Below are 56,248 nucleotides of genomic sequence, written 5' to 3'. Positions count from 1 at the left end.
AAGCGGAAGTCACGGTCCCTGATCTCGCGCCCCGCCTTGACCTTCGGCGCGGCGATCTTCCGCCCGTTCTTCTCCGAGCCGTTCACGCGGATGATCACGTCCAGCGCGGCAGGCTGTGCCGACGCACCACGGCCCCGATCCTCGTTCGCGTGACCCGTGTGGTGCACGAGGAGCACGAAGCACCCGAGCGCTTTGGACAGCCGCTTGAGCTTCTGCATGACCTCGTTCATCCCCGTGTTGTCGTTCTCCTCGACCCCGGAGATAGCGAGGCTCTGCGTGTCGATGACCAGCAGGCGGGGTGTGGAAGAGATGGCGGTGATGTCCTCGGCCAACTGATCCAGGCTCTCGGTGTCGGCGAGGTTCAGTTCCTCCTCCACCATCACGTACAGCTCATCCGACGTGCGCCCGTACTTGAGTTCCCAGGCGTCCAGCCGCTTGCCGAAGTCGAACCCGCCCTCCATGAGGACGTAGAACACCGGCCCCTGCATGGTGATCGTGTGGCCGATCCAGTGCGTCATGCCCGTGGTGATCCGCATGACCAGGTCGATAGCCGCGTACGTCTTGCCGCCGTACGTGGGGCCAAAGAGCTGACCGATCCCGTATTCAGGCATGAGCCGTTCCACGAGCCATTTCGGCTCGGGCCGCTCTCGGAGCTCCTGGCGCGTGAGGAACCGGCTCTTGCGGTGTTGCGGAGCCTTCGCCTTCTTCCGCGTCCGCACTGCCGCGCCGACGTCATCCGCGCTGGTCACGGCCAGTTCGTCACTCACGCCGGCGCGCTCTTGCTGACCCTCGCTCTCGACCTCTGGCGCGGGTTGTCCGCTGCCCGCCTTCTTGAGGATCAGACCCACGTGAAGAGAGACGGACTTGCCCTCGTCCGAAGCCTTGGACACGGCGGCTTCGCACTGCTCCAGGACCCACAGAAGCTCTCCCGGATCTTCCACACCCGCCTCGATGCACGAGAGGCCGAGCCAGTACATGAGGCTGTGCCGGTCGCGGTAAGTGCCCTCCGTGAAGCGCTGGTTGGCTGTGCGGACGAGATGGCGAACGCGCCCGTGCCGCGCATCGCTCCTACGGATCGCCGTAGGCGTCTCTGCGACGGTGACAGAGCGCGTGTGCGTGTCTGTGTCGGGCAGCGCCGTACCGAGCGCTGAGGCAAGCTCAGGAGCGCTCCAGACACGATCGCTGCGCAACTGGAAGCGAGCGGGACGACGCTTGCCGCCCTTGGTGTTGACCGACCCCGGCACGCGCATGATGGACGAGCGGACGACCTTGGAGCGGTCGCCGTCCAGCTTCTCGCACAGGGCGCGGTTCAACGCCTCGACGTGATGGGCGGGTGTGGCACGGTCCAGCTTGATCCACACCTGGTGATGACCCGGCGTGCCCGAGGAGACCAGCGACGCGCCCAGGTCGGTGGCCACGTCGAACTGGTCGCCTATGAACGGGTGGTCTACGTCGCACCAGACGAGGTAACCCCCGTCGCCAGCACGGGCAATGGACGGCATGGCGTGGCCGTCCGTCATCGGGAACGGGGCGAACAGAAGCTCCGGCCGCTCCGAGTCTGGCTTCAACTCTGCGAGAGCGGATATCCCCCTGGGCTGGAATCGGAGCTTGTCCTGAGAATTGCGCTTCCCGTCAATAGCCAGGAATTGCAATCCCGCAAACGGGTCTGTACGCTTCATTTCGTCGCCTTTCCTGGCAGTTCAAATTCCCGAGAAAGCCCCTGTCGCCATACGGGGGCTTTTCTCATGGCTGCATCTCCAGCCGAATGACTTCGTGAGCGCCGTAGCAGCCGCCCCCGCAATGCGCGGTCGCCTGTAGCTCTGCCGCTTCCTGCGTCGCCCACAGCCGGATACGTGGCGGAGCCCAGCTCTCGTGCCGCTTCACGCAGCGGATCACCAGCGCGTACGGAGTGTTCGTGCCTTCCTCGCGCCGACACCAGACGTAGAGAGCGCTCGGCCAAGCGCACTTGGCGAAAGCCATGTACGACCGGTGCTGAGCGCCGCAGTGATGGCGGCGGTATACCTTGAGCCGCGTAAGCGTCGTCATGGCTCATCGTTCCTTTTCTTCCCTCGGTTCCTGATGGGCGATCACTTGGCCTCAGCGGCCGTGTTCTTCCGGCGCGTGCACCAAGCGCGCTCTTGGCCGGTGTCGCCGTGGTCGCAGTTGGCGTGACGGGCGGCAACGCGGCATTCCCGCCGAGCGGCCTTACTGCCGCCGTGCTTGCAGTCGGCATGACTGATCAAGCGACGGACTTTCTTCTCCTCGGACATTCACTTCCCCTTCTCTTTGTACGGTGTTCCGGTAGATCAATAGTCTCGTGCGGAAATCCGCGCACCAAAATGGGACGTGGAGACATGGATAAGAGCTGTCGGCAATTCGTTACAATCCGATCCCGCGCATAGAGAAACCCCGCACCGAAGTTCAGTGCGGGGCTTTTCGTGATGAATGCGCGACGTGCGAGCAGCGAGAGAGCGCGTGTATGCGTTAGGCGCTCAGAATCGACGCTCTAGGCGCCTCACAGGCAGAGTGTGACGAACTCGATTGATGACGACAGAGAGGCGTCCTATCGCGCGCTCAGCGCTTCTGCGCTCTCGCCAGTCCATGAGGTCGAGAAACGGGTTATCGGACCTGTCGGCAATGCGCGGGCTCATGGCTGCTCCTCCACTCGGTGGGTGTGGAACAGACCGTGGCCCATCCGGTTGGCCCAGGTCAACGAGTGCCGGTGAACAGTCCTCGAACGACGTAACCAAACCTGCACAGAGGAGCGATGAGCCCACCAGAAAGCCCCGAGAGGCTAGCCCAGCCCTCGGGGCTCAATGGTTGTGGCGTGCGGCCAACATCGAGAGCGCATCAGCGGCTAAACCACGCCCCAAAGGAACTCACTTCGGGAGAGCGCTGATCCTGCCCTTATCCACGAGGTGTTGGAGAGCGTCACGGACAAGGTCCGGCTGAGTGTCAACAAGGCGAGGGTAATAGGACCGTACCCACTCCATGTCGAACACGTACCGCTTATCGCGGTCGTCCCTCATCCGCCTATAGATCACCCTGGACAGATTGGAGACGGTGAGACTTCTGCCTTTCCAAGGGTGGTCAGGCTTGTTCTTTCCCCTTAGAGGGATGGGCTCAGGTCGAGCCTTCGCCTTGGCCTCCCGAGCGGCCTGCCGCTCCTCTTCCCGCTGAACCTGACTTGGGCTCAAGAGCCCGCGATCCCTACGGCACTTCTCCCTCGCCGCTCGGGTCTTGGGATGGCCGCATTCCTTGTGGGCACTCATCACTTACCATGTCCCGGGATGGGATTGCGGTCACTCACTGGAAACCAGAAGTAGCCCTTTCCCAGCCGATGTGAGCGGTAGACGGTCCGCCCGTTCTTCAGGAAGTCGAGATATGCGCTGGCTGTATCCGGGTCGTCAGGGAAGAACTCCCGAACCAAATCCGATTCGAGAGCGCTGCCATTCGCGCGGAGATAGTCAAGGATCCACCGCGCTATCTCCAGGTCAATGTCAACGGCGCCCATCGCCCTACCACCGCTTTCATCAGGGAATGCCAAAGAGAAAACCCCCGGCGGTTTCCTCACTACCGGGGGTTTCTCTGGCTCCGGGACATCACCCCCGGAGCACAACCATCCACTGGCTGCCGAGGCAACCGGCACTCATCTAACCGAGCCTTTGCCTTTCTGGCTAGGGCTTGATTGATTGCCACTCAAAGCTACATTACGGAAAAGCCACGCTCCAAAATTAGATTAGAGCGGGTTGCCAGGACAACCAGTGGACGGTGGTGTCCACATCGCTTGTCCGGTAGATGTAGGCGGTGAATCCGGTGTTGGTGGAGAACCGGAAACCGACCTCTCGTGTCCTCGTCCAGGGGTAGGCCGAGTGGGCAGTCATGAGGACGACGGGTTCGTTGGTGTCCGGCTGGTTGAGCTTGACCTCTGACGCGGTCGGGGCGTTCACGTTCGGGTTGATCACGACCGCGCCAAAGATGATGTTGGCCGCACTGAGTGCGCCCGCGACCACAAGATCATCATTGATGGTGGTAACCATGTCTCGCTCTCGATTCCAGTGCGTCTAGGAGAGCCTCAGCCAGCGGATACAGCTTCCGTAGCGCGGCATCCTCAGTCGGCTTCCGCTGGGCAGTGAGGCGCTTGTGGGCCTTGTTCTTTTTCCTGGGCACGGCTCACCTCCCGCGGATTCGGACATGCGAAGAGGCTGGGCGCGGCAGCATCGAGGAGAAGTGCCACACCCAGCCTCATGACTCGGACACCACTTCCGAGCCGTCCCGGCTGGCTGACACGGCACCGGGAGTTGAGAGGCTGGTGTGGGAGGAGTGGATACACCACGCGAGCGAAGGAGGGCCCTAAAACCAACTCCGTGGACCGCTCCCACACCAGCCGTTCTGTGTTGCCGTCAGGCGTTCAGGTCGGCCTGGATACCCGCGAGGGCGGGGCCGGTGACGGCGGGCTGGTGGGTGGTGCAGTTCGAGCGGTCGGCGTACGCGGCCTTGCCGTTCTCGACCCGGAGCATGTTGAGGAGCTGGAACGCGACGCGGCGGTCACGGATACCCGCCTCGATGACGGTCTCCAGCTCGGTGGTCTCAAGTGCGATGGCAGCCATTAGCTTTGCCTCCTCAGGCGTTGGTTTGCTGGCTGGTAGATGTGTGGTGCAAACGGCCGGCGCGGCTACGCGCCTGCCTGCTCCTGCTGGTACAGGTCCCAGACCGTCCCGTTGGCCTGGGCCATGAGACGTTCCGAGACGCGGTCACGCCGCCCGATCTGACCGTTCGGCGAGACGTACGGCGTTCCCGGCTCGGGCATCCCGCCGGGGCGCACCGGCCGGTTGGCCTGCGCCTCCCACTTCGCCCGCTCGCGGTCGCGCTCCGACGACTGGCTCATGGCCTCGTAGGTCTGGCGCTGTCGCTCACGCTCGGCGGTCTGGCGCGCTTCCTCCCGGAGCTGTCGCCGGGCCGTCGCCTCCGGGTGCGGCACGCGCTGATTGGCGAGAGCCCGAGCCCGCTGGCGGACGGCCTGCTCGTGCTGCTGGCGTCCCTCGGCGTTCGACTCGTGGATGGCGCTGTAGTCCGTCGCCCCCCGCATGGCGCGCAGGATCTCCGCCGAGCGACCCTCGGGCGCCGGAGCGGGAGCGGCGCTGTCGGCACCGTACGTACGGCGCATCTTGGCCATGAGCTGTTCGGCTGTCGGCATGGCTATTCCTCCTCGAATTCCGGGACGGCTTCGCCGTAGCCCTCGCGTATGTCTTGGGTGTGGTTCTCCCGTGCCTTTCGTGCCCGACCCTCGCGGATCATCCGATCCAACTCGGGTTCGAACTTCCCGACTTGCCCCCAGGCGGGCGGCAGTTGCTTACGTCGGTGGGCGTCTCGAACCGCGTCCGCGTGTTCGTGCCGCTTGCGGAACTCGTCGTCCGAGAGCTTCCGCGTCTTGCATGGGACGGGTTCGCGGGGCGGGTCTCCCCGCTTCTCGCGGCCCGCACGGATCATCTCCGCCAGTTCCATATCCAGCTTGGTTACCTCTCGGACCAGCGGATGATCCGGGTACTTCTTGCAGTTCGGCCCGTGGACAGTGCAGATCACCGCATCTGCCCGGCGCTTCCGTTCGATCGAGCCCAGAACCTTAAGGGGCATTGTCGCCCCATTCCTGTTCCATTGAATGGACCAGCTTGCTCGGTGCTTCCACACCTAGCAGGCGTGCTTTCTTCGCGGCCGTGTCGGTGATGACGCGGAGAAGCTGTGCCTTCTCGCTCACCGTCTCGGCCTCATCCAGGAGTTCGTATGTCCGCTTCATGACGTCGTCCATGCTGCGTTCGAGGTCCGTCCGGACATCGTTGCTCGTGGACTCTCCGAGGTTCCTACGAGCACGCTCTAGGCGACGGGCGAGGGCATCGCGGGTAATACCCAGATGCCGTCTGATCTCTGCATCCGTGTGGCCCTGGAACTTGAGCTGGAAGATCTCCTCTGCCTCTTGGTCGAGTCGGTTTTCCCGCTCTGCCCTGGTCTCCACTTTCTGCACTGCCTGAGTGGACACTTTCCCTCCCTCCTGAATTCCAAGTTCCATCCGAGTGCCGACCGAGTGATATACCTCGTATTGGCAATTCGATATTCGCACGCTCTTGACGAATTCGTCAAGGTGCTGTATATGGACTGCCTTTCGGCGGAATTCGAAATAGGCGCGCGGGTATTTGCCACACCCGCCAGCGCGTGAACGAGCCGAGGCCATCGCTTGATAACGACTCTCCACGGAGTCCAGCTGTAGCCCTTCGGATCGTCGTCTCGACCTTGGGAGTGTCTGCCGTGTCAGCAACGCAGCGCAGCACCGAAGGAGTTCGAGACCATGACCAAGACCCGCTTCTCTCACGCCGACTGCCAGCACCCGAGCACGAAGGCCGGACGCGCTGCCTGCCGCAAGGCTCTCCGCGCCGCTGCTGAGCCTGCCGTCGCCAGCACCCCCAAGCCCGTCGCCGTGACGCCGACGAACAAGAAGGACCCGCGCAAGGTCGCTGCCGCTGCGAAGCCCGCGCCTGTCGAGAGCGCGCCTGCTGACGAGACCCCCGCTCCCGAGAAGGCCGAGCCCGAGACGGCTCCCGCCGAGCCCTTCGAGATCACGTCCGACACATGGCGCGACCACAAGGGCAAGGCAGCCAGCGTCTACGTCAAGGGTGTGGAAGACCCCTTCGCCGCCCAGAGCGTCACCGGCTGGAGCATCAAGTTCCTCCAGTTCACCGACGCCGAGGGCAAGCGTCAGCAGATCCCCGCCAGCACGGTTGAGCGCGTCACCGTCTGACGTCGCACACCAGCCCCGAGCAGAGAAGCCCGGCACTCGTGATGAGTGACCGGGCTTCTCGGTGGCTGACCTGGCATGACGTGCTCGCCGGCATAGCCTCGAAGCGCTGAGCGCTCGTCAGGCGAGATCGGTTGCTGAGCGCGTCTCTCTCGTCGCGCTCGCTCTGTCGGGAGCCGAGAGACGCGCCTCAGCTCCGTTTGGAAGCAAGAGAGCGCGTGACGCTCGCTCGCAGACGCGAGATGAGACGTACAACTGTCCCGCCTGGCAGGTGGTCGCGCAGGCATAATCGCGCAGCATGGATCAAGGCGCAGCAGCCATTTGGGCAGCAGGCATCGGTGTCGGTGGTGTGGTGATCACCGCTGGAATGGGTTGGTACGCAGCACGCAAGGCGGCAGCCGCTCAGATGAAGGCAGCCCAGGAAACGGCAACTGCACAGGTCGAAGCGGCACTGGCAGGTGTGCGGGAACAAATCTCGGGGCAGCACCAGGCCGCTCTCTGGCAGGTGCGTCGGGAGGCCTACGCGACATACCTCGGCCAGATCCAGGCCGTGTACATGGGCATCTTGCATCTGACCTCGCTTTGCATGGTGGCCATTGATCATCTGGGAGGTGTTCCCGGGGAGCCTCCCAATCTGGCCGAGCCTCGACAGCAACTCCTGGATCGCTTCACGGACTTGTACTTCCGTGAGTCGGCTCTCCACCTGGCTGTTGATGAGGCCGAGGCCGAGCAGGCGGAAGCGCTGAGGAGGCTCGCGGGGCGAGCGGTAGAAGACGTTGGTGAACTGGTCGAGGCGATCTACACCCATCACAACGTCGGTCCCCCGCAGGATGCGTCGGAGATTTCGCGAGAAGAGTTGGCAAGGGGCATCAGGGAGTGGGCGGCCAACGCCCGCAGCAAGCTGCGGATGACGGACTAGCGATCGGGGCTCTGACGCGAACGGGCGTCCGTCGGGACGTTCCACACCAGCCCCCCGAGCTTCGCGGTCTTGACGCTCATCAGCCGTGCGGGCGACGCTCGTGCACACCTGTGCAACCGACTCGGTAGAGGAGCGCGCAATGGCCCTAAAGTTCCTGGGGATCTGGCCCAACACCCCGGATGACGGCTCGCCAACCATCTGGCTGGACGACACGACGGGGGACCTGATCATCCAGTCGTGGAAGGCAGACGCGGCAACGATCCAGCAGGCGCAGGAAGTCGGCTCGGTCCCTGGGCACTCGACCGACGTGCCCGACCACGAGACCGTGATCAGGCTTCCCGCCAACATGCTCCAGTTCATCCCGCGCCCGGACAGTGAGGTCAACGGTGGCAACAGCAGTACGTGAGGAGCTGGCGAAGGCGCAGCGCTCCGCGATGCACCTTGAGATGCGGGACGGCTACATGCTGGACGACCCGGAGTTCATCCGCTGGCAGGAGGGGCACCGGTACGACCCGAACGACCGCGAGTCGTGGTGGCGGTCATGGCTGGACGTCGTCGCCGAGACGACGGGGCGGGGTGTGGTCATGCGTCGGCTTCGCGTCGTCTCCGAGCCGCTGAGTGACTACGTCCGGTACGAGTACGACGGCACGTTCACCAATGTGGCAGCGGGTGAGGACGTGCGCTGGCTGCCTCGCTCACGCGCCCGTGACCTGTTGCTGCCCGCGCTGGACGGCTGGGTCATGGACGAACAGACCGTGATCCTCCACCACTTCAGCGGGGATGGTCAGTGGACTGATCCGCGCATGGAAGTCCTCACCGATCCCGCGTTGGCCAAGCAGTACGCGGCAGCGTACGAAGCGGCCTGGGAACGGGCCATCCCGCACGAGGAGTACAGGCCGGTCTGACCCACACCCATCATGGCGCTTTCCGCATCATCGAGTGTCCAGCAGGCCCGGCAGGTTCTCGCCGATCGTCTCGGCGAGATCCGCCGGGATGCTGGACTCACCGGGCGTGACCTCGCCGGTCTCTGTGGCTGGCACGCCTCCAAGTCGTCCCGCATCGAGAACGCCCGTACGCCTCCGTCCGCCGACGACATCCGCGCATGGTGCGCGGCGTGCGGCGCGGAGGACCAGACGGAAGACCTGATCGCTTCCCTCCGCGCGGTCGAGGGGACGTGGGTCGAGTGGCGGCGCATGGAGCGAGCCGGCCTCCGGCAGGCGCAGGAAGCCAGGCTGCCGCTGTACGAGCGCACCCACCGATTCCGCTCGTACTCGTCGTGGCTCGTGCCAGGCATGATCCAGACGCACGCGTACACCACGGCGGCACTGCGGGCGATCCAGCAGCGGCGCGGCCTCGTGGACGATGTGGCCGACGCGGTAGAGGCGCGCATGGAGCGTCAGCGCGTCCTCTATGAAGCGGGGCGGCAGTTCGCGTTCCTGGTGGAGGAGTCGGTCTTGCGGTCCGGCATCGGCGGGGCGGACGTCATGATCGGACAGCTTGCGCACCTGATCACCATCGGGTCGTTCCCCAACGTGAGCATGGGAGTTGTGCCCATGCGACCCGATCGCGCCCGCTGGCCCGTCGAAGGGTTCTGGCTGTACGACGCGGCACAGGTCAATGTCGAGTTGGTCTCTGGCTACCTCACGATCACGCAGCCGAGCGAGGTAACCATGTACGCCGAAACCTTCGCAGAGCTGGCCGACTTGGCGGTGTACGGAGCGGACGCCCGCGCCCTGATCACGGCGGCTATGGACGCCCTCGGGTGAACGCTCGTGCAATCTCGTAGAAGGTCCTTGGGGTTGATCATCCCCGGTTCCTAGCGTTGTCGTCACGCGGACGACGTGAAGGGGTCGGGCATGTGTGAGCCGAGGAGTTACCCGAGTGCACCGGTGGTGCTGCCGGATCGCACGGCCGAACTGGAGCCGACTCCCGTAGAAGGGTGTCCTGGCTGCGTGGAGCTGGCCAACGTGCGCGACCGCGCGCGAGGGGTCGGCGACTACACCACGGTGTCCGACTGCAACGTCTACCTCCGCCGACACCCGGAGGGGCACTGATGGCTGTCCGATCCGTCTTCCGCTTCGTAGATCACACGATTAACCACGCACCCGAAGGCGGGTACACGTTCGAGATCTTCTGTACCGCCCACGAGTGCGGCGAGGACAGCGGCCCGCAGGGTGAGCAGAACGACGCCCAAGACTGGGCGCTCCGGCACACGGGCCGGACGGGTCACGACCTGTTCCGCCGCGTCGTCACCGACCACGCCCGCGTGACGCGCGCCGACCAGCAGTGAGCGGCGGGATAGGCGAGGGCGGGTGTGGAAGACGTCCGTTCCACACCCGCCGACTCGTGCTGAGAGGGTGCCGTGCGTCAGTACCTGTCGCCCAGGTTGTGCACTGCGTCGACCGCGCGCTGTGAGGCCATGTCCGCGCCGTACCGCCTGAGCATCGCGGGAGACTTCCACCCGCGCACGGCCATGATGTGCTCGCCCGAGACTCCCGCCGCCTTGAGGTCGTCGGCCCAGGTGTGACAGAAGGAGTGCGGCGAGACCGACGCAGGGTCATAGCCCGCCGCCGTGGCGACCTTCTTGGTCATCCTGTGGAGACCCGCGTATAGGAGACGCGACCTGTTGCGCGTGCCGAGCCACAGCCACTCGTCATCGGCACGGCGGTGCAGTGCTCGCACGCGGAGATACCTGGTGAGTGCCTTGACCGTCTTGGGCTGGAGCGGGATGACGCGACCGTCCAGTGAGTTCCTGTCCATCTTGATCGGGACGACCACGAGAGTGCCGCCGGGTAGATCCAGGTCTTGGACGCGGAGGTTCAACAGCTCGTCCGACCTCAGACCCTCGGTCAGCACACGCAGGATCGCGTGGTTCCGTACCGTCTCGAAGTCTCGGACCTTGGGTGAACCGTTCCCAGTGCAGCGGAGGCAGTCGGTGATGAAGTCGGAGGACAAGGTCTTGGGCTTGCCCATCGGAGGAGTGGCGTAGCGCTGCAAGCGCGGATCGTCGTAGGGGTTCGGGTGGTCGTACTCCTCGGCCAGGTACGAGAACAGCGCGCGGAGGTTGCGTTGCGTGGTGTTTGTGCCTCCGGTGTATCCGCCTTTCCCGTCCTGGCTCTTGGGCACGTCGTGGGTCTGGTAGTACCAGCGGAAGTAGCGGTTCAGCGTGGCGGTGTCCACGTCGGTGAACGATGCGACTTCCACACCCCGCCCTGCTCCATGAGCGGGCGCCGCGTTGATCTGCGGAGATCGGGTCAGCCAGTGGTGGAGCTGGGTAGCCGCGTACTTGTACGCGTTGACCGTGCGCCGCTGGAACGGACGGCCGTGTTTGTTCGTCGTGGTCGAGAGGTGTAGCTCAAGCTCAGCGATCGTTGCGAGACGTACGTCCTCAGCGCTCCTGACGCTGCGCACAGGCGCCGGTGAGAGCGTGCGCGTGCTCTCGCTCGCTCGTGCTGTGTCGGCGCTCCTGACGCGCTGCTGTGCGCGCAGTGGGTTGCGTGCTGCCATCGGTTCGTGGCTCCTCGTGACAAGGAGCTAGACAAGTCCGAGTTACCGAAGCGTCTCGCCTAGCTCCGCCGGGATACGGAGCCGCAGTGCGAAGCAAAGAACCCCTGATCCGCGTTGTCGCAGATCAGGGGTCCGATGGCGGAGGATACGAGATTCGAACTCGTGAGGGGTTGCCCCCAACACGCTTTCCAAGCGTGCGCCCTAGGCCTCTAGGCGAATCCTCCGCCGGAAACATTACATGACGCCGAGGAGTGCTCGCGAACTCGTTTCCCACCGCCACCATCAGGTACTCTGTGCGGAGCCCCTCACGTGGCGCTATCTGACTGAACTCCCCCAGGGCCGGAAGGCAGCAAGGGTAGGTCGGCTCTGGCGGGTGCGTGAGGGGCGTTTTGCGTTCCGGGCCGCATGTCCGGGACCTCGGGCTCCGGGCGGGCCCCGTGATTGTCCGTGGGCCCCGATAACCTCGTATGCGTGTCGTCCCTTGCGCTGTACCGCCGCTACCGCCCCGAGTCCTTCGCCGAGGTCATCGGGCAGGAGCATGTCACCGACCCGCTGCAGCAGGCGCTGCGGAACAACCGGGTCAATCACGCATACCTGTTCAGCGGGCCCCGAGGCTGCGGCAAGACGACCAGTGCGCGCATTCTGGCGCGGTGTCTGAACTGCGCGCAGGGACCCACGCCGACGCCGTGCGGGGAGTGCCAGTCCTGCCAGGACCTCGCGCGCAACGGACCGGGGTCGATCGACGTCATCGAGATCGACGCCGCGTCGCACGGTGGTGTGGACGACGCCCGTGAGCTGCGGGAGAAGGCCTTCTTCGGCCCCGCGTCCAGCCGGTACAAGATCTACATCATCGACGAGGCCCACATGGTCACTTCGGCGGGCTTCAACGCCCTGCTGAAGGTGGTCGAGGAGCCTCCGGAGCACCTCAAGTTCATCTTCGCCACGACCGAGCCCGAGAAGGTCATCGGCACCATCCGGTCCAGGACGCATCACTATCCGTTCCGGCTCGTGCCGCCCGGCACGCTCCGGGAGTACCTGGCCGAGGTCTGCGGCCGGGAGGGCATCCCGGTCGAGGACGGGGTGCTGCCGCTGGTGGTCCGGGCCGGGGCCGGGTCGGTGCGTGACTCGATGTCCGTCATGGACCAGCTGCTCGCCGGCGCCGCGGACGACGGTGTGACCTATGCCATGGCGACGGCCCTGCTCGGCTACACCGACGGGTCGCTGCTGGACTCCGTGGTGGACGCGTTCGCCGCGGGCGACGGTGCCGCGGCGTTCGAGGTCGTGGACCGGGTGATCGAGGGCGGGAACGATCCGCGCCGATTCGTCGCCGATCTGCTCGAGCGGCTGCGGGACCTGGTGATCCTCGCGGCGGTGCCGGACGCGGCGGAGAAGGGGCTGGTCGATGCCCCGGTGGATGTCGTGGAGCGGATGCAGGCGCAGGCCCAGGTGTTGGGTGCCGCCGAGCTCAGCCGGGCGGCAGACCTGGTCAACACGGGGCTCACGGAGATGCGCGGCGCGACCTCGCCGCGGCTCCAGCTGGAGCTGATCTGCGCCCGGGTGCTGCTGCCCGCCGCATTCGACGACGAGCGTTCGCTGCAGGCACGGATCGACCGGCTGGAGCGGGGCGTCTCCTTCCCGGCCCCCGGTCAGGCGCCCGCCATGGGGTACGTGCCGGCCACGGACGCCCATATGCCGCCCGGGCCTGCCGAGGGACCCGCGGCCGCCCGTGCGGCGGTTCGGGGGCCGGCTCCCGAGACGCGTCAGCCGTCGCCGCAGCCGGTGGCCGCCCGGCCCGAGGCGGCGCCCGCCCCTGCCGTTCCCGACGACGCCCCCGCCCCTGCCGTGGCCGAGGCACCGACTGCGCCCGCCCGGGAACAGGAGCCCGCCGCGCCGCGCCCCGGCGCATGGCCCGGTGCTGCGAGCCCTGCCGCTCCCGCCGCCCCGGCCCAGCGCCCCGGCGCCTGGCCGTCCGCCGCCGCCCCCGGCCAGGGACGCCCGGCCGAGCCCCCGGCACCCACCACCCCAGCTCCCGCCCCGGCCGCCGTAGGCCCCCAGGCCGTCGCGCCGGGAGCCGCCCAAGGCGCCGCCCAGGTGCGGAACATGTGGCCCGGCATCCTGGAGGCCGTCAAGAACCGCCGTCGCTTCACCTGGATCCTGCTCAGCCAGAACGCCCAGGTCGCGGGTTTCGACGGCACCACCCTCCAGCTCGGCTTCATCAACGCGGGTGCCCGCGACAACTTCACGAGCAGCGGCAGCGAGGACGTGCTCAGGCAGGCGCTGGCCGAGCAGTTCAACGTCCAGTGGAAGATCGAGGCGATCATCGACCCGTCGGGCGGTGCGGGTCAGCCCGTGCCCGCCCCCGGTGGCGGTGGCGGGTACGGCGGACGGCCCGCACCGGGCCAGGGCCCCGCCCAGCCCTCCGCGTACGCTCCGCCGGCCGCCCCTTCGCGTGCGGCCCCGGCGGACCCGCCCCCGTCTGCCCCTCCCGGCCCCCAGCAGTCGGCACCCGAGCCCCACCGCGCCGCCCCGGCGCCGGGTGCCGCGCCGCACGCCCCGCGGCCCGTCGCGCCGGAGGACGACATCCCGGAAGAGGACGATCCGGATCTTGTGGACTCCGCGCTCTCCGGACACGACCTGATCGTGCGGGAGCTCGGCGCCACGGTCGTGGAGGAATACACAAACGAGTAGCGGTGCCCGCTTCGGCGGCCCGCACAAGGCCGGTCCCGCTCCGGGGGCTACCCTGGCTGCCGTGAAGGTCCTCGTCATCGGCGGCGGCGCCCGCGAACACGCCCTGTGCCGCTCTCTGTCCCTCGACCCCGACGTCACCGCTCTGCACTGCGCGCCCGGCAACGCCGGGATCGCCGGAGTGGCCGAGCTGCACCCGGTGGACGCCCTCGACGGCGCCGCCGTGGCCGCGCTCGCCACCGGGCTGGAGGCGGATCTGGTCGTCGTCGGCCCCGAGGCCCCGCTCGTCGCCGGTGTCGCCGATGCGGTACGCGCCGCAGGCATCCCCTGCTTCGGCCCGTCCCGTGAGGCCGCCCGGCTGGAGGGCTCCAAGGCCTTCGCCAAGGACGTGATGGCCGCGGCGAACGTGCCCACGGCCCGTTCGTACGTCTGCACGACGCCTGAGGAGATCGACGAGGCGCTGGACGCGTTCGGTGCTCCGTACGTCGTCAAGGACGACGGGCTCGCCGCCGGCAAGGGCGTCGTGGTCACCGAGGATCTCGCCGCGGCCCGCGAGCACGCCCTCGCGTGCGGTCGCGTCGTCATCGAGGAGTACCTGGACGGGCCCGAGGTCTCCCTCTTCGCCGTCACCGACGGCGAAACCGTGGTCCCGCTCCAGCCCGCACAGGACTTCAAGCGCGCGCTGGACGGCGACGAGGGCCCGAACACGGGCGGCATGGGTGCGTACTCCCCGCTTCCCTGGGCCGACCCCAAGCTGGTCGACGAGGTGCTGGAGACGGTGCTCCAGCCCACCGTGGACGAGCTCCGCCGCCGCGGGACCCCGTTCTCCGGGCTGCTCTACGCCGGTCTGGCGATCACGAGCCGCGGCGTCCGGGTGATCGAGTTCAACGCCCGCTTCGGCGACCCCGAGACCCAGGTGGTCCTGGCCCGGCTCAGGACCCCCCTCGCCGGCCTCCTGCTCCACGCGGCCCGCGGCACCCTCGCCGACGAGCCCCCGCTCAACTGGCGTGACGACGCCGCTGTCACCGTTGTCGTCGCCTCGCACAACTACCCGGGCACGCCGCGCACCGGTGACCCGATCGAGGGACTGGACGCCGTCGCGGAGCAGGATGCCCCGCACGCGTACGTCCTGCACGCGGGGACCAGGAAGGACGGCGACAGGATCGTGAGCGCCGGAGGCCGTGTGCTGTCGGTGACCGCGACCGGCAAGGACCTGGCGCAGGCCCGCGAGCGCGCCTACACGGCAGTCGGCCGTATTCGGCTCGACGGCTCGCAGCACCGTACGGACATCGCCCGGAAGGTCGCCGGGGACTGAGCGTCGTACCGCCCGGGGCCGGTCGAGCCGGATGTCCCGGGGACCGATTTGTCTGCCCTCGACCCGTCATCGCCTTTGCCCGGCGCCATTCCATCGAGTGATGGCTGACCCATCCGGATGACGGTCGGCGGAGCCCCAACTAGGGTGCGGCGCAAGCGTTCCGGCACTTGGCCCACCGGCATTGCGATGTCGGTGGCGGGTGCCACAGTGGGGGAGTGAGCTACACCGCCGCAGGGCAGAGGGGGTGAGTCCGGCCGTGTCCGGAACCGGTATCGGTGAGGAGGCGGGCGTGCATGCCGCACGCTCCCGGGCCCTCGCCGTGCTGCGCATCCGCAGCAGGGCGCTGGCCGTGGCGCTGCTGCCCGCGGCCGTCGCCGTCGTGCTGCTGGCCGGCGAGGTCACAGGACGTCTGGGCGGCGGAAGTTGGGACACCGCCCGCTGGGCGGTGACCTGTGCCGCGGTCGTCGTGCTGATCGCCGCGGCCGCCGTCGCCGCGGTGATAGTCCGGGCCACGCCTGCCGTCAGTCCGACGGTGGAACTGGCCGAGAAGTCGGCGCCGGATCTGTACCGGCTCGTGGAGGACCTGGCGGACCGGCTGGACGTCCCCGTGCCCTCGGCGATAGCCCTGACACCGGACTGCGACAGCTGGCTCGAGGACCGTACGCACCCGGCGACCCGCCCCAAGCGCCTCAAGCACGCCGAACGGACCACGCGCCCGGCCGATCCCCCGCAGGACGGCCACCGTGCGCCCACCGCCCCCGTGCTGGTCATCGGCTCGCCCTTCCTGTGGTGGATGCGGGTCGCCGAGCTGCGGGCCGTCCTCGCGCCGGTCGTCGCAGGTACGGGGCCGTCCGCCCAGCCGGACATAGCCGCGGCCCGGCGTTTTGTGCGAGGCCTCGACGCCGCCGTGGGAGCCGCCGCCCGACCCGGGCTCGGTCCGGTGCGCCGCCCGGCGCTCGGCCTGGCCGGCCGGGTGGCCAGAATCCTTCTGCGCAGCTGCCGGGACCATGCCGCCGAGATGGAGCGGGCCGTCGCGGCCGCGGCGTCCGAGCGCGCCCAGGCCGTGGACTACGGCCTGCGGATCGTCGCCCAGGAACAGGTCGGCCTGGCCTACGCCGGGTGGGACCGGCTGCTGACCCGGGTCGCCCTGCCCGCGTGGCGGATGGGTCGCTGGCCGTCCCGCCTCGACGCCGGGGTGGTCTCCGCGCTGACCGAGCTGTCCCGCCGCGACCGGCTGGCAGAGGGCTTCACGTCCCGGCTGGGCGAGCGGCCCGCCTGCGATCTTCTGGAGGAGCCGGGCGCGGTCGACGAGGCCGCGTCGCTGCTGGCGGCACGTCTGTTCCACGGCGGGCCGGCCGAGGGCGGCCCCGACTGGTCGCCAGTGGACTGGCAGGCGTATCCCGAAGAGGTCGTGGACCGCAAGTGGCGCACGGAGGCGGCCCGCCTGCACCGAGTGCTGGACGCGATGGGCGTCAGGCCCGCCACCGAGCCCGCCGGGCCGAACCTCGCCCGCGTGGTCGACTATCTCTCCGTCGGCGGTCCCGGCACGGCCATGTCGCCCTCACCGGAGGACGGACCGGGCCGGGCCCCTGCGTGGTCGGGCGTATTCGGGGGCGACGGTGTTCCCGTGGCCGGAGCCGCCACCGCCGCGGGGACCGATTCCGCTCCCCAGGACGGGGACGCCGTTTCCGGTGCCGCCCGCGCGAGCGGCGACCCCGGCCGAGAGGCATCCGTACCGGCTGGTCACGGGCCTGCCGGTCACGGCCCGGCCGTCTCCGATCCGGCCGTCCCCGATCCGGCCGTCTCCGATCCGGCCGATCACGGCTCCGCGGGCCCCGGCGCCGACCTCGCCGCCGGCATCAGCGCGGAGGTCGCCCGTGAGCAGGCCGAGCGCGAGCTGTCCGCCACGGCCACACGTCCCTCGGCGGCGGCAGGCGCGGCCGCCGGATGCTCCGCCGCCACGGTTGCCGACTCCCCGAGCGGTGCCGCCTGGGGCACGGACCCGCTGCCGCTGTTCCCGCTCCAGCCGCCCCGCACTGCCCGCGAGCTGCTCGCCGACCATGTCACCGCCATGGTCTGCTGCGCGGCCGTCGACACCGCGGGCGCCGTGCCGGGACTCGACTGGCTCGACGGCCCGGCCCTCCTCGTCGGCGGCGAGCGCAGCGCGGACCTGAGCGGCCGGGTGCGGAGCCTGGTCGAGGACGGCGACCCCGGACCGCTGCGCGACTGGTTCACGGTGATCGGTGTCCGCCCCGACAAGCCCGTTCGCCTGGTCTGAGCGACCGGCCCTGAGCGGAATGGCTCCTTTCCGTCCCCATCAATTCGCGACGAACGGTGACGGATCGCGTGCGTAATGTGATGTGCTGGGGGCGGCGCCCCCCGCAGGCGCCTCCACCGACCAGCGGGCGTTCGTCAGGCGTTCCGGCAATGGGCGTTTCAGCGACGGGCGTTTGATCAACAGCGGTCCCAGGGGGAACCGGAGGAGGGGCGCGACATGGGGGCGGAGCAGATCCGGCGCTGGGAGTCAGGTGCCCTCGCGCATGCCGTCTCGGACCCCTTCGGCCAGGGCCCGCTGCCCTGGCTGCGCGGCAGCGAGCAGTACTTCGACGACACGGGCCAGGTGGTGCCCTGGTACGCCGACCCGGACCCCTGCCGGGGCGAGTCCACCCGAGGCCGCCCTCGCACCGCCGACGACGTACGGCGCCAGATCAAGGGCTTCACCTCCACCGGGGCCGTTGCCCCCGGGGAGGCCATCGACTTCCATGTGACGGTCGACCCGCCCCAGCAGTTCTCGGTCGACGTCTACCGCATCGGCCACTACGCCGGCGACGGCGCATCCAAGATCACCACGAGCCCGCGTCTCTCCGGCATCGTGCAGCCTGCTCCCCTCAGCGCAGACCGCACGGTCTCCTGCCACCACTGGTGGCTCTCCTGGCGACTGCAGGTCCCCTCCTCCTGGTCGGTGGGGGCCTATGTCGCCGTCCTCACCACCGTCGACGGCTATCGCTCGCACATCCCCTTCACCGTCCGCGACAGCCGTCCGGCCGATCTGCTGCTGCTCCTCCCCGACATCACCTGGCAGGCCTACAACCTCTATCCGGAGGACGGCCGGACCGGCGCCAGCCTCTACCACGCCTGGGACGAGCACGGACGGCTGCTCGGCGAGGAGGACGCCGCGATCACGGTCTCCTTCGACCGGCCGTACGCGGGCGCGGGTCTCCCCCTCCATGTCGGGCACGCCTACGACTTCATCCGCTGGGCCGAGCGGTACGGCTACCACCTCGCCTACGCCGACACCCGCGATCTGCATGCCGGCCGCATCGACCCCGGCCGCTACCGGGGCCTCGTCTTCCCCGGCCACGACGAGTACTGGTCGGCGCCCATGAGGCGCACCGTCGAACTCGCGCGCGACCAGGGCACCTCCCTCGTCTTCCTCTCCGCCAACACCATGTACTGGCAGGTCGAGCTCGGTCCGTCGCCGTCCGGTGTCGCCGACCGCCTTCTCACCTGCCGCAAACGCCGCGGTCCAGGACGGTCCGCCCTGTGGCGTGAGATCGACCGGGCCGAGCAGCAGCTGCTCGGCATCCAGTACCTGGGCCGGGTGCCCGAGCCGCACCCCATGGTGGTGCGCAACGCCGGGCACTGGCTCTGGGAGGCCACCGGCGCGGGCGAGGGCGACGAGATCCCGGGTCTGGTCGCGGGCGAGGCCGACCGCTACTTCCCGCGCACTCCGCTGCCCCGGCACGAGGGACGCATCCTTCTCGCCCATTCGCCCTACCAAGACGGCGACGGCGTCACCCGGCACCAGGAGACGTCCCTCTACCGTGCCCCTTCCGGCGCCCTTGTCTTCGCCTCCGGCACCTTCGCCTGGTCGCCTGCCCTCGACCGTCCCGGCCATGTGGACACCCGGATCCAGCGGGCGACGGCCAATCTCCTCGACCGGATCTGCAAGCGGGACTGACCCCGTTCGCGCCGGTCCGTTCCGGATACGGGAGAATCGAAGCGCTCCTGGATCAACCTACGCGGAGGAACCGTGTCCGGATTCGTAGAAAAGCCCGAGCCCCTCCAGGTTCCGGGTCTGACCCACCTCCACACGGGCAAGGTGCGTGATCTGTACCGGACCGAGGGCGGTGACCTCGTGATGGTCGCGAGCGACCGCATCTCCGCGTACGACTGGGTGCTGCCCACCGAGATCCCCGACAAGGGGCGGGTCCTCACCCAGCTCTCCCTCTGGTGGTTCGAGCGCCTCGCGGACCTCGTCCCCAACCATGTGATCTCCACCGATCTCCCGGACGGTGCGCCCGGCGACTGGCACGGCCGCACCCTCGTCTGCAAGGCCCTGGACATGGTCCCGGTCGAGTGCGTGGCCCGTGGCTATCTGACCGGCTCGGGGCTGGTCGAGTACAACGACACCCGTACGGTCTGCGGCCTCGCCCTCCCCGAGGGGCTCCTGGACGGCTCCGAGCTCCCGGCCCCGATCTTCACCCCCGCCACGAAGGCCGCGGTCGGCGACCACGACGAGAACGTGTCGTACGAGGAGGTCGTCCACCGGATCGGCGCGGAGCCCGCCGCACTGCTGCGCCAGAAGACGCTCGCTGTCTACGGCCGTGCCCGGGACATCGCCCGTGAGCGCGGCATCATCCTGGCGGACACCAAGTTCGAGTTCGGCTGGACCGCCGGCGAGGGAGCCGGCGAGCTCGTTCTCGCCGACGAGGTGCTGACGCCGGACTCCTCGCGCTTCTGGCCCGCCGACCAGTGGCAGCCCGGCCGCGCCCAGCCCTCGTACGACAAGCAGTACGTGCGGGACTGGTTGACGTCGCCGGCCTCCGGCTGGGACCGCAGGAGCGAGCAGCCGCCGCCCGGGCTTCCGCAGGAGGTTGTGGCCTCGACCCGCGCCAAGTACGTGGAGGCGTACGAGCTGCTGACCGGCGACAGCTGGTCGTAGACACGAAGAAGCCCCCGGCCGGTCGGCCGGGGGCTTCTTTGACGAGCGGACGACGAGATTCGAACTCGCGACCCTCACCTTGGCAAGGTGATGCTCTACCAACTGAGCCACGTCCGCATGCGCCGTAGCGCGGGACCCACTATACCCAACCTCGCTCGCGTGCGAGCCGCACTGCGGCGTGCCGGTTCTCCGCGCCCACTTTCGCGGCCGCCGACGACAGGTAGTTCCGCACGGTGCCCTGGGACAGCGCGGCCCGTTCGGCGATCTCCGCGATGGGCGCGCCGTCCCCGGCCAGCTCCAGCACCTCGGCCTCGCGGGCGGTCAGCGGGGAGTCACCGGCGGCGATCGCGTCGGCGGCCAACTCCGGGTCCACATAGCGGTTGCCCTGATGCACGGAGCGGATCAGCTCGGCGAGCCGCTGGGCGCTGACGGTCTTCGGCACGAAGGCGCGCACCCCGGCCGCGAGGGCCCGCTTGAGATGGCCGGGGCGGCCGTGGCTGGTCACGATCATGATCCGGCACCCGGGCAGCTCGGCCCTCAGCGATGTGGCCACACTCACACCGTCGGCTCCCGGCATCTGCATGTCCAGCACCGCGACATCGGGCCGGTGGGCCCGTGCCATGGCGAGCGCCTCGGGTCCGGAGGCCGCCTCGGCGACGACGAGCAGATCGTCCTCGAGGGCGAGGAGCGCTGCGAGGGCACCGCGGATGAGGTGTTCGTCGTCGGCGAGCAGTACGCGTACGGTCACGCCGCACCTCCGGGGACAGGGGCCGGCACAGCGGCCGGTACGGGCAGCAGGGGCGTCGGGACGGGGACCGTGGCTGTGAGAACGAAGCCGGCTCCCGGGGCCGGGGCCGCGGTGAGGGTGCCATCGAGCGCCGCCAGCCGTTCGCGCAGCCCCGCGAGACCCGAGCCGCCGATCAGGGAGGACGGCGCCTTGCGTGCGCGGTCGTTCCCCGCCTCCCGCACGCCGTCGTTCTCGACGGACAGGACCGCGGATCCGCCGCCGACCGACAGCCGGATCTCGCAGCGCCGGGGATCGCCGTGGCGAAGGACGTTGGTCGTCGCCTCCCGCACCACCCACCCCAGTGCTGCCCGCACCTCGCCCGGCAGGGCCTTCGCCGCTCCCGCCGTGAGGCCGATCACCCGGCAGTCGATCCCGGCGGCCGTCAGCACGCCCCGCGCGCCCTCGAGTTCCACGGCAAGATCAGCCTCGCGGTACCCACGCACCACATCGCGCACCTCCCGCTGCGCTTCCTGAGCGATCCGCTGCACCTCGATCATCTGCTCCACGGCCTCGGGGCGGTCGCGCCGCGCCAACTGCACCGCCAACTCGCTCTTGAGCGCGATCACCGCGAGATTGCGGCCCATGACGTCGTGGAGATCGCGGCCGAAGCGCAGCCGTTCCTCTGCCACCGCGAGCTGGGCCTGCAATTCCCTCGACCGGTCCAGCTCCCACACGGCCTTGAGCAGCCAGGACGAGAAGCCGCAGGTGAAGACCAGCAGGCAGCCACCGATGAACACGCCCACCGCATACCCGGCGGCCTCCGCCGGGTCGATGCCCATGGCCGCGACCGACACCCCCGTGACGACGGCCGCGGCCGGTGCGACACAGAGCATGTGGCGCACCTTGCGCAGGCACAGGACCCAGGAGCCGATGCTGAAGCAGACCAGGCCGATGACCACCGTGGAGGCCATATACCCGTCTTCGAGCACCCCCGTGGCCCGGAGAGCGAGGATGGTCAGCGAGCCGGCCGCGGCCAGTGCGCCGACACCGAGCGCGAGCCGAACAGGGCGTTCCCGGCGGTCGAGTGCCCAGTCCAGCGCCCGGGACGCGAGCACCCCGTTCAGCACGGAATGGACGCAGACCAGCAGACCCAGGGCCAGACCCGGCGGAGCCCAGCCGTTCGTCGCCACCGGTACGACACCGTTGGCGGTGGCCTCGACCAGGACGAAGCTGTGGAAGGACCACCGTGTGTACAGCTCGACCTTGGCCGCGTTGCCGCGCCCGCTCCACCACGCCGTCAGCCTGGACACCGGCCGATCACCCCCCGATCTAACGCTGTGACTGGACAGGTTCACCGGCTCGCGCCGCCCTGCACTCCCCCAGCTGCCGCTGGGGGCACCCCCGCGCTGCGTTGTCCTAACACCCGAGTACATCCAGTACGAGGGCGATGCTCGCGCCTTGCGATGCGTCCCCTCGGCCCCAAGGGGCCGGGGGAGACCCCATGCCCTCGGCCCCGAGGGGCCTGGGGAGACCTCATGCCCTCGGCCCCGAGGGGCCTGGGGAGACCTCATGCCCTCGGCCCCGAGGGGCCTGGGGAGACCTCATGCCCGCGGCCCCGAGGGGCCGGGGGAGACCTCATCCACCGGACGCCGCGGGCTTTCCGGCAAACCTATCCGGTGGCAGCACTAGCGCCGCGGCTCCCAGCGGAACCACCGACGCACAGCAAACACCGAGATCATGGTCCAGGCCAGCGCGTTCACGGCTGCGCCCGCCAGCTTCTGTGCGTCCGCTCCTCCCTCCACGCCCGCCTGGACCAGCTGCATCACACCGGTCATGGGCAGCAGTTGGCACACCGAGGCGACACGGTCCGGGAGGACTTCGAGCGGAACGAACAGCCCGGATCCGAACGCGGACACGAGGAAGAGCGGCATCGTGGTGATCTGTGCGCTCTCCACGGTGCGGGTGAGCGCCGAGGACACCGCTGCCAGCGCGGTCATCAGCACGACGCCCACCAGCACGCCCGCGCTCAGCAGTTCGGGCCTCCGGGGTCCGTCCGCGTCCAGCAGCGCCACGCCCGCGACGAGCAGCAGCACGCTCTGCACGATGGCCAGAGCGGCGGCCGGCAGCGCAGTCCCGGCGAGGATCTCCAGGTCGGAGACCTCACCCGTGCGCAGCCGCTTGAGCACGAGTTCCTCCCGCCGTGCCACGAAGGCGGAGGTGAGGTTGAGGTACACGACCAGGACGAGCACCATCCCGATGCCGCCGGTGAGGAGTGCGTCATTGAGCCTCACCCCCGTCCCGTCGAGGGCTCCGCCCTTCAGCGATGAGCGCAGCACCGCCACCATGCCCACGGGCATGAGCACCGCAACGAACAGTGCGGCCCTGTTCCGGACGAGGAGGGTGAGTTCGGCCCGCCCGAGCGCGGCCAGCCGCCCGGCCGTACCGGTCCTGTCCCGCGTCCCTGCTGGGCTCATGGACGTGTTCTCCGTCGTGGCCGTGGTCGTCGTGGTCACACCGCACCTGCCAGTTCCGTGTCCGTGCGCGACTGGGCGATCTCCAGGAACGCTTCTTCCAGGGAAGCCGAGCGCGCGTCGAGCCCCTCCAGTTCCACACCGGACTCCTCGGCCCAGCGCAGCAGTTCACCGAGCGAACGCTGCAGATGGTGTGTGCGGATCTCGATCCGCCGGCCTTCGGCCGCGGCCCTCAGTGCGAGCGGCAGCCGGCCCGCCGGAACGTCCTGGGGGAGGAGGAAGCGGATGCGGGACGGGCGCGAGGCCGTCACCTCGGCCGGGCTGCCGGTGGTGACGATCCGCCCCCGGTGCATGATCGCCAGCCGGTCGGCGAGCGACTCCGCCTCCTCGAGGTAGTGCGTGGTCAGCAGCACGGTCGTACCGCCGGCCCGCAGTTCGCGCACCAATTCCCAGGTGTCCCGGCGCCCTTCCGCGTCGAGACCGGTCGTCGGTTCGTCCAGGAAGAGGACCTCGGGCCGCCCGAGCAGGGCCAGAGCCAGATCGAGCCGTCGCCGTTCTCCGCCGGAGAGCTGCTTGACCCGTACGCCGGACCGGGCGCCGAGTCCGACCAGTTCCAGTGCCTCCCCCACCGGTCGTGCCCCGCTGGTGCAGCCGGCCCACATCCGCACGGTCTCGCTGACCGTCAGATCGGAGGGGAAGCCGCCCTCCTGGAGCATCACCCCGATCCGGGGCCGTACGGCGGGGCGCTCGCGGTACGGATCGTGTCCGAGGACGCGTACGGTGCCGCCGGTGGGTGCGGCCAGCCCTTCGAGCAACTCGAGGGTGGAGGTCTTGCCCGCACCGTTCGTCCCGAGCAGCGCGAACAGCTCACCGCGTGCCACGGAGAAGGTGATTCCGCTCACGGCCTCGAAGCCGCCGGCATAGCTGCGGCGCAGCTCACCGGCCTCGATCACGTACCCATCGGTTTCCATGCCTCAAGGCTTCCGCGGGACCTGGGCCGCAGACAGTGCGTGCTGTCATCACCGCACATGACAAATGTCAGTACGGACAACGCACGACAAAGGCCCCGGTCGTGATGACCGGGGCCTTCGCACTACGAGCGGACGACGAGATTCGAACTCGCGACCCTCACCTTGGCAAGGTGATGCTCTACCAACTGAGCCACGTCCGCATTGCTGCCGCTCAGCTCTCACTGGGCGGTGCGTTCACCACTGTACCCGATCCACCGGAGTGGTTGGTAAGCGATGCGGAGCGGGTGACAGGAATTGCACACTGCGCCTTCCCTCTGGAAGAGGGCTGTTCTGCTACTGAACTACACCCGCACGCTCCGTTGAGGTCCGGCCTTCGGCCTCGCCCCTCGGCGTGCTCCAGACTCTAGCCCACCTGCAGGGGGGCCGTGCAACTCGGTTCTCGGGGGGTGCGGCCGCGGGGTGTCTTCTCCCGGTGCCCCGAGGGGTGTTCAGCTCGCCTGGCGAAAAGCTTCGTAGACCCGTTTGGGGATCCTGCCGCGGGCCGGCACGTCCATCTTGTTGGACTGCGCCCAGGCGCGTACGGCCGCGGGGTCGGGCTCGAGGGTGGTGTGCCGGTACTCCTTGCGCACCTTTGCGGAGTGCTTCGACGCCTTGCGCCCTGCAGCCATGTACGGGGCGAGGGCCTTGCGCAGTTTCTTTGCATTGGCGGGATTGAGGTCGATCTCGTACGACTTCCCGTCCAGGGCGAACGTGACCGTTTCCGCCGCTTCTCCGCCGTCGATGTCGTCGAAGAGCGTGACCACTACGCGCTGAGCCACGGATATCGGTCCTTTCCTGCGGTTTCGTCGCGCCATGACGGTCGGATCGCAACCGGGTCGCAACCCGGCCGATGCTGACATGCGGCGATACCGGTATTCCGGCTGATGCGGGGCAATGCTGCTTTCCGCTGTATTCCTTTGTACAGCGGTCGGCATCGCATTGTGAAGCCCAGCCAATTGCATCAGCGTGTCTTCCGCAATGGGGCGGGAGAGTTTTTCTCTGGATTTTCACACGGGGTTCTGCGGATATCTATGCGCGTAGATTTCTCGGGCGGGTACGCTGAGGGAACCGCCTTCAGCACCACACCAATCGGGAGTGCCAGTGGCACGCGTCGTAGTCGACGTCATGCTCAAGCCGGAGATCCTCGACCCGCAGGGGCAGGCGGTGCAGCGCGCACTGCCCCGCCTGGGTTTCGAGGGGATCGCGGACGTACGTCAGGGAAAGCGCTTCGAACTCGAGGTGGAGGGGCCGGTCGACGACGCCGCCCTCGCCCGTATCCATGAGATGGCCGAAACGTTCCTCGCGAACACCGTCATCGAGGACTTCGTCGTAAAGGTGGAGTCGTGACGGCTCGTATCGGGGTCGTCACATTCCCTGGAACGCTCGACGACCAGGACGCACTGCGTGCGATCCGTCTTGCGGGCTCCGAGCCCGTTTCGCTGTGGCACCGTGACAAGGGCCTCAAGCAGGTCGACGCGGTTGTCCTCGCGGGCGGCTTCTCCTACGGCGACTATCTGCGGGCGGGCGCCATCTCCCGCTTCTCGCCGGTGATGGAAACGATCATCGAGCAGGCGAAGTCCGGGATGCCGGTCCTCGGTATCTGCAACGGCTTCCAGATCCTCACCGAGGCCCATCTGCTGCCCGGCGCGATGGTGCGCAACAACCATCTGCACTTCATCTGCCGCGACCAGAAGCTGCGGGTGGAGAACGCGGAAACCGCCTGGACCGCCGACTACGAGCAGGGCCAGGAGATCTCCGTTCCGCTCAAGAACATGGACGGCCGCTATGTCGCCGACGAGCGCGTCCTGGACGAGCTGGAGGCCGAGGGCCGGGTCGCGTTCCGCTACCTCGACATGAACCCGAACGGCTCGCTCCGCGACATCGCGGGCATCACCAACCGTGCGGGCAACGTCGTCGGCCTGATGCCGCACCCCGAGCACGCCGTGGAGCCGCTCGTCGGCACCGGGGGCACCGACGGCCTCGGATTCTTCACCTCGATCATCAAGAGGCTGGTCGCCGCATGACCCTCGACGCCGGAACAGCCGAGGGAGCGAGTGAGCGTCCCGCCCTCGACTGCAGCACAATGATCACGCGAAGGAGCGACCGAGCGTGACCCTCGACACCGTCAAGCACGCAACCGAGACCCCCGAGTCCGAGCAGCCCTGGAAGGAGCTCGGTCTCAAGGAGGACGAGTACGCGCGCATCCGCGAGATCCTCGGCCGCCGCCCGACCGGTGCCGAGCTCGCGATGTACTCCGTGATGTGGTCCGAGCACTGCTCGTACAAGAGCAGCAAGGTCCACCTGCGCCAGTTCGGCGAGAAGGCCCCCGAGAACGACGCCCTGCTCGTCGGCATCGGCGAGAACGCCGGTGTCGTGGACGTCGGCCAGGGCTACGCGGTCACCTTCAAGGTCGAGTCGCACAACCACCCCAGCTACATCGAGCCCTACCAGGGTGCGGCCACGGGTGTCGGCGGAATCGTCCGCGACATCCTCGCGATGGGCGCCCGCCCGGTCGCGGTGATGGATCCGCTGCGCTTCGGCGCCGCCGACCATCCCGACACCAAGCGCGTCCTGCCGGGCGTCGTCGCGGGCATCGGCGGCTACGGCAACTGCCTGGGTCTGCCGAACATCGGCGGCGAGGTCGTCTTCGACTCCTGCTACCAGGGAAACCCGCTGGTCAACGCCCTGTGCGTCGGCGTCATGAAGCACGAGGACATCCACCTGGCGAAGGCGTCGGGCGCCGGCAACAAGGTGATCCTCTACGGCGCCCGCACCGGTGGCGACGGCATCGGCGGTGTCTCGGTGCTCGCCTCGGAGACCTTCGAGTCGACGGGCCCGGCCAAGCGCCCCGCCGTCCAGGTCGGCGACCCCTTCCAGGAGAAGCTCCTCATCGAGTGCACCCTGGAGATCTTCGCGGAGGACCTGGTCGACGGCATCCAGGACCTCGGCGGTGCCGGCCTGTCCTGCGCCACGAGCGAGCTGGCCTCGGCCGGCTCGGGCGGTATGCGGGTCGAGCTCGACACGGTGCCGCTGCGCGACGCGACCCTCTCGCCCGAGGAGATCCTCATGAGCGAGTCGCAGGAGCGCATGTGCGCCATCGTCGAGCCCGACAAAGTCGACCGTTTCCTCGAGATCTGCGAGAAGTGGGACGTCATCGCCACCGTCATCGGAGAGGTGACGGACGGCGAGCGGCTGGAGATCTTCTGGCACGGCGAGCAGATCGTCGATGTACCGCCGCGTACGGTCGCGCACGAGGGCCCGGTGTACGAGCGCCCGTACGCCCGTCCCGACTGGCAGGACGCTCTCCAGGCGGACGACGCGGGCAGGCTCCCCCGTCCGGCGACCGCCGACGAGCTGCGTGAGCAGGTCCTCAGGATCGTCGCGTCCCCGAACCAGGCCTCCAAGTCCTGGATCACGGACCAGTACGACCGCTTTGTGCAGGGCAATACCGTGCTCGCCCAGCCCGAGGACTCCGGCATGGTCCGCATCGACCCGGACACCAACCTCGGTGTCGCGGTCGCGACGGACGGCAATGGCCGGTACGCCAAGCTCGACCCGTACACCGGCGCACAGCTGGCGCTGGCCGAGTCGTACCGCAATGTGGCCGCCTCCGGCGCCAAGCCGCTGGCGATCTCCAACTGCCTGAACTTCGGTTCGCCCGAGGACCCGGCCGTCATGTGGCAGTTCGCCGAGGCCACCCGTGGTCTCGCGGACGGCTGCCTGCAGCTCGGCACGCCGGTGACCGGCGGCAATGTCTCGCTCTACAACCAGACGGGCGAGACGGCGATCCACCCGACGCCGGTCGTGGCCGTCCTCGGTGTGATCGACGACGTCACGCGCCGCACGCCGATCGCGTTCGCGGAGGAGGGCCAGCTCCTCTACCTGCTGGGCGACACCCGCGAGGAGTTCGGTGGATCGGCCTGGTCGCAGGTGGTCCACGACCACCTCGGCGGTCTGCCGCCGAAGGTCGACCTGGACCGGGAGAAGCTGCTCGCCGAGATCCTGATCTCGGCGTCCCGCGACGGCATGATCGACGCGGCGCACGACCTGTCGGACGGCGGCCTGGTCCAGGCGGTCACCGAGTCGTGCCTGCGCGGCGGCAAGGGTGCGCGGCTGGTCGTCCCGGACGGTCTGGACGCATTCACGTTCCTGCTCAGCGAGTCGGCGGGCCGTGCGGTCGTCGCCGTCCCGCGCAGCGAGGAGCTCCGTTTCACCGACATGTGCGGGGCGCGCGGTCTGCCCGCCACGCGGATCGGTGTGATCGACGGGGACAGCGTCGAGGTGCAGGGCGAATTCGGCATTCCGCTGAGCGAGCTGCGCACGGCGCACGAGCAGACCATTCCGGGTCTGCTCGCCTGAGTCACCGAAGGGCAGCGGCCCCCGTCCGGACTCGTCCGGGCGGGGGTTCTCGTTCCCGGCTTGATTGAGATTACGTAATTACGTAATCTATCGCTCATGGAGCTGGAGCAGCGCGTCGCCGAGCTGGAACGGCGGATGGCGGACCTGGAGAACGCCGGGACCGTGGCGCCGGCCGTGGGCGAGGCCGACTTCTGGGCCCTGGAGGGCCTGAAGCAACAGCTGGCCGAGGCCCGGGCGGCGGACGGCGGGGTGCTGTTCACCGGTGCGGTCAGGCTGCCCACCCAGGAGCGGTACGAATGGCAGTTCGGCGCGCTGACCGACGGTCTGCTGGAGGACGACTGGTCGGGGGCCGCCGACGCCTTCGCGGCGCTCGGTCACCCCGTACGGCTGCGGCTGTTGCGGGAGATCATCGGCGGCCGGCGCACCGCGGCCGGCCTTGCGGAGCTCGAGGATCTCGGCACGACCGGCCAGATCTACCACCATCTGCGCCAGCTGACAGCCGCGGGCTGGCTGCACACGACGGGCCGGGGGCGCTACGAGGTCCCGGGTGCCCGGGTGGTCCCGCTGCTGGTGGCACTGACCGCGGCACGTCCTTAGGGGGATCGTTCATGACCGCACGCAAGACAGCCGTGTTCCTGAACCGCGCACTGTGGCTGGTGTTCGGCGCACAGGCGATCGCTTCGCCGTTCGTGGACCTGCCGTACGACTACTGGGTGGGCTGGTTGCCGGGTCTGGCGGCGATCGCCCTCAGCCTGGGTCTCATACGGTCGGACACACTCCGCATCACCGCCGAGGCGCCGGATCCCGTCGAGACCGAACCGCCCGTGACGGGTCGCTGGACCCCGCACAACAGCCCCGCCGACCGGGTGCCGAGCCATGGCACGCACCGCTACGGCCAGACGTACGCCATCGACATCGTGGCCGAATCCGACGGGCTGCCCCGGCCCTCGTTCGCCTGGATCCTGCCGGTCGCCCGGCGCAACGCGGACTTTCCCGCGTTCGACGCCCCGCTGCATGCCGTCGCCGACGCCACGGTCGTGCACGCCAGTGACCACCGGCGGGACCATCTGAGCCGCAACTCCGTGCTCGGCCTGCTGTACATGCTGATCGTCGAAGGGATCGTCCGCAGCCTCGGGGGCTTTGCCCATATCTTCGGCAACCACCTCGTCCTCGACCTCGGTGACGGGACGTACGCGGTGTACGCGCACCTGAGGCGCGGTTCCCTCGAGGTGCGGGAGGGAGACCGGGTGCACGCGGGCCAGGTCGTCGCGCGCTGCGGCAACTCGGGGAACTCGAGCGAGCCGCACGTCCACTTCCAGCTGATGGACGGTCCCTGCCTCCGCACGGCGAAGGGAATCCCCTTCACCTGGCGGGGCATCGGCGTACCGAAGAACGGCGAGACCTTCACGGCGGAGCAGGCCGCCCTGAAGTCGTCCGCATGAGACGGTCCTGCCCTGCTCCCACGGGGGTGAGCAGGGCAGGACCCGCAATTCCTGCGGTCCTGCGGTCGGGCGATTCTGCGGTCGGCGTTCCTGCAGTCCTGCGGTCCGCTATGCGGGCAAGCTCCAGAACGCGTCCGACTCGTCGATGTCCTCGACGCATTCGTCGATGTCGGAGATCTTGCCGCCGACGATCGTGAAGAACAGCCCGTCGTTCATCTCGATCCCACGGTCGCCCCGCTCGGCGAAGGTCCGATGGAAGGCCATGACGTGCCCGCGGCCGTCGGCGGCCACCATCCTCAGTTCCGTTCTGAAGGTGCCATGGGTGAGCTCGGCGACCTTCGTGTACAACTCCAGCACCGCCTCTCGGCCCTTGTGGTGCCCGGAGAGCGGGTTGTTCCCGGGAAGATGGTGGACGACGTCCGTCGTCATCATGGATGCGACGGCCTCCAGGTCACCTCTGCCGAACGCTTCGTAGCCCCGGCGGACCAGGGCGCAGTCCGGGTGCTCGGACATGGTCGGGTCACACCTTTCGTACCGGTACGTCCGTATCTCGGCCTCTCTCATCTTCCGCCGGGCCCACGCCCCCTGCCATACGGCGGCGACTAACCTCGCCCCATGCCACCCGTGAAGCGCGCCCGCACCCGCAGTTACGACCCGGTCAAGACCCGGGCCGCGGTGCTGACCCAGTTCGGACAGGTGCGGGAGGCGGTGCGCACATTGACGCCCGAGCAGCTCGCGCTGCCCACCCGGCTCGGGGACTGGACCGTCCGCGAGCTGGCGGCCCACTTCGCGCTGGCCGTCGGCGCCGTCACCCGGCATGCGCGGCAGCCGGAGCCGCCGAGGAGGGAAGTCGCACTCCTGGACTGGCCGTCCACGACGGCAGAACGGGCCGGGGCGATCGACGAGGACACCCGGGCGATCGCCGATACGGCCGACGACCTCGAGGACCTGTACGGGCGGACCGCCACGGAGATCGCCGGCACCCTGGCGGACACCCCAGACGACCGGCTGATCCAGACCCGCACGGGAGCAATGCGCTTCGGGGACTACCTGGTCACACGCACCGTCGAACTGATCGTCCACACGGACGACCTGAACGCCGCGACCGGTCTCGGCGTCGGGTACGACCGGCAGGCGCTCGCCGCCTGTGTGCGGCTGCTCGCGGACGCCCTCGCCGTGAAGGCGCCGGGCGGCTCGGTGGAGGTGCGGATCCCGCCGTACGCCGTGGTGCAGTGCGTCGAGGGCCCCCGGCACACGCGCGGCACCCCGCCGAATGTCGTCGAGACCGATCCGCTGACCTGGGTCCGGCTGGCCACGGGCCGCACGGGGTGGGGCGAGGCGCTCGGAGCGGCGAAGGTGAGCGCGAGCGGCGAGCGCGCCGACATTTCGGTGTTGCTGCCCCTTCTTGGCTGAGGGAACCGGAGTCACAGCCGTATCGTCAGAGCGACATGCGAACCAAGCTGATCGTTCCCGGCGCGGCCGCCATGACCGCTGCCCTCACACTCACCGCGTGCGGCACCGAGTCGGGCGCGGGCAGCGGGGGTGGTTCCGTACGGCCCGAGCTGCCCCTCACCGGTGTCCACTGGTCCGTCGACAGCGTGACCGTCGACGGCAGGAAGACGGCCGCACCCGACAGTGCCCATCTGGAGATCGACACCAAGGGGCGGGCCGAGGGCAACTACGGCTGCAACCACTTCGGCGCCGATGCCACCGTCGACGGCGACACGATCACCGTCGGCCCCAGCAAGCGGACCGAGATGGCGTGCGGCAAGGACGTGGACGCCTTCGAGAGCGCCATGAGCAAGGCGTTCTCCGGCAAGCTCAAGGCCGAGCTCGCGGGCAGCGACCTCACCCTGACCACCGCGGCCGGCGACTCCATCGCCCTGACCAAGCAGAGTCCCGCGCCGCTCGTCGGCACCGAGTGGACCGTCACCTCGCTGCTGGACGGCGAAACGGCGGCCTCGGTGCCGGCCGGCACCCGGAAGAAGGCCCACTTCGTCCTCGGCAAGGACGGCTCCGTGCGCGGCAACCTCGGCTGCAACGCCTTCAGCGCCACGGCGAAGATCTCCGAGGCCGGATCCACCATCACCTTCGGCAGGCTGGCCACGACCCGCAGGATCTGCCCGGAGCCGCAGATGACGCTCGAGCGGGCGGTGAGCAAGGCGCTGCAGGGCAAGGCGACGTACGAGCTCAGTGGCCGCGCGCTGTCCCTGACCGCCGAAGGCGGCGAAGGGCTGACGGCGACCGCGGAATGAGCCGCGCCGCCGTGCACCGGCTCCGGAGCAGCAACCGGCGTACCGGCGGGAGCGGCCTCGTACCAGGGGCGCCTCGTGCCCGCAGGGCGAGCGGCGTACCGGCGGGAGCCGCCCCGCACCCGGACGATGCGGGTCCCCGTGGGCTTCCGGGGCGCGAGCCCGGCCCCCGCGTCCGGGGCCGGGCTCGATGCCCCATCCTCCTGAGAGGCACCGCACAGCGGCCCACGAGCAGCCCGCTCGGACGGCGCGGAGAGTGACATGCGGCACGCCGCCGGCCCCCGGCCGCACCTCCGTACGACCGCCCAAAGGCTTCATTGCGCGGCTTTTGTGTGAAACTCCGAAGTCGGCAACGTCGATTTTGCGCCGTCCCCAATTCGGACCAGTGGTCGATCTCGCCTACACTCGGTGCCGTGCCACGTGGTGACGGACGACTCAACCACGACCTGCTCCCCGGCGAGAAGGGCCCCCAGGACGCTTGCGGCGTCTTCGGTGTCTGGGCTCCGGGCGAAGAGGTCGCCAAGCTCACGTACTTCGGGCTCTACGCCCTCCAACACCGGGGCCAGGAATCCGCGGGTATCGCGGTCAGCAACGGCTCCCAGATCCTCGTCTTCAAGGACATGGGACTGGTCTCCCAGGTCTTCGACGAGACCTCCCTCGGCTCCCTCCAGGGTCATATCGCGGTCGGTCACGCCCGCTACTCGACCACCGGAGCTTCCGTGTGGGAGAACGCGCAGCCGACCTTCCGGGCGACCGCCAACGGTTCCATCGCGCTCGGCCACAACGGCAACCTGGTCAACACGGCCCGGCTTGCCGAGATGGTCGCCGACCTCCCCCGCAAGGACGGCCGCGCCACCCAGGTCGCTGCCACCAACGACACCGACCTCGTCACCGCGCTGCTCGCCGGACAGACCGACGACGACGGCAAGCCCCTCACAATCGAGGAAGCGGCCACCAAGGTCCTCCCCGACGTCAGGGGTGCCTTCTCCCTCGTCTTCATGGACGAGCACACGCTCTACGCCGCCCGTGACCCGCAGGGCATCCGCCCGCTGGTCCTCGGCCGGCTGGAGCGCGGCTGGGTGGTCGCATCCGAGAGTGCGGCCCTCGACATCTGCGGTGCGAGCTTCGTCCGCGAGATCGAGCCGGGCGAGCTCATCGCCATCGACGAGAACGGTCTCCGTACCTCGCGATTCGCAGAAGCGAAGCCCAAGGGCTGTGTCTTCGAGTACGTCTACCTCGCTCGTCCCGACACCGACATCGCAGGCCGCAATGTCTATCTCTCCCGTGTCGAGATGGGCCGCCGCCTCGCGAAGGAAGCACCCGCCGAGGCCGACCTCGTCATAGCGACGCCCGAATCCGGCACTCCTGCCGCGATCGGCTACGCGGAGGCATCCGGCATTCCCTACGGCGCGGGACTGGTCAAGAACGCCTACGTCGGCCGGACCTTCATCCAGCCCTCGCAGACCATCCGCCAGCTGGGAATCCGTCTCAAGCTCAACCCCCTCAAGGAAGTCATCAAGGGCAAGCGCCTGGTGGTCGTCGACGACTCGATCGTCCGCGGCAACACCCAGCGCGCACTGGTCCGGATGCTCCGCGAGGCCGGGGCCGCCGAGGTCCACATCCGGATCTCGTCGCCGCCCGTGAAGTGGCCGTGCTTCTTCGGCATCGATTTCGCCACCCGCGCCGAGCTCATCGCCAACGGGATGACCATCGACGAGATCGGTACCTCGCTCGGCGCCGACTCCCTCGCCTACATCTCCATCGACGGCATGATCGAGGCCACGACCATCGACAAGCCGAACCTCTGCCGTGCCTGCTTCGACGGCGAGTACCCGATGGAGCTGCCCGACCCCGAGCTGCTCGGCAAGCAGCTGCTGGAGACCGAGCTGGCGGGCGGCCCCGACGCCGCCGACGCGCTCCGTCGTCCGTGACCTCTCCAGGACCCGTTCCACCACCGATCGGAAAGATCCCAGGCATGTCTGCTGTGTTCGATCAGGGGACCCCGTCCCCGGGCGCGTCCGGTGCTTCCTACGCGGCCGCGGGTGTCGACATCGAAGCGGGCGACCGCGCCGTCGAGCTGATGAAGGAGTGGGTGAAGAAGACCCGGCGCCCCGAGGTCCTCGGCGGCATCGGCGGATTCGCCGGTCTCTTCGACGCCTCCGCCCTCAAGCGTTACGAGCGTCCGCTGCTCGCCTCCGCCACCGACGGTGTCGGCACGAAGGTCGATCTCGCCCGTCAGATGGGCGTGTACGACACGATCGGCCACGACCTCGTCGCGATGGTCATGGACGACATTGTCGTCTGCGGTGCGGAGCCGCTCTTCATGACCGACTACATCTGCGTCGGCAAGGTCCACCCCGAGCGCGTCGCCGCCATCGTCAAGGGCATCGCCGAGGGATGTGTCCTGGCCGGCACCGCTCTCGTCGGCGGCGAGACGGCGGAGCACCCGGGCCTGCTCGGCCCGGACGACTTCGATGTCGCGGGCGCGGGCACCGGTGTGGTGGAGGCCGACCGGCTGCTGGGCGCGGATCGTATCCGTACGGGGGACGTGGTGATCGCCATGGCGTCCTCCGGCCTTCACTCGAACGGGTACTCGCTCGTCCGCCACGTGGTCTTCGACCGGGCCGGCTGGACGCTGGACCGGGAGGTCCCGGAGTTCGGCCGGTCACTCGGCGAGGAACTGCTGGAGCCCACCAAGATCTACTCGCTGGACTGTCTGGCGCTGACCCGGACCACCGAGGTGCACGCCTTCAGCCACATCACCGGCGGCGGGCTCGCCGCCAACCTGGCACGCGTCGTTCCCGAGGCGCTGCACGCCGTGGTCGACCGCTCGAGCTGGGCCCCCGGGGCGGTCTTCGACGTCGTCGGCACGGCCGGTCAGGTCGAGCAGCTGGAGCTGGAGAAGACCCTGAACATGGGCGTCGGCATGATGGCCGTCGTGCCGCAGGCATCGGTGGACGTGGCGCTGACGACCCTCGCCGACCGCGGTGTCGACGCCTGGGTCGCGGGCGAGATCATCGAGCGCGGCGAGCACACCACGGGCGCGGCCCTGGTGAACACGTACGCGAGCTGAGAACGCCCGGCCGTGAGCCGAACAGCACAGAACCCGGTCCGGGGCTCGGCCCCGGACCGGGTTTCACGTGTGAGGCGTCAAGCGCCGCGGCGCTGAGATGACGAACCGGACTCGTCGTCTTCCTCGTCGTCCTCGTCCTCGTTGTACAGCTCCGCGTAGCGGGCGTACGGGTCGTCTTCCTCGTCGTCCTCGAACGGCTCACCGTTTGGCGGCTGGCTCGAAATCGGACTCGAAGTCGATGCGCCCAGCTCGTTGGCCAGACGCGACAGGTCAGTCCCGCCGCTGTTGTACTTCAGCTGGCGGGCGACCTTCGTCTGCTTGGCCTTGGCCCGGCCGCGCCCCATGGCTCGACCCCCTCGGTGACGGGGCTCGACGGCCCCAGAGTCTTGACACGCGTTCATGATTCAGAACGGGCTCTCCTCGGAGAGACCGGTCCGTAGAGCTTCAACGGTACCTGCTTCCGCGGCCATACGGTACGCCGCCCGCATGACGCGCCACCTCGCAGAACCGGCAAGGTGCCCCGTCCTCGCTGGTCAACCGCGATTTTAACCTCTTCTTGGCGGTCGACCCGCCGACCGGCGTGAGTCTTCTCTCCCCGGTCGGCGGATGTCCTGCCCGGATGCTAGGCGCGGCGCGCCTCCGCCATCCGCTGCTCGGCGATCCGGTCGGCCGCCGCGGCAGGCGGAATACCGTCGTCCTTCGCGCGTGCGAATATTGCCAGCGTGGTGTCGAAGATCTTCGCGGCCTTCGCCTTGCACCGGTCGAAGTCGAAGCCGTGCAGCTCGTCGGCGACCTGGATCACGCCGCCCGCGTTCACGACGTAGTCCGGCGCGTAGAGGATGTGGCGGTCGGCGAGATCCTTCTCGACGCCGGGGTGCGCGAGCTGGTTGTTGGCGGCGCCGCACACCACCTTCGCTGTCAGGACGGGCACGCTCTCGTCGTTCAGCGCACCGCCGAGCGCACACGGGGCGTAGATGTCCAGCCCCCCGATGGCCTCCGCGCGGATCAGCGCGTCGGTGTCCCTGGCCACCATGACCTGCGGGAACCGGTCGGTGATGCGACGCACCGACTCCTCACGCACGTCCGTGATCATGACCTCGGCGCCGTCCTCCAGCAGATGCTCGACCAGGTAGTGGCCCACCTTGCCGACGCCCGCGACACCGACCTTGCGGCCGCGCAGGGTCGGGTCGCCCCACTGGTGCTGTGCGGAGGCGCGCATGCCCTGGAAGACGCCGTAGGCGGTGAGGACGGACGAGTCTCCCGCGCCACCGTTCTCGGGGGAGCGGCCGGTGGTCCACTTGTTCTCGCGCGCCACGATGTCCATGTCGGCCACGTAGGTGCCGACGTCGCAGGCCGTGACGTAACGGCCACCGAGCGAGGCGACGAAACGGCCGTACGCCAGCAGCAGTTCCTCGGTCTTGATCCGCTCCGGGTCCCCGATGATCACCGCCTTGCCGCCGCCGTGGTCGAGACCGGCCATGGCGTTCTTGTACGACATGCCCCGGGAGAGGTTCAGCGCGTCGGCGACGGCCGCTTCCTCGGAGGCGTAGGGGTAGAAGCGCGTCCCGCCGAGGGCCGGGCCCAGGGCGGTCGAGTGGATGGCGATGACGGCCTTCAGGCCACTGGCGCGGTCCTGGCACAGCACGACTTGCTCGTGGCCACCCTGGTCCGAGTGGAACAGGGTGTGCAGGACGCCGTCGGTCACATCGGTCACGGTGGTGACTCCCAAGTACGAAGCGGCGATTGAGGGCCCTCCGTGTGGCCTCCCCCGTGCTTTTGGCCGGGGAAAGGATGGGGAGGGACCGGTTGGGCAAGAGAGTAAGTCCTACGGGGGCGTAGATCCGACCCAGTGCCGAGGATCACCCTCTCCTGGAGTACGTGCGTGGAAGGATCTGCACATGCCGGCTGTCACCTCCGTGCTCGTCCCGTACGCCTCCTACCTGCGCGTGTACGAGCCGCTGGCGGCCTTTCCCGAACCGGAGCGGGGCCACTGGGCACGCTACGCCCGCAGCGGCCGCACGCCCACGGCCCAGGACGAACTCCGGCGCTCGCTCGCGGACCTCCTGCCGACCCCGCCGGTGCCGGTGCCGGTCCACGAGAGCGCGGACGCCTTCGTCACCGAGGTGGACGGGGTGGTCTGCGTCTGCCCCTGGCGCACCCGGCTGCGCGGCTGGCTGGCCCTGGAGGAGCTGACGGCCATGCTGCCGGCGCCGGTGCTGGACGCCGTGCTGCCCCCGGTGGTGCGCGGGCAGGCCGTGGCGGACTTCGAGGCGTGGCGTGACAGGAACCCCGATGCGCGCCCCTGGATCAGGACCGCGGTGTGGCAGGTGCCGGTGCGCTGGTTCACCCTCTTCGCGGACGAGGAGCGCGAGTACGAGCCGGGGGACGTGCCGGGGGAGCCGCCGGTGCTGCGCTACCGGACGCCGATGGTGCAGGCCAGGCGCAGACTGGCGCGTGCGCTGAGGACGCTGAGGGAGTCCATCGACGAGGGTCCTCTCACGGAGGGCCTGGTGGATGTGGGGCGATGGCTGGAAGAGTTCCATCCGCGCTCACTGGTCGAGCTCGACTACGGCGGACTCGTCCATGCCCTCGCGCCGGAGCAGCTCGCCGGGGACCGCTCGGCGGCGGACGTCGCCGAGGGGATCGCGGCGCTGAGGGCCGGTGACGACGAGGGTGCGGGCGAGGCGTACGGACGGCTGACCGACCGCTGGCGGGCGGTCCGCGACCGCCAGTTCGCCAACTGATGAGCCGGTCGTGCGGCCCCAACAGCACATGACCCGGACGTAGGTCTTGATCCGGGCCTTTCGTCCAAGCGTGACGGACAGCACTAAGTCGTCTCTTGCGTCCCTCGCCCACCCTCGTGCCAAAATAGGACAAGGAGTCCGGGGAGGGTTCCTTCCGCCTGATTCAAGGTGGATTACTCAGCATTGCACTCTATGGGGGGTCTGATGACTCCTGATCGCTCTGTGACTGATCGTCACTGTGAGGTGACTGTCCGTTATGACACGGTCCATCGGCTTCCGCCGCTGATGAACACCTGAGAGGGCAATTCCATCGGTTTGGCCGACGTGGCTGGACAGATGGTGTAGTTGTAGTGCCGAGGACAAGCCGTTCGTCCTATAACCGACTCGGCCCGCGTCCGCCATTTCGGGCAACGCGGGTCAAGGTGCAGAATTTAGAGGAAAGAACCGAGAAGGTTCGGTTCTCCCGAGGAGGCCGCTCATGACCGCTCGCACCCCTGATGCCGAGCCGCTGCTGACCCCGGCTGAGGTTGCCACGATGTTCCGCGTGGACCCGAAGACGGTCACCCGCTGGGCCAAGGCTGGCAAGCTCACGTCCATCCGAACCCTCGGTGGACATCGCCGGTACCGCGAGGCAGAGGTCCGCGCACTGCTTGCGGGTATTCCGCAGCAGCGCAGCGAGGCCTGACACCCCGATAGCAGGGCGCAGCCGGGACCCCCAATCCCGCGGCCCTCACAGAGCTCGACACGGCGGGCGCCTGCCCCAACAGGTTTCGTCGTCGATCGCGCTGGACTCCGCCGGGTCCAGCGCGATCTTTTTTGTGCGCGCGAGGGCGGCCCCTGCGAGGGTCCCCGAAACCGCTCCGTACCGTCCGGTAGCCGGTGCAATTGCACATATTAAATTGGCCCGTTGTAGGGAGCGTGTAAGTTCACCTGCTCTGAAAAGTCATTCGGTGACTCCCGTCACATGCCCGACGGGTTGCGCTGGTCGTCGTGTGCGGCCGACTCCCCGGGCTCGGTCTGTCCGGCGCACTCGACCGCCTCCGTCGCATCGGTCGCGTCCTCCGGCTCCGCGAGCCCGCCCGGCTCCATGGCGAGGCGCAGCAGTCGATGGCACACCGGACAGTGCCGGGTCAGATGCCGATAGCCGGAGACAGCCGCCAGATGGGCGCGCAGCAGCGCCCGGGTCTCATGCCTCGCTGTGGATGCCGCCATGCGCCACCTCCGCGGTCCGGGGCCCCGTACCCCTGTCATGACTGGGTACCTGTGGCAAGTGGCTCCGTCAATACGCCAGAAGGCCCGCACCGTTCGGTGCGGGCCTTCAATCACTGCGGTCCTGACGGGATTTGAACCCGCGGCCTCCACCTTGACAGGGTGGCGAGCACTCCAAACTGCTCCACAGGACCAGGTTTCGCAGCCCGGTACTTCGTTGGCTGCGAGAGAGACTGTACAGCAGGTCAGAGGGTCCGGTCGAACTCACTCAAGGCGACGGCCGTGTCACGGCGCAGCGGCGTCGATCGCCTTGACGATGCGCTTGTCGGAAACGGGATACGCCGTCCCCAGAGCATGCGCGAAATAGCTCACACGCAGCTCTTCGATCATCCAGCGGATGTCCCGCACCTCCTGCGGCACCGGCCGGCCCTGGGGCATCTGTTCCAGCAGCCAGGCGTACTCGTCCTGCATCTCGTGGACCTTCTCCATGCGCGTCGTGTCCCGCTGGACGGCCGTCGGCATCTGCTGCAGCCGGCGGTCCACCGCGACGAGGTAGCGCATCAGGTCCGGGAGGCGGCGCAGTCCCGTACGTGTGACGAAACCGGCAGGCATGAGGGCCGCCAGCTGCTCGCGCACGTCCTGGACGTTGTTGACCAGGGTCAGGCTGTTCGTGGCCTTCAGACGGCGCTCACAGGCCTGCCAGGCGGCCAGGATCTGCCCGACCTGGTCCACCGTGCGCACGGTCGTGTCCACGAGGTCCGCGCGGACCTTGTCGTACAGCTTGCGGAACGACTCCTCGTCCCAGGCGGGACCGCCGTGGTCGGCGATCAGCCTGTCCGCCGCCGCGGTCGCACAGTCGTCGAAGAGGGCCTGGACGGAGCCGTGCGGATTGCGCGAGAGGGCGAGCTTCTGCTGGTTCGTCAGCCGGTCGGAGGCGAACTTCGCGGGGTTGACCGGAATGTTCAGCAGCACCAGCCGGCGTGTTCCCTGCCGCATCGCCGCGGCCTGCTCCGCCTCGCTGTCGAAGAGCCGCACGGCAACGGACTCACCCTGGTCGACCAGGGCCGGGTACGCCTTGACCGGCTGCCCGGCGCGCCGGGTCTCGAAGACCTTCGCCAGCGCCCCGATCGTCCAGTCCTTCAGCCCGGTCCGCTCGATGGCGTCCCCGCCCGAACGCTCGGCGGTGGCAGCGGCGGCCTTGGAGAGCGCCTGGCGGGCCTTCGGCCGCAGCCTGAGCCTCAGGGCCTCCAGGTCCTTGTCCTCGGCCAGATTGCGACGGCGCTCGTCGACGATACGGAACGTGATCTTCAGATGGTCCGGGACCTTGGTGAAGTCGAAGTCGTCGCCCGAGACCGGCACGCCGACCATGCGCTGGAGCTCACGCGCGAGCGTGACCGGCAGCGGCTCCTGCAAGGGAACCGCCCGCTCCAGGAACGCCTTGGCGTAATTGGGCGCGGGTACGTAGTGGCGGCGGATCGGCTTCGGGAGCGAGCGGATCAGTTCCACGACGACCTCTTCGCGCAGACCGGGGATCTGCCAGTCGAAGCCCTCGTCGGTGACCTGATTGAGGACCTGGAGCGGGATGTGGACGGTCACGCCGTCCTTCCCCTCGCTTCGCTGGGTATGCCCCATGTCCGCACCCGGCTCGAACTGGTAGGTGACGCGGAACTTCAGCGGCCCCTGCCGCCACGAGTCCGGGTAGTCGTCCTTCGTGACCGCCCCGGCCTTCTCGTTGATGAGCATCTCGCGCTCGAAGTCGAGGAGTTCCGGATCTTCGCGGCGTCTGTGCTTCCACCAGGAGTCGAAGTGGGCCCCGGACACGACATGCTCGGGCACCCGCTGGTCGTAGAAGTCGAACAGCGTCTCGTCGTCCACGAGGATGTCGCGGCGCCTGGCCCGGTGCTCCAGCTCCTCGACCTCGGTGAGCAGCTTGCGGTTGTCCGAGAAGAACTTGTGGTGGGTGCGCCAGTCACCCTCGACGAGTGCGTTGCGGATGAACAGCTCGCGACTCGTCTCCGGGTCGATCCGCCCGTAGTTGACCTTGCGCTGGGCGATGATCGGGACGCCGTACAGCGTGACCTTCTCGTACGCCATGACCGCAGCCTGGTCCTTCTCCCAGTGCGGCTCGCTGTAGGTGCGCTTGACGAGATGCTCGGCGAGCGGCTCGATCCACTCGGGCTCGATCCTCGCGTTGACCCGGGCCCAGAGGCGGGACGTCTCCACCAGCTCGGCGGACATGATGAACCGTGGCGGCTTCTTGAAGAGGGCCGAACCGGGGAAGACGGCGAACTTGGCGTTGCGGGCGCCCAGATAGTCGTTCTTCGCCGTGCTCCTCCCGCTTTCCCCGCCTGCGTCCTTGATGTCCTTCATTCCGATGTGGGAGAGGAGGCCCGCCAGGAGCGAGATGTGCACCTGCTGGTCCGGGGCGTCGTCCTCGTTCGGATGGATGTCCATCTGTCTGGCGACCGTACGCAGCTGTGTGTAGATGTCCTGCCATTCACGGATGCGCAGGAAGTTCAGGTACTCCTGCTTGCACATCCGGCGGAAGCTGGAGGAGCCGCGCTCCTTCTGCTGCTCGCGGATGTACCGCCACAGGTTGAGGAAGGCCAGGAAGTCGCTCGTCTCGTCCTTGAAACGGGCGTGCAGCTGATCGGCCTGCGCCTGCTTGTCGACGGGACGCTCGCGCGGGTCCTGGATGGAGAGCGCGGCGGCGATCACCATGACCTCGCGGACACAGCCGTTCTTGTCGGCCTCGACGACCATCCGGGCCAGGCGCGGGTCGACCGGAAGCTGCGCGAGCCTGCGTCCCAGCTGGGTCAGCCGCGGCCCCTTCCGCCCCTCCTGGGGGGACTTCTGTGCCAGGTCCAGCGCGCCCAGCTCCTGGAGGAGCTGCACGCCGTCGCGGATGTTGCGGTGGTCCGGCGGGTCGATGAAGGGGAACTTCTCGATGTCGCCGAGGCCGGCCGCGGTCATCTGGAGGATGACGGACGCCAGGTTCGTACGGAGGATCTCCGCGTCCGTGAACTCGGGCCGGGACAGGAAGTCGTCCTCGGAGTACAGCCGGATGCAGATGCCGTCGGACGTACGGCCGCAGCGGCCCTTGCGCTGGTTGGCGCTGGCCTGGCTGATGGCCTCGATGGGGAGGCGCTGGACCTTGGTGCGATGGCTGTAGCGCGAGATGCGGGCGGTGCCCGGATCGATGACGTACTTGATGCCCGGGACGGTCAGCGATGTCTCCGCCACGTTCGTCGCGAGGACGATGCGGCGCCCGGAGTGCGCCTGGAACACACGGTGCTGCTCCGCGTGCGAGAGGCGGGCGTAGAGAGGGAGGACCTCGGTGTGGCGCAGGTTCTTCTTGTTCAGCGCGTCCGCGGTGTCGCGGATCTCGCGCTCTCCGGAAAGGAAGACCAGGACGTCGCCCGGCCCCGCCTTCTGGAGCTCGTCGACGGCGTCGCAGATCGCGGTGATCTGGTCGCGGTCGGAGTCCTCGGAGTCCTCTTCGAGCAGCGGGCGGTAGCGGACCTCGACGGGGTAGGTGCGACCGCTCACCTCGACGATGGGCGCATCCCCGAAGTGCCGGGAGAAGCGCTCGGGGTCGATGGTCGCGGAGGTGATCACGACCTTGAGGTCGGGCCGCTTCGGCAGCAGCTGGGCCAGATACCCGAGCAGGAAGTCGATGTTGAGGCTGCGCTCATGGGCCTCGTCGATGATGATCGTGTCGTACGCGCGCAGCTCGCGGTCGGTCTGGATCTCGGCGAGCAGGATGCCGTCCGTCATCAGCTTGACGAAGGTGTCCTGGCCGACCTGGTCGGTGAACCGGACCTTCCAGCCCACGGCCTCGCCGAGAGGGGTGCGCAACTCCTCCGCCACGCGCTCGGCGACCGTGCGGGCGGCGATCCGCCTCGGCTGGGTGTGACCGACCATGCCGCGCACGCCCCGGCCGAGCTCCAGACAGATCTTGGGGATCTGGGTCGTCTTTCCCGAGCCCGTCTCACCGGCGACGATCACGACCTGATGGTCCCGGATCGCCGCGAGGATCACGTCCCTCTTCTGACTGACCGGAAGCTGCTCGGGATACGTGACCTCGGGCACCCGTGCCGCGCGCTCGGCGGTGCGGGCAGCGGCCTTGGCGACCTCCGCCGCGATCTCGTCCAGCACGGTCTGCCGGGCTTCGGGCTTGCGGATACGGCGGGTGCCTTCGAGCCGCCGCCCGAGCCGCTGCGCGTCGCGCAGCGAGATCTCGGCCAGCTGGTTCTGCAGATCGGCGAAGGAAGTAGACATACGGAATCCAGGATCGCACCCGCGCGAGCGGACTGGCGAACCCATTTCCGAGGGCGGGTCGCCCGGCCCGGGGCCGGGCCCCATGGGCCCGTACGATTGCGGAACACATCCACGGACCCGACGGACGCGACGAACAGGAGATCCGCCGCCCATGCCCAGCGCCGGCAGCCGGTTGAGCCGCGTCTTCGCGGCCGTGGCGGTGCTGACGGCGGTGTGGTGCGGTGTGCTCCTGGGCGCGGACGCGAGCGGCGCGCTCACCGGCGACGAAGCGACGCGCGGCGTGGGCACGGCGCACATGCAGGCGGTGAACGACGCCCCGGCGACCGCGGTCATGGGGGCCCCGGCCGCCGGCCAGGGGACGCCCGGCTGCGACGACGGCTCCCGGGACGACGGCGGGCCGAGCCCCGCCACCCCGCCCCGCGGTTCCTCCTCGTACGAACTGCTGCCCGCACTGCACACGCCCCCGACGGCGTCCGGCTGCCGGGTCGCCGACGACGCCGTGCCCCGTGTCGTGACGGTGCGCGGACCGCCGGCCGTGGCCGCCCCGAGCCCGATGGATCTCTCCGTCCTGCGCGTATAGGCGCGGCCCAGCCGTGCCCAGCCCACCCCTTTGCGTCCAGGAGAGATCGACCAGTCATGCCCAAATCCCCGTCCGGCACGTCCGCCATGTCCGACAGGCCTGCCATGTCCCGCAAGGTCCGTGATCCGCGCAGGACCGCAGCTTCCGGCAAGCCGTTCGTGCTCGGTGCCGCAGTCGCCGCCGCGGCCGTGCTCCTCGGCATCGTCTCGTACACGGCCACCAGGCCCGCCGATCCCACGGCGCCCGGCAGCGCAGCCGTCACCGCAGAGTCCGGTGACCCCCGGGCCGGGGTCTACCCCGAGTTGGAGAAGCTCGCCCGGCGCGACGCCGGGGACCCCCTCGCCCTGGGACGCCCGGAGGCACCCGTCGTCATGGTCGAGTACGCCGACTTCAAGTGCGGCTACTGCGGGAAGTTCGCGCGGGACACCGAACCGGCGCTGGTGAAGAAGTACGTCGACGACGGCACCCTCCGCATCGAGTGGCGCAACTTCCCGATCTTCGGCGAGGAGTCCGAGAAGGCGGCACGCGCTGCCTGGGCCGCAGGGCAGCAGGGCCGCTTCTGGCAGTTCCACAAAGCCGCGTATGCCGACGGCGCGAAGGAGAAGGGCTTCGGCGAGAAGCGGCTGAGGGAACTCGCCGAGCAGGCGGGCGTCGGGGACCTGGACCGCTTCACCCGCGACAGCGGGAGCGACGCGGCGCGGCAGGCCGTGGCGAAGGACCAGGAGGAGGGGTACGGACTGGGCGCGACGTCCACACCCTCGTTCCTGGTGAACGGCCGCCCGATCGCGGGCGCACAGCCGCCGGGGACGTTCACGGACGCGATCGAGGCGGCCCTGGCCGACGCGGGGAGGACCGCGGGTCCGAAGGGAGCGGCGGGCAGGTGAGCGGCATCGGATACCTCGCCGCCTTCCTCGGCGGCCTCCTCGCCCTGCTCAGCCCGTGCAGCGCCCTGCTGCTCCCCGCGTTCTTCGCGTACTCGATCGGCACGACGACCAGGCTCGTTGCACGCACCTGCATCTTCTACGCGGGCCTTGTGACGACCCTGGTGCCGCTCGGTGTCGCGGGTTCGTTCGCCGGACGGCTGCTCCACGGCCACCGTGATCTGCTGGTCACCGCCGGAGGCTGGCTGATCATCGCGCTGGGAGTGGCCCAGCTGCTCGGGATGGGCTTCGCTTCCCGTCGTCTCACCGAGGCCGGTGGCCGAATCCGCCCCACCACCGCGGTCACCGTCCACGCCCTCGGCATGGTCTACGGCCTGGCCGGCTTCTGTGCGGGGCCGATCCTGGGCAGTGTGCTCACGGTCGCGGCCGTCGGCGGCAGCCCCGCCTACGGCGGTGTGCTCCTCGCCGTCTACGCCCTCGGCATGGCCGTGCCGCTGTTCGTCCTCGCCCTGCTCTGGGAGCGCTGCCGACTGGGCGAACGAACATGGCTGCGCGGCCGGACGATCCGTGCGGGGCGCCTCACCCTGCATACGACGACAGCCCTTTCGGGGCTGTTCTTCATCGCCCTGGGCGGGATCTTCCTCGCCTTCGACGGTACGACGGCCCTGCCGGGGCTGCTCTCGGTCGACGACTCCTACACGGCCGAGGAATGGGCCTCGGAAATCGGCCGCGCGGTCCCGGACTGGGCCCTGCTGGTCCTCGTCGTGGCGATCGCCGCCATCGTGACGGCCGTCCGTGGGCGGCGCAGTCGCGAACGGACGTAACGGCCGCCGGTGAGGGGCCTGCGGACGCGAGCCCCTCACCACGGCCGGTCGGGGCTGCGGCGGTGGCCGGGGTCGAACCGGCGACCGAAGAGACCGCGAGACCGTACCGCTCACCCGAGACGACGGCGCCCGACCTGGCAGACCGATCACCCCTGCGCGGACCTCTGCGGAGCAGCACGGCGGGCGTCGGCGCAGTGACCTTGGACGGCAGGGCGATCGAACGGGCCCAGTGGGCCCGGTACCGGTGGGCGTACCCCGACACGAGAACACCCCCGCCGAAGATCTTCGACGGGGGTGTCTGCCCTGTTGGGGCTGCGGTGGCCGGGGCCGGGGTCGAATCGGCGACCTTCCGCTTTTTCAGGCCGTGTCTGCGCTGGAGTGAGCCTGATCACAGGGTGAGCCGGTGGTCGTCGTCGGCTGTGGTTGTTCGCTGGTGTTGGCGTACGGGTTGGCGTAGCCCTGCGGCATCCATTCCGGCTATTCACCTGGGCTGACAACGGCCCTGAGCCGTGCAAGGCGCTGGCGTCGAGTCCGGGCGGTATCGAGCATGAGGGGTGGCTCTCGCACTCTGTCGAGTCGTGCTGCTTACTTGCCCATCAAGATCAAATATTCCTATTGTCCAGCCCATCGGCACATGCTGAACTGGCCCGTGTACGGGGTACCGAGGAAAGGGCTGGCACATGACTGCCGTGCTCAGCACAGGGTGGGACAGCGTACGGCAGCGGGCCAGGCTCAGCGCCCAAGCCCCCAGGGGCGCCGCCCCGGCAGAGCGGCTGACCGCGCTCGGGCGGGCAGAGCTGCTTGGGCGGCTGCGTTGGGAAGTCATCCAGGGCGGCTCCCTGTTCCTGAGCTATCCCCAACTGCTTGATGGAGCTGCCTTCGCCGTGCTCCGGCCCGCCGCACTCCTCGACGAGTTGGCGATTCGGGCGATCGGCGGTGGTGCGATGCTGCCGATCCGGGTGAACTCCCGGAACGCAGACTTAGCCGGGCAGCTGATCGCGATGCTCTCGACCGGTTTCCTCTTCTCTTCCCTCCCGATCCCCGACGAACAGTGCCTGCGACTCCAGCGGGAGCTGGCTGCCCACGCGGACAGCGAGGCTGCGGTCACGGCTCTCGCCGCGGAGGGCCCCGTCGATATGGCGGACCGGCTGCTCGCGGCGACCGGGGTCCTCGACACTCCGCTGCGGCTCCGCACAGTCGCCCGGTGGGGTGACTGGCTGGAGGCCGCCCAGCAGGGCCTCCTGGAGGTCAGTCCCCTCGTGCCGGCCGACTACGCGACTGCGTACGCGATGCGGCCTCCGCCGTGCCCGGAGGACACAGCCAGTCACGAGGGTCGGGCGGTGCTCACTGCCTGGACCAGCGGGGAGTTCGACGTGAACGGCCTGCCCAGCCGTAGCCGCCTGTACGAGAGCCTGGACTCCCTGCTGCGCTCCGGTGACCCCGCGGCGCAAGCGGACGCGCAGATGCTGCGAGAGTCCTTCGACGAGACGTACTACCGAGCCATTGCGGTGAGCGAAGGCTGCCTGCTCGGGATGCCCTCGCCTCGACGTGGCGTCCGACGCCGGGAGGCAACGACGCTCGAGGAGCAGATGCCGGTCGTGATCTATCCGACCCGGTTCGAGCTGCGGCTCGGCTTGATGAGCGGGGAGCAGTGGCAGCGTTACGCCGATGATGCGGCCGAGGCCCTCACCAGGTGGTGGCAGCAGCGCGACCTCACCGCGTTGCAGGAGGTGGGCGACCTGCTTGGGGAGCGTACGAAGGAGCCACCGTCCGGTGGCTCGAACGAGGTGCCGGTGACCCGTCTCCAGCGGTTCGTGCAGACCACACGACGGGTCACGCCTCAGATGGTTGCGGGTGGGGGGATGGGTCTGGCGTCTAGCCTGCTCGGGGACGGGGTAGCCGCAGGGTTCGCAGGTGGCGCAGGCGGAGTGCTGGCGCCGGTCGCCGTCGCGGCCGTATCCGCCGGGCTGCACCGCCTGGCGGACTTTCGAGGGCGGTGCGACGTGATAGAGCTCCCTGGGCTGCTCGGAGGAGGGCCTAGTGGACGCTGAGGCGCCACGCACGCACACCCGCAGGGCCTTCATTGATGCCGACGGCGGGCGGTGGTGTGAGGTGTACCTCGATACCTACCGCTTGCCGTCCGGCGCCGAGACTGTCCGGCACCGCATCCGTGTTGGCGGTGGCCGTACAGGAGTCGTGGTGCTGGCCCGACGAGGTGACGACATTCTGATGGTCCGTCAGTGGCGACCGACGGTTGGCCGGTGGGCCTGGGAACTGCCGCGAGGCTTTGGCGAGACCGATCCTGCCTCAGATGCGCTGCGCGAACTGGTTGAGGAGGCCGGACTGGTGGGCTCCACAGCGGCTGTAGTGGCGTACCTGGACGTCGACTCCGGCATGCTGGAGAACGAGGTTGCCGTTGTCGAGGTCACGGTTCAGGGTGACGCGCCACTGCGACCCGGCTCGGTCGGCGACGGTGAGATCGCCTCCGCGCGCTGGTGGACTCCACGCGAAATCGCGAAGGCGATCCGTATCGGAGAGCTGCGGGATGGCTTCACGCTCGCCGCGCTCGGGGCATCCGCCGCGGTCCGCGGCTAGGAGGGGTGGGCGGCCACGCCGGTGTTGGCGTACGGGTTGGCGTACGCCTGCGAGCCCGTGCGGGCCCGGGCGACGTCACTCATGCCGAGGATGATCGAGTCCGCACCGGAACAGCTGAGCGCATCTTGCTTGCCGGGCACCTCCTCCCGCTCCGTCTCGTGCGCCCCCGGGTGCGGCGGACCGAGGCAGAGCTGTGGGCGGAGTACGCGGAGATCCTGCCGGTAGTTCCCGGCTCCCTGCTGGACCTGACGGTGAAGGTGCGGGCCGCCGAGGCGGACGCCCCCACCGACCTGCGCTGGGACGCGGTCGACCTGGACCGCGAGACCCTCATCGTGGACCGCGCGCTCCAGCGCGTGGGCAGGGAACTGCGACTGGTCAAGCCCAAGACCCTCGCATCAGTCCGCACCGTCCCCCTCCCGCCCGTCGTCGTGAAGGCGCTCACCGAGCACTGCGAGCGGCAGGCGCAGGAGCGAGCAGCGGCCGGTATCGACTGGGAGAGAACGGGCTGATCTTCACCTCGCGGATCGGCACCCCGCTGGAGCCGGACAACCTCCGGCGCAGCTGGTACCCGCTCCGGAAGCGGCTCGGGCTGGAGATCCGCTTTCACGATCTCCGACACTCGGCCGTCTCGCTCCTGCTCGATCTCGGGGTGCCGCCGCACATCGTCCGGCAGATCGTCGGCCACAGCGACATCGGGGTGACGATGAAGGTCTACGCCCATGCCTCGCTGGACGCGCAGCGGAAGGCGCTCCGGAAGCTGGGGGACACCCTCGCCTGATCGCAAGCCACGCGTAGGGAATCTGCCAGGTGGCCCTACTCGTATTGGTGATCTTGTCGCGGAGTCGCTGAAACCCGTGGTCGTAGTCGTCATCGTCGGTGTCGAGGGGACGTGAATCTCAGGATGAGGGGAGAGCGCTATGCGTGCCAGCAAAGGGGACAGGCTCGTCGTTCATGGGCGGACTGTCGGGAAGATGGATCATGTTGTGGAGATCGTCGAAGTTCTTGGGCCGGACGGGACACCGCCGTACAGGGTGAGGTCTGAGAACGGCCACGAGACGATCATGTCTCCAGGGCCTGACTCTGTGGTCGACCATCGCAGGGCCAGCGATCACGGTTAGCTGAGTGAGCCGTTGGCGTAGCCGACACGAAAACACCCCCTCGGGAGAATCCCGGAGGGGGTGTTTGCCCTGTTGGGGCTGCGGTGGCTGGGGCCGGGGTCGAACCGGCGACCTTCCGCTTTTCAGGCGGACGCTCGTACCAACTGAGCTACCCAGCCACGCAGCTCTTGCGAGCTGCAGCGGTCCTGACGGGATTTGAACCCGCGGCCTCCACCTTGACAGGGTGGCGAGCACTCCAAACTGCTCCACAGGACCAGAGGTGATGCATTGTGCGAGAGTCAGTCTCGCACACGGTTGTGCGTGCCCCCAACGGGATTCGAACCCGTGCTACCGCCTTGAAAGGGCGGCGTCCTGGGCCACTAGACGATGAGGGCTAAGGCCCGCCTGGGCGCTTAGCAGCGCGTCGGGGACGTGAGAAGCATATGGGATGCGGGGAGCTATCGCCAAAACGGTTTCGGCGCGGCCGGTGGCCGCCCCGGAGAGGCCCGTCCGGCGGGTCCCTGAAAACGCCCCACGGCGCGGCCGGGCTCCCGGGCCGCGTCTTCCGGAGGAGGGCGGCGGCAGTCCTTCCCGGGGTTCCGTGGGCGCGCTCACCCGGCAGGTTTCGTGGCAGGCGGCCGCGAGGGCTTCGCCGCCCGGCCCGGGTCCGTGGCCAGATGGCGGCTGACTTCGGCCGTCGTGAGGCCCAGACCACCCAGGGTGATCTCGTCCCAGGCCTGCAGCCGACGGGTGTCCCGGTCCAGGTAGAGGACGGAGGTGCGGACCTTCTCCGGCTGTTTGTTCTGGACCGCCCGCAGGCCGCCGCCGCCCGTGGACCCCTCGATCTTGAGACGGGTGCCGAGAGGGAGGAGTTCGGATTCGCGGTGGTGGACGTGGCCGGCCAGCGCGAGTGGCACCTCGCCGTCGGCCTCCCGGGCGGCGACGGGGTTGTGGGCGACCGCGATGTCGGCGGGGGTGCCCGCGCGGTGCTGGTCGCGCAGGGCGGAGGCGAGGCGGATGCCGGCCATTCGTTCGGCGGGGTCGCCGGGCGCAGCCACCGAGCGGTCGGGTGTGAACTGCGGGTCGCCCGTCCCCGCCACCCGTAGGCCCGCGACGGTGACGGCCCGGCCCTCGTCGAGGACGTGGACGTTCTCGAGGCGCTGGAGGTAGCGCTGGGTGGCGAGCGAGTCGTGATTGCCCCGGACCCAGACGTAGGGCGCTCCGAGATCGGGGATCGGGTCGAGGAAGGTGTTCTCGGCGGAGGTGCCGTGGTCCATGGTGTCGCCGGAGTCGATGATGAGATCGATCCCGTACTGCTCCACGAGCGAGCCGATGATGTGCCAGGCGGCCGGGTTGAGATGGATGTCCGACACGTGCAGGACCCGGATCGTCCCCGGGTCCGGCTGATAGACGGGCAGCGTGGACGTCGCGTCGTACAGCTTGGTGACGTTGGTGACGAGGCGCGCCAACTCCTTCTGGTAGACGTCGAATTCGGTGACGATCGAGCGGGCATTGCCGACCACGGACGGCGCGGACGACAGAAGCCCCGAGAACTTCGGCTCGAGCACGGACTTCGGGTTCCAGGTGGCGTACGCGCTGATGCCGGAGGCCGCGAGGAGGGCCAGCGCCAGACCGCCGGCCGCGAGTGCGCGGCGCGGACGGCGATAGACCGCCAGGCCGAGAGCCGTGGCACCCGAGACGACGGCGATGCAGGAGCGCCACGCAAGATCGCGGGTGCCGTCGGCGACGTCCCGGGTGACCTCCTCCTGGAGGCCGGAGAGCCGTTCCGGATGCTCGACCAGGGCCTGGGAGCGTGCCGGGTCGAGCTGCTCCACATCGACGTCGAGGCGGATGGGCGCGACGTGGGAGTCCAGCTCCAGGGCGCCGAGCGGGGACACGTTGATCTTCGTGCCGCCGGAGAGGGAGGGACGCAGGGTCATGCTCGTGTCCATCGGCCCCACGGGGGTACGGACGCTGCCGACGATCAGCAGTCCCAGCCAGGCGCCCGTCAGGACGACCGCGACCAGGGCGAGTGCCCGTCGGAGCGGCCGGCGCACAGTCCCGTCGGGCAGGCCGGTGGCGGGCGAGGGGAGGGCGGGCGGACGCGCCTCCCGGGCGACCGCGCCGGTCGGATACGAGCGGCGTCGGCGACAGCGGTCGCGCAGTCGGGTCATCGTGGCACGGAGCTGTTCAGGAGCGCGGCGGGCCATTGGTCCCGTATGCCCAGGTGCGGCGGCTGGTATGCCGTACGACTTCGGCGCACGTACTGCGTGACAATGGCCAGGTGCTGGAGATGACGCGCGAGGAGTTCGAGGAACTGGTCGCCGAGGCGCTGGACAGGATCCCGCCGGAGCTGACACGGCTGATGGACAACGTCGCGGTGTTCGTCGAGGACGAACCGCCCGCCGACGATCCCGAGCTGCTCGGGCTCTACGAGGGGACTCCGTTGACCGACCGCGGTGAGTGGTACGCGGGCGTGCTGCCGGACCGGATCACCATCTACCGGGGGCCGACGCTCAGGATGTGCGAGTCGAGGGAGGACGTCGTCGTCGAAACGGAGATCACGGTGGTGCACGAGATCGCCCATCACTTCGGGATCGACGACGAGCGCCTGCACGCGCTGGGGTACGGGTGAGCCGGCCCCACCCCGGACCCGGCGAGGCCATCGACCCGGACATCGATCTGCATGTCCCCGCGCAGGTCGAGGAGACCGCGGGCAGCCGGAAGTGGAAGGTGCTCGCCGTGATTTCGGCGGGCGGGGTGCTCGGGGCATGTTCCCGGTACGGAGTGTCGCTGCTCTGGCCGTCCCACTGGGCGACGTTCGCCGTGAACGTCCTGGGAAGCGCGCTCATCGGCGTGCTGATGGTGCTGGTCGGTGAACGCGCGGTGGTCACGCGTCCGCTCGTACGGCCGTTCCTGGGGGTCGGGGTGCTCGGAGGGTTCACCACCTTTTCGACGTACGCGCTCGATGTCGCGGAGCTGCTGGAGCGTCAGCAGGCCCGTGAGGCCGCCGTGTACGCGGTCGCGACCGTGGCCGGGGCGCTGGGTGCGGTCTGGTCGGGGGCGGCCGTGACACGGCGGGTGGTGGGTCCGCGGTGAACTGGCTGCTCGTGGTCGTCGGTGCCGCGGTCGGTGCTCCGCTGCGCTATCTGACGGACCGTGCGGTGCAGGTGCGGCACGACTCGGTCTTCCCGTGGGGAACGCTCGTCGTGAATGCGGCCGGGAGCCTTCTGCTGGGCGTGCTCGCCGGGGCCGCGGTCGGCTCCGGGACGCACGCCCTGCTCGGCACCGGGCTGTGCGGGGCGCTCACCACGTACTCGACGTTCTCGTACGAGACGCTGCGGCTGGCCGAACGCGGCTGGGGCTTCCTGGGGGCGGCGAACGTCGCCGCGTCGCTGCTGATCGGGCTGGGCGCGGTGCTGCTGGGCGCCGATCTGGCCGGCGGGCTGGGCCGGTAGGGGCCGCGCGGGCGTGTCCCCGGTGGGGCAAAGGGAGTTGGGCAGGGAGACCAGGTCCCGTGTCCCGGAGGTGCCGCCCGTGCGCCAGTTGTCCCGTCCCGGCCGTTGTGCCGTATTGGTCGCCACCGCCCTGGCGGTCGCGGCTTCCGCAGGGTGCATAAGCGTGGGTGGCGACGGCGACCCGCCGCCGTCCTCGACGTCCCCGCGCCAGCGCGGGGCGGCGGCGGAGCCGGACGGCGGTGGCGCCGCGCCCGGGGGTGCTGCGGGAACCGGACGTACGGGCATGGGCGGCGCCGCGCAGTCCGGCCGGGCCGGGGACAAGGGCAAGGGCGCGTCGCCGGGGGCGAGCCCCAGTGCGTCCGCGGCGCCGTCCGTGCGCCCGCAGGCCGGCGGCGGGACCGGTGCGAAGCCGCCCTCTCCGCAGTGGCCCACGCACCCTCCGGGCCGGCCGAGCGAGCCCGAGGACCCCACACAGCCCCCGGGCGAGCCGACTCCGCCCGAGGAGTCGCCCCCGCCGGAGCCCGAGCCGGAGCCGACGGAGGTACCGACCGATCCACCGACCGCCTCACCGGCGGCCGAGACGCAGTTGGGCGCGATGCAGGCCGCCGACGACGAGTCGGTACCGTGGGCGGAGCCGACGGCGTCCCCGCAGATGAGCCCCGAGTAGCGGCCCGGACCGTGGGCCCGGCGACGAGCTCCGGCTGCGGCGGCCTGTGGTCCCGCCGGTGGGCCTCCTCGTCGGTCCTGGCCCGTCGGGTCCTGCTCGGCTGGTCCTGGTCGGTCGGCAGTCGGGCATCGGGTCGTGAGCCGGCCCGCTCGGCCCGCTCGGCCCGCTCGGCCCGATCGGCCGGCACGGTGCATGGGCTGCGGCGCGTGGCAGGGCGTCGGCCCGGAAGCGCCCGCACGGCCGGGTGTGACGAGCACCGCACGTATCCGGTTTGCCTTCGACGGCCAGGAGTGCGTATGGTGGTAGATCGTTTGATCCCATTTGCCCGGCGCCACCACAGAAGCGCGCCGCGTGTGGCGCGTACTCTCCCTTGCCGTGGCTGACCGCATTGAGGCGGTCGAATTGCGAATCACGGAGTTTGGGCGCGTGCCGAGACTCCGGAAGGTTTCGCATTTCGCATGTCCATTTCCAGTTCTGACCGTGCCGTCCTGCCCGAGAACGACCAGATCGCGGAGACCGTCGACGAGGCGGTTCTGACCGACGACACGGCTGTCGAGGCCGAGGCTGCCGCCGAGGCCGAGACCCCCGAGGTGACCTTCGGCGACCTCGGTCTCCCCGAGGGCGTCGTCCGCAAGCTCGCCCAGAACGGTGTCACCGTCCCGTTCCCGATCCAGGCCGCGACCATCCCGGACGCCCTGGCCGGCAAGGACATCCTGGGCCGTGGCCGTACCGGCTCCGGCAAGACCCTCTCCTTCGGTCTGCCGACCCTCGCCACGCTGGCCGGCGGCCAGACCGAGAAGAAGAAGCCCCGCGCCGTCATCCTCACCCCGACCCGTGAGCTCGCGATGCAGGTCGCGGACGCGCTCCAGCCGTACGGCGACGTCCTCGGCCTGAAGATCAAGGTCGTCTGCGGCGGTACGTCGATGGGCAACCAGATCTACGCGCTCGAGCGTGGCGTGGACATCCTCGTCGCCACCCCGGGCCGCCTGCGCGACATCATCAACCGCGGTGCCTGCTCCCTCGACCAGGTGCAGGTCGCGGTCCTCGACGAGGCCGACCAGATGTCGGACCTGGGCTTCCTGCCCGAGGTCACCGAACTGCTCGACCAGGTGCCCGAGGGCGGCCAGCGCATGCTCTTCTCCGCCACCATGGAGAACGAGATCGGCACGCTGGTCAAGCGCTACCTGAAGAACCCGGTCAGCCACGAGGTCGACAGCGCCCAGGGCAACGTCACGACCATGACGCACCACGTCCTCGTCGTGAAGCCGAAGGACAAGGCGCCGGTCACTGCCGCCATCGCCGCCCGCAAGGGCCGGACGATCATCTTCGTGCGTACGCAGCTGGGAGCCGACCGTATCGCCGAGCAGCTCATCGAGGCGGGCGTGAAGGCTGACGCGCTGCACGGCGGCATGACGCAGGGCGCCCGTACCCGCGTCCTCGCCGACTTCAAGGACGGCTACGTCAACGCGCTCGTCGCCACCGATGTCGCCGCCCGCGGCATCCACGTGGACGGCATCGACCTCGTGCTCAACGTGGACCCTGCCGGGGACCACAAGGACTATCTGCACCGCTCGGGCCGTACCGCCCGCGCGGGCCAGTCCGGCACCGTCGTCTCGCTGGCGCTTCCGCACCAGCGCCGCCAGATCTTCCGCCTGATGGAGGACGCGGGCGTCGACGCCTCGCGCCACATCGTCGGCGGAGCCGGCGCCTTCGACCCGGAGGTCGCCGAGATCACCGGTGCCCGTTCGCTGACCGAGGTCCAGGCCGACTCCGCGAACAACGCGGCCAAGCAGGCCGAACGTGAGGTCGCCCAGCTCACCAAGGAGCTGGAGCGCGTCCAGCGCCGTGCCGCCGAACTCCGCGAGGAGGCCGACCGCCTGGTCGCCCGCGCCGCGCGCGAGCGGGGCGAGGACCCGGAGGCCGCGGTCGCCGAGGTGACGGAGGCGGCCGAGGCGGAGGTCGAGGCTGCGGCCGCGGCTGCCGTCGGGGCCGAGCCGGTGCGCGAGACCCGTGAGGAGCGGCCGTCGCACCGCGACGAGCGGGGCAACTACGAGCGCCGTGACCGTGGTGGCTACCGCCGCGACGACCGTCGGGACGGTGACCGTGGCGGCTTCCGCCGCGACGACCGCCCCTCGGGCGGCTTCCGCCGGGACAACGACCGTCGGGACAACGACCGTCCCTCGGGCGGTTTCCGCCGCGACGACCGTCGGGACGGTGACCGTGGCGGCTTCCGCCGCGACGACCGCCCCTCGGGTGGCTTCCAGCGCCGGGACAACGACCGTCGGGACGACCGTCGGGACGGTGACCGTGGTGGCTTCCGCCGCGACAACGACCGTCGGGACAACGACCGTCCCTCGGGCGGTTTCCGCCGCGACGACCGTCGGGACGGTGACCGTGGCGGCTTCCGCCGCGACGACCGC

53 protein-coding genes, 8 tRNA genes, 1 other RNA gene and 1 pseudogene (1 of these 63 only partly in view) are annotated in these 56,248 nt (G+C 69.3%); 36 read left to right on the top strand and 27 right to left on the bottom strand.

The features are described from left to right. The 6 genes from AC068D_RS07950 to AC068D_RS07925 all read right to left on the bottom strand — a co-directional run. Positions 1-1,679, bottom strand: the 5' portion of a protein-coding gene (locus AC068D_RS07950) for an AAA family ATPase (RefSeq protein ID WP_478822105.1). The gene continues 319 nt to the left of window position 1, outside the view; the window shows 1,679 of its 1,998 coding nt (coding positions 1-1,679); it begins with the start codon at positions 1,677-1,679; the stop codon falls past the left edge of the window. A gap of 2,055 nt (positions 1,680-3,734) precedes the next feature. Then, positions 3,735-4,040, bottom strand: coding sequence for a hypothetical protein (locus AC068D_RS07945; protein WP_478822104.1), 306 nt, complete (start codon positions 4,038-4,040; stop codon positions 3,735-3,737). Positions 4,041-4,403: 363 nt separating this feature from the next. Further along, positions 4,404-4,610 (bottom strand): hypothetical protein, encoded by a 207-nt coding sequence (locus AC068D_RS07940; protein WP_478822103.1) that lies wholly within the window; start codon positions 4,608-4,610, stop codon positions 4,404-4,406. A 65-nt stretch (positions 4,611-4,675) separates the two neighbouring features. Continuing rightward, a complete protein-coding gene (locus AC068D_RS07935) occupies positions 4,676-5,197 on the bottom strand; it encodes a hypothetical protein (protein ID WP_478822102.1) in 522 nt (173 codons plus the stop codon). Between the two features lie 2 nt (positions 5,198-5,199). Beyond that, a complete protein-coding gene (locus tag AC068D_RS07930) occupies positions 5,200-5,634 on the bottom strand; it encodes a hypothetical protein (RefSeq protein WP_478822101.1) in 435 nt (144 codons plus the stop codon). Next, entirely contained in the window at positions 5,624-6,034 is a 411-nt protein-coding gene (locus AC068D_RS07925) for a hypothetical protein (RefSeq protein WP_478822100.1), read from the bottom strand. The genes AC068D_RS07930 and AC068D_RS07925 overlap by 11 nt, the downstream gene beginning before the upstream one ends. A gap of 306 nt (positions 6,035-6,340) precedes the next feature. Between AC068D_RS07925 and AC068D_RS07920 the strand changes: the two genes are divergently transcribed. From AC068D_RS07920 to AC068D_RS07890, 7 genes are all read left to right on the top strand, one after another. Next, positions 6,341-6,790, top strand: a complete 450-nt coding sequence (locus AC068D_RS07920; RefSeq protein WP_478822099.1) for a hypothetical protein — start codon at positions 6,341-6,343, stop codon at positions 6,788-6,790. A gap of 295 nt (positions 6,791-7,085) precedes the next feature. After that, positions 7,086-7,706, top strand: a complete 621-nt coding sequence (locus tag AC068D_RS07915; protein WP_478822098.1) for a hypothetical protein — start codon at positions 7,086-7,088, stop codon at positions 7,704-7,706. 139 nt (positions 7,707-7,845) lie between these two features. Continuing rightward, a complete protein-coding gene (locus AC068D_RS07910; protein ID WP_478822097.1) occupies positions 7,846-8,112 on the top strand; it encodes a hypothetical protein in 267 nt (88 codons plus the stop codon). Further along, the gene (locus tag AC068D_RS07905) at positions 8,093-8,611 is read left to right on the top strand and encodes a DUF6879 family protein (RefSeq protein WP_409081183.1); all 519 of its coding nucleotides are present in this window, start codon (positions 8,093-8,095) and stop codon (positions 8,609-8,611) included. Before AC068D_RS07910 ends, AC068D_RS07905 begins: the two co-directional genes overlap by 20 nt. A 12-nt stretch (positions 8,612-8,623) precedes the next feature. Continuing rightward, positions 8,624-9,472, top strand: a complete 849-nt coding sequence (locus AC068D_RS07900; RefSeq protein ID WP_478822096.1) for a helix-turn-helix domain-containing protein — start codon at positions 8,624-8,626, stop codon at positions 9,470-9,472. A gap of 90 nt (positions 9,473-9,562) precedes the next feature. Beyond that, positions 9,563-9,760 carry a hypothetical protein gene (locus tag AC068D_RS07895; protein WP_478822095.1) on the top strand — a complete coding sequence of 66 codons (198 nt, stop codon included), beginning with the start codon at positions 9,563-9,565 and terminating at the stop codon, positions 9,758-9,760. Beyond that, on the top strand, positions 9,760-9,996 hold the full coding sequence (locus tag AC068D_RS07890; protein ID WP_478822094.1) for a DUF7848 domain-containing protein: 237 nt from the start codon (positions 9,760-9,762) through the stop codon (positions 9,994-9,996). Before AC068D_RS07895 ends, AC068D_RS07890 begins: the two co-directional genes overlap by 1 nt. Positions 9,997-10,073: 77 nt before the next feature. Here AC068D_RS07890 and AC068D_RS07885 read toward each other — a convergent pair whose 3' ends face one another. Together AC068D_RS07885 and AC068D_RS07880 are read right to left on the bottom strand one after the other, a co-directional pair. Beyond that, on the bottom strand, positions 10,074-11,213 hold the full coding sequence (locus AC068D_RS07885) for a tyrosine-type recombinase/integrase (RefSeq protein ID WP_478822093.1): 1,140 nt from the start codon (positions 11,211-11,213) through the stop codon (positions 10,074-10,076). Positions 11,214-11,349: 136 nt separating this feature from the next. Next, positions 11,350-11,437: transfer RNA gene (locus AC068D_RS07880), tRNA-Ser, on the bottom strand. Between the two features lie 73 nt (positions 11,438-11,510). Here AC068D_RS07880 and ffs point away from each other — a divergent pair. The 6 genes from ffs (at position 11,511) to AC068D_RS07850 (ending at position 20,158) form a co-directional block, all read left to right on the top strand. Then, an RNA gene (gene ffs, locus AC068D_RS07875) (signal recognition particle sRNA small type) lies at positions 11,511-11,605 on the top strand. Positions 11,606-11,684: 79 nt separating this feature from the next. Continuing rightward, positions 11,685-13,901, top strand: coding sequence for a DNA polymerase III subunit gamma and tau (locus AC068D_RS07870; RefSeq protein ID WP_478822092.1), 2,217 nt, complete (start codon positions 11,685-11,687; stop codon positions 13,899-13,901). Between the two features lie 61 nt (positions 13,902-13,962). Continuing rightward, on the top strand, positions 13,963-15,213 hold the full coding sequence (purD, locus tag AC068D_RS07865; RefSeq protein WP_478822091.1) for a phosphoribosylamine--glycine ligase: 1,251 nt from the start codon (positions 13,963-13,965) through the stop codon (positions 15,211-15,213). A 289-nt stretch (positions 15,214-15,502) separates the two neighbouring features. Further along, positions 15,503-17,491 carry a hypothetical protein gene (locus AC068D_RS07860; RefSeq protein ID WP_478822090.1) on the top strand — a complete coding sequence of 663 codons (1,989 nt, stop codon included), beginning with the start codon at positions 15,503-15,505 and terminating at the stop codon, positions 17,489-17,491. A gap of 216 nt (positions 17,492-17,707) precedes the next feature. Beyond that, positions 17,708-19,174 carry a N,N-dimethylformamidase beta subunit family domain-containing protein gene (locus AC068D_RS07855; RefSeq protein ID WP_478822089.1) on the top strand — a complete coding sequence of 489 codons (1,467 nt, stop codon included), beginning with the start codon at positions 17,708-17,710 and terminating at the stop codon, positions 19,172-19,174. Between the two features lie 72 nt (positions 19,175-19,246). Further along, entirely contained in the window at positions 19,247-20,158 is a 912-nt protein-coding gene (locus tag AC068D_RS07850; RefSeq protein ID WP_478822088.1) for a phosphoribosylaminoimidazolesuccinocarboxamide synthase, read from the top strand. 44 nt (positions 20,159-20,202) lie between these two features. On the opposite strand, the gene AC068D_RS07845 is transcribed toward AC068D_RS07850, so the two are convergent. The 8 genes from AC068D_RS07845 to AC068D_RS07810 form a co-directional block, all read right to left on the bottom strand. Beyond that, positions 20,203-20,275, bottom strand: a tRNA-Gly gene (locus tag AC068D_RS07845). 22 nt (positions 20,276-20,297) lie between these two features. After that, the gene (locus AC068D_RS07840; RefSeq protein WP_478822087.1) at positions 20,298-20,906 is read right to left on the bottom strand and encodes a response regulator; all 609 of its coding nucleotides are present in this window, start codon (positions 20,904-20,906) and stop codon (positions 20,298-20,300) included. Further along, positions 20,903-22,195, bottom strand: a complete 1,293-nt coding sequence (locus AC068D_RS07835; protein WP_478822086.1) for a sensor histidine kinase — start codon at positions 22,193-22,195, stop codon at positions 20,903-20,905. Before AC068D_RS07835 ends, AC068D_RS07840 begins: the two co-directional genes overlap by 4 nt. 375 nt (positions 22,196-22,570) lie before the next feature. After that, positions 22,571-23,359: an ABC transporter permease gene (locus AC068D_RS07830; RefSeq protein WP_478822085.1), complete on the bottom strand. Its 789-nt coding sequence runs from the start codon at positions 23,357-23,359 to the stop codon at positions 22,571-22,573. Between the two features lie 35 nt (positions 23,360-23,394). Continuing rightward, positions 23,395-24,327, bottom strand: a complete 933-nt coding sequence (locus AC068D_RS07825) for an ABC transporter ATP-binding protein (RefSeq protein ID WP_478822084.1) — start codon at positions 24,325-24,327, stop codon at positions 23,395-23,397. A gap of 127 nt (positions 24,328-24,454) precedes the next feature. Beyond that, positions 24,455-24,527 (bottom strand) — tRNA-Gly (locus AC068D_RS07820). 79 nt (positions 24,528-24,606) lie between these two features. Next, positions 24,607-24,678 (bottom strand) — tRNA-Gly (locus AC068D_RS07815). A gap of 137 nt (positions 24,679-24,815) precedes the next feature. Then, complete coding sequence (locus AC068D_RS07810; RefSeq protein WP_478822083.1) at positions 24,816-25,145, bottom strand: histone-like nucleoid-structuring protein Lsr2; 330 nt, start codon at positions 25,143-25,145, stop codon at positions 24,816-24,818. A 322-nt stretch (positions 25,146-25,467) separates the two neighbouring features. Between AC068D_RS07810 and purS the strand changes: the two genes are divergently transcribed. From purS to AC068D_RS07785, 5 genes are all read left to right on the top strand, one after another. Beyond that, entirely contained in the window at positions 25,468-25,713 is a 246-nt protein-coding gene (purS, locus tag AC068D_RS07805; RefSeq protein ID WP_266379892.1) for a phosphoribosylformylglycinamidine synthase subunit PurS, read from the top strand. After that, positions 25,710-26,390 (top strand): phosphoribosylformylglycinamidine synthase subunit PurQ, encoded by a 681-nt coding sequence (purQ, locus tag AC068D_RS07800; protein ID WP_478822082.1) that lies wholly within the window; start codon positions 25,710-25,712, stop codon positions 26,388-26,390. Before purS ends, purQ begins: the two co-directional genes overlap by 4 nt. Positions 26,391-26,475: 85 nt before the next feature. Next, complete coding sequence (purL, locus tag AC068D_RS07795) at positions 26,476-28,725, top strand: phosphoribosylformylglycinamidine synthase subunit PurL (RefSeq protein ID WP_478822081.1); 2,250 nt, start codon at positions 26,476-26,478, stop codon at positions 28,723-28,725. 96 nt (positions 28,726-28,821) lie between these two features. After that, on the top strand, positions 28,822-29,322 hold the full coding sequence (locus AC068D_RS07790; protein ID WP_478822080.1) for an ArsR/SmtB family transcription factor: 501 nt from the start codon (positions 28,822-28,824) through the stop codon (positions 29,320-29,322). Positions 29,323-29,333: 11 nt separating this feature from the next. Next, entirely contained in the window at positions 29,334-30,167 is an 834-nt protein-coding gene (locus AC068D_RS07785) for a M23 family metallopeptidase (RefSeq protein ID WP_478822079.1), read from the top strand. 108 nt (positions 30,168-30,275) lie between these two features. On the opposite strand, the gene AC068D_RS07780 is transcribed toward AC068D_RS07785, so the two are convergent. Further along, positions 30,276-30,680 carry a nuclear transport factor 2 family protein gene (locus AC068D_RS07780; protein WP_478822078.1) on the bottom strand — a complete coding sequence of 135 codons (405 nt, stop codon included), beginning with the start codon at positions 30,678-30,680 and terminating at the stop codon, positions 30,276-30,278. Between the two features lie 102 nt (positions 30,681-30,782). Here AC068D_RS07780 and AC068D_RS07775 point away from each other — a divergent pair, with 102 nt between their 5' ends. The 4 genes from AC068D_RS07775 (at position 30,783) to purM (ending at position 35,492) form a co-directional block, all read left to right on the top strand. Then, a complete protein-coding gene (locus AC068D_RS07775) occupies positions 30,783-31,580 on the top strand; it encodes a maleylpyruvate isomerase family mycothiol-dependent enzyme (RefSeq protein ID WP_478822077.1) in 798 nt (265 codons plus the stop codon). A gap of 35 nt (positions 31,581-31,615) precedes the next feature. Next, positions 31,616-32,422, top strand: a complete 807-nt coding sequence (locus tag AC068D_RS07770) for an META domain-containing protein (protein ID WP_478822076.1) — start codon at positions 31,616-31,618, stop codon at positions 32,420-32,422. Positions 32,423-32,832: 410 nt separating this feature from the next. Further along, the gene (purF, locus tag AC068D_RS07765; protein ID WP_478822075.1) at positions 32,833-34,350 is read left to right on the top strand and encodes an amidophosphoribosyltransferase; all 1,518 of its coding nucleotides are present in this window, start codon (positions 32,833-32,835) and stop codon (positions 34,348-34,350) included. 44 nt (positions 34,351-34,394) lie between these two features. After that, complete coding sequence (gene purM / locus AC068D_RS07760) at positions 34,395-35,492, top strand: phosphoribosylformylglycinamidine cyclo-ligase (protein ID WP_478822074.1); 1,098 nt, start codon at positions 34,395-34,397, stop codon at positions 35,490-35,492. Between the two features lie 77 nt (positions 35,493-35,569). On the opposite strand, the gene AC068D_RS07755 is transcribed toward purM, so the two are convergent. Further along, positions 35,570-35,836: a DUF3073 domain-containing protein gene (locus AC068D_RS07755; RefSeq protein WP_478822073.1), complete on the bottom strand. Its 267-nt coding sequence runs from the start codon at positions 35,834-35,836 to the stop codon at positions 35,570-35,572. 278 nt (positions 35,837-36,114) lie between these two features. Continuing rightward, positions 36,115-37,206 carry a Leu/Phe/Val dehydrogenase gene (locus tag AC068D_RS07750; RefSeq protein WP_478822072.1) on the bottom strand — a complete coding sequence of 364 codons (1,092 nt, stop codon included), beginning with the start codon at positions 37,204-37,206 and terminating at the stop codon, positions 36,115-36,117. A gap of 184 nt (positions 37,207-37,390) precedes the next feature. On the opposite strand from AC068D_RS07750, the gene AC068D_RS07745 reads away from it, so the two are divergent. Continuing rightward, entirely contained in the window at positions 37,391-38,236 is an 846-nt protein-coding gene (locus AC068D_RS07745) for a DUF8083 family protein (protein ID WP_478822071.1), read from the top strand. Positions 38,237-38,714: 478 nt separating this feature from the next. After that, positions 38,715-38,921 carry a developmental transcriptional regulator BldC gene (gene bldC, locus AC068D_RS07740; protein ID WP_003949541.1) on the top strand — a complete coding sequence of 69 codons (207 nt, stop codon included), beginning with the start codon at positions 38,715-38,717 and terminating at the stop codon, positions 38,919-38,921. Positions 38,922-39,196: 275 nt separating this feature from the next. Here the strand turns inward: bldC and AC068D_RS07735 are convergent, their stop codons facing one another. The 3 genes from AC068D_RS07735 to hrpA form a co-directional block, all read right to left on the bottom strand. Further along, positions 39,197-39,448: a DUF6274 family protein gene (locus tag AC068D_RS07735; protein WP_478822070.1), complete on the bottom strand. Its 252-nt coding sequence runs from the start codon at positions 39,446-39,448 to the stop codon at positions 39,197-39,199. Positions 39,449-39,564: 116 nt separating this feature from the next. After that, positions 39,565-39,639 (bottom strand) — tRNA-Asp (locus AC068D_RS07730). Positions 39,640-39,730: 91 nt separating this feature from the next. Next, positions 39,731-43,726, bottom strand: a complete 3,996-nt coding sequence (gene hrpA / locus AC068D_RS07725) for an ATP-dependent RNA helicase HrpA (protein WP_478822069.1) — start codon at positions 43,724-43,726, stop codon at positions 39,731-39,733. Between the two features lie 151 nt (positions 43,727-43,877). On the opposite strand from hrpA, the gene AC068D_RS07720 reads away from it, so the two are divergent. The 5 genes from AC068D_RS07720 (at position 43,878) to AC068D_RS07700 (ending at position 48,606) form a co-directional block, all read left to right on the top strand. After that, positions 43,878-44,306, top strand: a complete 429-nt coding sequence (locus tag AC068D_RS07720) for a hypothetical protein (RefSeq protein ID WP_478822068.1) — start codon at positions 43,878-43,880, stop codon at positions 44,304-44,306. 104 nt (positions 44,307-44,410) lie between these two features. Further along, on the top strand, positions 44,411-45,190 hold the full coding sequence (locus tag AC068D_RS07715) for a DsbA family protein (RefSeq protein ID WP_478822592.1): 780 nt from the start codon (positions 44,411-44,413) through the stop codon (positions 45,188-45,190). Further along, entirely contained in the window at positions 45,187-46,011 is an 825-nt protein-coding gene (locus AC068D_RS07710) for a cytochrome c biogenesis CcdA family protein (protein ID WP_478822067.1), read from the top strand. The genes AC068D_RS07715 and AC068D_RS07710 overlap by 4 nt, the downstream gene beginning before the upstream one ends. Positions 46,012-46,691: 680 nt before the next feature. Next, positions 46,692-48,062 carry a hypothetical protein gene (locus tag AC068D_RS07705; RefSeq protein ID WP_478822066.1) on the top strand — a complete coding sequence of 457 codons (1,371 nt, stop codon included), beginning with the start codon at positions 46,692-46,694 and terminating at the stop codon, positions 48,060-48,062. Continuing rightward, positions 48,052-48,606: an NUDIX hydrolase gene (locus tag AC068D_RS07700; protein WP_478822065.1), complete on the top strand. Its 555-nt coding sequence runs from the start codon at positions 48,052-48,054 to the stop codon at positions 48,604-48,606. Before AC068D_RS07705 ends, AC068D_RS07700 begins: the two co-directional genes overlap by 11 nt. Here AC068D_RS07700 and AC068D_RS07695 read toward each other — a convergent pair. Further along, positions 48,603-48,746 (bottom strand): hypothetical protein, encoded by a 144-nt coding sequence (locus AC068D_RS07695; RefSeq protein WP_478822064.1) that lies wholly within the window; start codon positions 48,744-48,746, stop codon positions 48,603-48,605. The genes AC068D_RS07700 and AC068D_RS07695 overlap by 4 nt on opposite strands. 150 nt (positions 48,747-48,896) lie before the next feature. Between AC068D_RS07695 and AC068D_RS07690 the strand changes: the two are divergent. Both AC068D_RS07690 and AC068D_RS07685 read left to right on the top strand, forming a co-directional pair. Then, positions 48,897-49,384, top strand: a pseudogene (locus tag AC068D_RS07690) (site-specific integrase); the annotation flags it as partial. A gap of 139 nt (positions 49,385-49,523) precedes the next feature. Further along, positions 49,524-49,724, top strand: coding sequence for a DUF1918 domain-containing protein (locus AC068D_RS07685; RefSeq protein WP_478822063.1), 201 nt, complete (start codon positions 49,524-49,526; stop codon positions 49,722-49,724). 84 nt (positions 49,725-49,808) lie between these two features. On the opposite strand, the gene AC068D_RS07680 is transcribed toward AC068D_RS07685, so the two are convergent. The 4 genes from AC068D_RS07680 to AC068D_RS07665 all read right to left on the bottom strand — a co-directional run bounded on the left by AC068D_RS07680 (position 49,809) and on the right by AC068D_RS07665 (position 51,913). Continuing rightward, positions 49,809-49,882: transfer RNA gene (locus tag AC068D_RS07680), tRNA-Phe, on the bottom strand. A gap of 22 nt (positions 49,883-49,904) precedes the next feature. Next, positions 49,905-49,979, bottom strand: a tRNA-Asp gene (locus tag AC068D_RS07675). Positions 49,980-50,025: 46 nt separating this feature from the next. Further along, a tRNA-Glu gene (locus AC068D_RS07670) sits at positions 50,026-50,098 on the bottom strand. 216 nt (positions 50,099-50,314) lie between these two features. After that, positions 50,315-51,913, bottom strand: coding sequence for a metallophosphoesterase family protein (locus AC068D_RS07665; protein ID WP_478822062.1), 1,599 nt, complete (start codon positions 51,911-51,913; stop codon positions 50,315-50,317). Between the two features lie 74 nt (positions 51,914-51,987). Here AC068D_RS07665 and AC068D_RS07660 point away from each other — a divergent pair, with 74 nt between their 5' ends. The 5 genes from AC068D_RS07660 to AC068D_RS07640 form a co-directional block, all read left to right on the top strand. Next, positions 51,988-52,338, top strand: coding sequence for a metallopeptidase family protein (locus AC068D_RS07660; RefSeq protein WP_478822061.1), 351 nt, complete (start codon positions 51,988-51,990; stop codon positions 52,336-52,338). After that, positions 52,335-52,802 (top strand): fluoride efflux transporter FluC, encoded by a 468-nt coding sequence (locus AC068D_RS07655; protein ID WP_478822060.1) that lies wholly within the window; start codon positions 52,335-52,337, stop codon positions 52,800-52,802. The genes AC068D_RS07660 and AC068D_RS07655 overlap by 4 nt, the downstream gene beginning before the upstream one ends. Then, on the top strand, positions 52,799-53,161 hold the full coding sequence (locus AC068D_RS07650; RefSeq protein WP_478822059.1) for a fluoride efflux transporter FluC: 363 nt from the start codon (positions 52,799-52,801) through the stop codon (positions 53,159-53,161). The genes AC068D_RS07655 and AC068D_RS07650 overlap by 4 nt, the downstream gene beginning before the upstream one ends. A 163-nt stretch (positions 53,162-53,324) precedes the next feature. Next, positions 53,325-53,828 (top strand): hypothetical protein, encoded by a 504-nt coding sequence (locus tag AC068D_RS07645; RefSeq protein WP_478822058.1) that lies wholly within the window; start codon positions 53,325-53,327, stop codon positions 53,826-53,828. A 458-nt stretch (positions 53,829-54,286) separates the two neighbouring features. Further along, the coding region (locus AC068D_RS07640) for a DEAD/DEAH box helicase (protein WP_478822057.1) at positions 54,287-56,248 on the top strand (1,962 nt) is incomplete at its 3' end.

It is taken from the genome of Streptomyces sp. NPDC043861 (assembly GCF_056435905.1).
The sequence above is the reverse complement of the archived record's forward strand: the minus strand, read 5'-3'. Positions and strand labels throughout refer to the sequence as shown.

Coding starts and splice junctions, on each gene's coding strand:
- AC068D_RS07830 (WP_478822085.1), bottom strand. CDS start 23,359: ATGAGCCCAGCAGGGACGCGGGACAGGACCGGTACGGCCGGGCGGCTG.
- AC068D_RS07780 (WP_478822078.1), bottom strand. CDS start 30,680: ATGTCCGAGCACCCGGACTGCGCCCTGGTCCGCCGGGGCTACGAAGCG.
- AC068D_RS07930 (WP_478822101.1), bottom strand. CDS start 5,634: ATGCCCCTTAAGGTTCTGGGCTCGATCGAACGGAAGCGCCGGGCAGAT.
- AC068D_RS07900 (WP_478822096.1), top strand. CDS start 8,624: ATGGCGCTTTCCGCATCATCGAGTGTCCAGCAGGCCCGGCAGGTTCTC.
- AC068D_RS07735 (WP_478822070.1), bottom strand. CDS start 39,448: ATGGCGGCATCCACAGCGAGGCATGAGACCCGGGCGCTGCTGCGCGCC.
- AC068D_RS07685 (WP_478822063.1), top strand. CDS start 49,524: ATGCGTGCCAGCAAAGGGGACAGGCTCGTCGTTCATGGGCGGACTGTC.
- AC068D_RS07945 (WP_478822104.1), bottom strand. CDS start 4,040: ATGGTTACCACCATCAATGATGATCTTGTGGTCGCGGGCGCACTCAGT.
- AC068D_RS07775 (WP_478822077.1), top strand. CDS start 30,783: ATGCCACCCGTGAAGCGCGCCCGCACCCGCAGTTACGACCCGGTCAAG.
- AC068D_RS07940 (WP_478822103.1), bottom strand. CDS start 4,610: ATGGCTGCCATCGCACTTGAGACCACCGAGCTGGAGACCGTCATCGAG.
- AC068D_RS07715 (WP_478822592.1), top strand. CDS start 44,411: ATGTCCCGCAAGGTCCGTGATCCGCGCAGGACCGCAGCTTCCGGCAAG.
- AC068D_RS07745 (WP_478822071.1), top strand. CDS start 37,391: ATGCCGGCTGTCACCTCCGTGCTCGTCCCGTACGCCTCCTACCTGCGC.
- AC068D_RS07785 (WP_478822079.1), top strand. CDS start 29,334: ATGACCGCACGCAAGACAGCCGTGTTCCTGAACCGCGCACTGTGGCTG.
- AC068D_RS07915 (WP_478822098.1), top strand. CDS start 7,086: ATGGATCAAGGCGCAGCAGCCATTTGGGCAGCAGGCATCGGTGTCGGT.
- bldC (WP_003949541.1), top strand. CDS start 38,715: ATGACCGCTCGCACCCCTGATGCCGAGCCGCTGCTGACCCCGGCTGAG.
- AC068D_RS07705 (WP_478822066.1), top strand. CDS start 46,692: ATGACTGCCGTGCTCAGCACAGGGTGGGACAGCGTACGGCAGCGGGCC.
- AC068D_RS07825 (WP_478822084.1), bottom strand. CDS start 24,327: ATGGAAACCGATGGGTACGTGATCGAGGCCGGTGAGCTGCGCCGCAGC.
- purM (WP_478822074.1), top strand. CDS start 34,395: ATGTCTGCTGTGTTCGATCAGGGGACCCCGTCCCCGGGCGCGTCCGGT.
- AC068D_RS07770 (WP_478822076.1), top strand. CDS start 31,616: ATGCGAACCAAGCTGATCGTTCCCGGCGCGGCCGCCATGACCGCTGCC.
- AC068D_RS07665 (WP_478822062.1), bottom strand. CDS start 51,913: ATGGCCCGCCGCGCTCCTGAACAGCTCCGTGCCACGATGACCCGACTG.
- AC068D_RS07920 (WP_478822099.1), top strand. CDS start 6,341: ATGACCAAGACCCGCTTCTCTCACGCCGACTGCCAGCACCCGAGCACG.
- AC068D_RS07895 (WP_478822095.1), top strand. CDS start 9,563: ATGTGTGAGCCGAGGAGTTACCCGAGTGCACCGGTGGTGCTGCCGGAT.
- AC068D_RS07790 (WP_478822080.1), top strand. CDS start 28,822: ATGGAGCTGGAGCAGCGCGTCGCCGAGCTGGAACGGCGGATGGCGGAC.
- AC068D_RS07855 (WP_478822089.1), top strand. CDS start 17,708: ATGGGGGCGGAGCAGATCCGGCGCTGGGAGTCAGGTGCCCTCGCGCAT.
- AC068D_RS07935 (WP_478822102.1), bottom strand. CDS start 5,197: ATGCCGACAGCCGAACAGCTCATGGCCAAGATGCGCCGTACGTACGGT.
- AC068D_RS07885 (WP_478822093.1), bottom strand. CDS start 11,213: ATGGCAGCACGCAACCCACTGCGCGCACAGCAGCGCGTCAGGAGCGCC.
- hrpA (WP_478822069.1), bottom strand. CDS start 43,726: ATGTCTACTTCCTTCGCCGATCTGCAGAACCAGCTGGCCGAGATCTCG.
- AC068D_RS07755 (WP_478822073.1), bottom strand. CDS start 35,836: ATGGGGCGCGGCCGGGCCAAGGCCAAGCAGACGAAGGTCGCCCGCCAG.
- AC068D_RS07890 (WP_478822094.1), top strand. CDS start 9,760: ATGGCTGTCCGATCCGTCTTCCGCTTCGTAGATCACACGATTAACCAC.
- AC068D_RS07910 (WP_478822097.1), top strand. CDS start 7,846: ATGGCCCTAAAGTTCCTGGGGATCTGGCCCAACACCCCGGATGACGGC.
- AC068D_RS07720 (WP_478822068.1), top strand. CDS start 43,878: ATGCCCAGCGCCGGCAGCCGGTTGAGCCGCGTCTTCGCGGCCGTGGCG.